This is a genomic window from Streptomyces sp. NBRC 110028 (assembly GCF_001417735.1).
Lineage (GTDB): Bacteria > Actinomycetota > Actinomycetes > Streptomycetales > Streptomycetaceae > Streptomyces.
Map to the genome: position 1 here is coordinate 359,099 of NZ_BBUZ01000027.1, position 55,309 is coordinate 414,407.

Here is a 55,309-nt window from a genome sequence, read left to right on the forward strand (position 1 = left end):
GGCTGGAGCGCCTCGGCCGCCGTTGAACGGCCAAAGGCGCTCCAGCTGGGGCGAAGCTCGGTCTCAGTCGCGCACGGTCAGCCAGTCCACCGCGGCCACCTTCCGCGCACCCGAAGCGACGAGGTACACATCATGGGTGCCCGTCACCGCGCGCGCGAGCCGCACCGACCGCTCCCGCCACTGGTCCGCGCCGCCCGTGTCCGGCACCGGCAGCGTCGCCGCCACGCGGCCCTCGGGGCCGTCCAGCCGCAGTCGCAGCACACAGCCGCCGCCGCAGCCCGCCGACGCCATCCGCACCGTCAGCCGGCCGGGGGCGTCCGCGCCGAACGAGACCTGACGGAAGCCGATCAGACCGCCGGAGCCCAGCACGCCGGTGGCCGCGTCGCCGCGTTCGCCACCGCGCACCACCTGCGCCCGTTCGGCCTGCAGCGTAGCGGCGGCGTCCGGCCCGTCCGCGTACAGCCGGATCTCGTTCACCGCCCATGGCACGTCACCGGCGGCGGTCAGCTCGATCCGCACATAGCGGGCCGTGCGCTGTGCGAAGACCGCGTCCTGGGTGAAGGAGCGGCCCGCGACGCGGGCGACGGGGGAGCCCCAGTCGCGGCCGTCGCGGCTGACGGACACCGTGAAGCCGTAGGGGTGGCCCGTGGCGTCCAGTCCGGCGTCGATCGCCAGCCGGGAGAAGGTCTTCGCCGCGCCCAGGTCCAGGGTCAGCGACTGCCCGGCGGCCTGGGCGGCGTCCGGCCGCCACTGGGTGGTCTGTACGCCGTCGACGGCGGCGGAGGCGTCACCGCCGCCGGAGAACGTGGCCTTCCAGCCGTCGTTGCGCACCCGCGACTCACACCCCGGCAGGTCGCATCCGGCCGACCAGATGGGCGCCCCGTACTCGTACGCGCCCTGATCGGGACCGGCGCCCCGCACCCCGGTGGTCACCCCGTCCACCGTCTCGCCCGCGTCGATGGCGGGGGATCCGGCGCGCGGCCACAGCTCGCCGTTGCGGGTGTCGGTGTACCGCGGATCGGCCGGTGGCAGGAGGTTGTTGCGGACGACGGGGGCCGGATCGCCCGGTCCGGAGATCGGCCGGCATCGGCGGCCACCAGACCGCCGCCCGCGTCCTTCCAGCCGGTCACGGTCCGCGTCCCGTCGACGGTGACAGGTCCGTCCCCGTACGCCGCGAGGGTGATCGGGGCGCCCGCGCGGCCCGAGGGCGGGGCGACCCGCTCGCGGTAGTCGCCGCGGTGGATCAGGCAGGTGTCCCCGGGCCGGACCAGGTCGGTGCAGCGGCCGATGGTGCGCAGGGGATGGCGCTCGCTGCCGCCGTCCCGGTCGGAGCCCCAGGTGGCGACGTGGTACGTACGCCCCTGCTGCCCCGGCCCTCCCCGCGCCGTCGCGGTGCCCGGCAGCGCCGCGGTGAGGACGGCCATGGCCGCGACGGCGGCCGTGGAAATGCGCCTGAGCGTGGATCTCATCTACCGCCTCCAGAGTTCAGGGTCGACCGAAACCTAGGAGAAACATCGGATGAGGTCAACGGAAAGAGGCGGATTCTAGGCAGGGTGCGCGGAAATTCCGCACGACAGATCCGATGTCTCTTGGCGTCCCTTGCGGCCTCTTTCGATAAATCGACTCATTGACAAAGAGGTATTCGCTCGCCGAATATGGCCCGGATGTCTGCCGGCATCACGGACATCATGGACATCACTCGAAACGGCGGGCGCTGATCTCCGCCGCGGTGTCGGCCACCAGCCGCCCCCACCGGTCCACCTCGTGCGGGTCGTAGCGGGAGTCGGGCATGGAGATGGCGACGGTGGCCACCGGGGCTCCGCTCCCCGCGACGATCGGCGCGGCGATGGCGCAGACGTCGGGCAGGTACTGATTGCGGTTGACGGCATACCCGTCCCGCCGGACCCGCTCCAGTTCCGCGCGCAGGTCGTGCGGATCGGTGATGGTGGCGTCCCCGTAGCGGGCCAGGCCGTCCGCGATGACCTCGTCGACCTCGTCGGCGGGGAGAAGGGCGAGGACCGCGTGGCCGGTGGCCGTGGCGTGCATCGGCGAGGTGTCGCCGACCTGATGGTAGGTGCGCACCGCCTGGGTGCAGTCGACCCGGTCGACCATGACCATGCAGCGCAGCCCGTCCGGGACGGACAGGTGGATGGTCTCGTCGACCGCGTCGCGCAGCCGGCACATCGGCTCACGCGCCGCGGCGAACAGGCTCGACCCCTGGTGCGCCGCCGGGCGGACCGCGAGCACCCGGGCGCCGACCTCCCAGCGCGTGGTGTCGCCCCGGCTGGCGCGCAGCCAGCCCGCCTCGTTGAGCGTCACCAGCGTGCGCTGCACGGTCGACTTGGGCAGTCCGAAGATCTTCGTCAGCTCGCCGACGGTCACCGGCTGGTGCTGGGCGACCGCTTCGAGGATCCGAAGGCTGCGGATCACGCTCTTCATTTCCATCGGGTTTCCCCCACCGGGTTCTGGATTTTTTCGCTGCGTGAGCCCTTGACCGGTCCCTGGAGCGCTGCGACATTGATGCTGCAATCTAGCACGGCATGCCACATTGTGGAACAGGCCGTCTGGGAAACCTCTTCTCCCACCCCAGGAGGCATCCGTGGCAACGAGGAAGCGGGTAGCGGTCGTCGGCACCGGGACCATGGGCAGTCAGGCCATGTGGCGGCTGGCCTCCCGGGGCGCGGAGGTGACCGGCTACGACCGGTACGCCCCCGGCCACGACCGGAGCGCGGCGGGCGGCGAGACCCGGATCTTCCGCAGCGCCCACTTCGAGGACTCCCGCTACGTACCGCTGCTGCGCCACGCCGACGCCCTGTGGCAGGAGCTGCAGCGGGAGACCGGCCGCGAGCTGCGCCGGCTCACCGGATGTCTGCTCATGGGCCCGACCGGCCACCAGCAGATGAGGACGGTCCTGGAATCCATCGCGGAACACGGCCTCGACCACGAGGTGCTGGACGCGGACGCGCTGGCCAAGCGCTTCCCCCAGTTCCGCGTCGAGGACGGCGACGCCGCCGTACTGGACCGCAACGCGGGCCTGCTGCGCCCCGAGCTGACCGTGCACACCGCGGCCGCCCGCGCCGAGCGGCTGGGCGCCCGGCTGCACCGCTACACACCGGTGCGGGAAGTGGCCCCCGCGGGCAGCGGAGTGGCGGTGACCACCGACCAGGGCACCGAGCACTTCGACGCCGCCGTGGTCACCGTCGGCCCCTGGGTCAACGAACTGCTGCCGGACCTGGAGTGGGAGGTGGACATCCGGCGGCTGATCAACGCCTGGTTCCTGCCCACCGCCCACGACTGGCACGGCGCCGAGGCGCCCGCCTTCATCCGCACCGCGCCCACCCACTGCTACGGGCTGCCCTCACCCGACGGCATCTCGGTCAAGCTCGGCCTGTCCCGTGCCCTGCACCGCGCCGTGCCCGACCCGCAGCGGCTGGACCGCACCGTGGCACCGGAGGAACTGGCCGTCTTCACCGAGCTGACCCGCCGCCACATGCCCGACCTGCACCCCGACCCGGTGCGGCTGTCGGTGTTCATGGAGGGCTACACCGAGAGCAGCCGTCCGCTGGTCGGCCCGCTGCCCGATTGCGAGGACATCGTGCTGCTGGCCGGATTCTCCGGGCACGGCTTCAAGCTCTCGCCCGCCATGGGCGACATCGCGGCCGACCTCGCGCTGGACGGCGACACCCTCCAGCCCATCGACTTCCTGTCCACGCGCGGCCGCACCGCGGCCTGACCCCTCCACGGAAGGCATCAGATGACACTGACCGTCGGTCCGCTGACCGCCGACACCGGCCGCAAGGTCCGGGGCACCGTCCCGGTGGACCTCGGCCCGGTCACCGCCGGCCTCCCGGTCACCCTGGTCGACGGCGTCCGCCCCGGCCCCCGGGTCGTGCTCACCGGCGGGGTGCACGGTGGCGAGTTCGCCGGTGTCGACGCCGCCGCGCGGCTGGCCGCTCTGCTGACCCCCGAGGAGGTGCGCGGACAGGTCGTGCTCTGCCCCGTCGCCAACCCCCCGGCCGTCTACCAGGGCCGGCTGGGCACCTCCCCGCTGGACGGCGTCAACATCAACCGGGTCTTCCCCGGCGACCCGGACGGCGGGCCCACCGAACGGCTGGCCGCCTGGCTCTTCGCCCATCTGCTGCCGGGCGCGGACGCCTACGCCGACCTGCACAGCGGCGGCATCGACGAGACCCTGACCGACTTCGTCGGCTACCGGCTCACCGGCGACGCCGCCCTGGACGCCACGGCCCGCGGCATGGCCCACGCCGTCGGCTACCCGGACGTCGTCCTCGGTACCGACGCCACCGGCGGCAACAGCCACGCCGCCGCCGCCCGCCGGGGCGTGCCCGCCATCCTCATCGAGACCGGCCAGCTCGGCGACCGCGACCCCGCCACCACGGCCACCCTGCTCGACGGCCTCTTCCGGCTGCTGCGCCACCTCGGCACCCTCGACCCGCTGCCGGACCCCCAGCCGCGTCCCACCCGGGAGTGGGTGTGGGCCGCGTCCGTGGCCTCCCCGGCCACCGGGCTGTGGTACCCGGAGACCGGCCGCGGCGAGGACGTGGCCGAGGGCCAGAGCCTCGGCCGCCTCGTCGACCCCGCCGACGGCCGGGAGCACAAGGTCACCGCGCCCGCCACCGGCCGCCTCTTCTACGGGATGCACGGCCTCCCCGTCGCCACCGGCGCCGAACTGGCCGCCATCGCCACCCCGTACACCGCGACCCAGCCCGACCCGCCCGACCCGCACAACCCGGAGGTGCAGTGATGAGAGATCCCCTGATCGGACGCAGAGCCCTGCTGCGCGGGGCCGGTGGCCTCGCCGCCGTCGCCGCCCTGCCGTCGCTGGCCGCCTGCGGCACCGGCACCAGCCGCGCCGACAGCGGCGGCGGCAAGAAGACCCTCACCGTCCGCAACAGCGGTGGCACCTACGGGGACGCCAACCAGAAGGCGCTGTACGACGCCTTCACCAAGGAGACCGGCATCTCCATCCGGGTCGTCAACATCCAGTACGCCCAGATGCTCGCCCAGATCAAGCAGGGCAGGCCGCAGTTCGACGTCATCGACGACTCGATGGCCGACTTCATGAAGCTGGGACAGCAGGGCGCCCTGCAGACGCTGGAGCACGACCGGCTGAAGAACTTCAAGAAGGCCCGGGTCGCGAGCGGGCTCGTCACCGACTACGCGATCGGCAAGAACTACTGGGCCAGCGTCATGGCCTACCGCACCGACGCCTTCGGCGGCCGCAAGCCCGCCTCCTGGGCGGACTTCTGGGACACCAGGAAGTTCCCCGGCAGCCGCTCCCTGCAGAACCAGGACGCCGACCTGCCCGAGCTGGAATTCGCCCTGCTCGCCGACGGCGTGCCGATGGACAAGCTCTACCCGCTCGATGTGGACCGCGCGTTCAAGTCCATGGACCGGATCAAGGGATCGGTGAAGAAGTACTGGGACACCGGGGCGCTCCCCGGAGTGCTGCTCGGCCGCAAGGAAGTGGTGATGACCAGCGTCTGGCAGGGCCGGCTGGACGCGCTGATCAAGGGCGGCAGCCCGATGGCGTACCAGTGGAACGGCGCCCGCAGGCAGTCCAACGGCTGGGGCATCCCGAAGGGCACCGACAAGACCGACGCCGCCTACCAGCTCATCGACTTCTCGCTGCGGCCCGACATCCAGGCCGCGTTCGCCAGGATCTACCCGATGGGCCCGGTCGTGCCGTCCGCCTACGACCACCTCTCCGCCGGCATCAAGGCCAATCTGCCCAGCTCGCCCGCCCACCTGGACTCCGGCTTCGACCTGGACGTCGCCTGGTGGATCAAAAACGAGGACGCCGTCAACAAGCGCTGGCTGGAGTGGTCCCGTGCCTGACCTCCACATCGCCGACCCCGCACAAGGCCCCGCACCCGCCATGACCGCCGCGACCGCGCAGGCATCGCCCACCGGCAAGGCCCTGTCCATCGTGGGGCTCCACAAGTCCTACGCCGGCGCCGTGGCCGTGGACTCCGCCTCGATGGAGATAGCGGCGGGGGAGTTCGTCACCTTCCTCGGCCCCTCCGGCTCCGGCAAGACCACCACCTTGATGATGGTCGCCGGATTCGTCGAACCCGACGCGGGCACCGTCACCGTCGGCGGACGCGACGTCACCCGGCTCGCCCCGCAAAAGCGCGGCTTCGGCTTCGTCTTCCAGCAGTACCTGCTGTTCCCGCACATGACCGTCGGCGAAAACCTCGCCTTTCCGCTGCAACTGCGCGGCGTGCCCAAGGCCGAGATCCGTACGCGGGTGCACGAGGCCCTGGAGATGGCGGGCATGGCCGGGTTCGCCGGGCGCCGCCCGCGCGAGCTGTCGGGGGGACAGCAGCAGCGCGTCGCCCTGTGCCGGGCGCTGATCTACCGCCCGCCGGTGATCCTCATGGACGAACCGCTCGGCGCGCTCGACAAGAAGCTCCGCGACCAGCTCCAGATCGAGATCAAGGCCATCCAGCGCGAACTCGGCCTCACCGTCATCTACGTGACGCACGACCAGGAAGAGGCGCTGGTCCTCTCCGACCGCATCGCGGTGATGCGGGACGGCGGCATCGACCAGTTCGACACCCCGCGCGAACTCTTCGAGCGTCCCCGGACCCCGTTCGTCGCCGACTTCCTCGGCGCCGCCAACTTCCTCCCCGGCCGGGTGATGAAGGGCGACGACAACGCCACCCTGGTCCGCCTCGACCACGGCGGACTGCTCACCGCGCGCCCCCACCCCATCCGCCCCGGCCACCCGGTCCAGGCCGCCGTACAGCCCGGACGACTCCGTATCTGCGCCCCCGAACAGGGCTTCTGCACCGGCACCGTGGAAACCGTCACCTATGTCGGCACCCTCGTCCGCACCGGAGTGCGCATCGCCGAGGACACCGCGCTGCTGCGCCTCGAAGTGCCCGCCGGCCGCGCCCCCGTCACCGGCGAGCGGGTCGGACTGACCGCCGACGCCGAGGACATCAACGTCTTCCCGGCAGAGCGGGAAGGCTGAGCCATGGCCGGATCCCTGGTACGCCCCGCCGCGCCCGTACGCCCCCACAGCGCCCCCAAGCCGAGCCGCCCCCGGGGGCTGCGCCACCGGCTGGTGGGCACCCGCAGGGCCCGCGTCGGCCTGCTCAACGCCTCGCCGATCGTCCTCTACCTGCTCGTCCTCTTCGTCTTCCCCATCCTCGGCACCCTGCTGCTCAGCCTCAAGAACGCCGACGGCTCCCTCACCCTGCACTGGTACGCCGCCGCCCTCAGCGGCGCCAGCCTCTCGGTGCTCCTCACCACCCTGCGGATCTCCGCAGAAACGTCTCTGCTCGCCCTCGTCGTCGGCTTCGTCCTCGCCAACGCGCTCTCCCGGCTGCGGCCGATCTGGGCCGGACTCGTCATGCTGATCGTCGTCGTCCCGCACTTCATCAGCGCCCTGGTCCGCACCTACGGCTGGATCATCCTGCTCGGCGACCACGGCCTGGCCAACCAGACCCTCACCGGCCTCAAGGTGCCCGGCACCCCGTTCCGGATGCTCTACAACGAGACCGGCGTGGTCATCGGCACCACCGCCGTGATGCTCCCGTACACCGTCCTGCTGCTGTACGGCGTGATGCGCGGCGTCGACCGGCGGCTGCTCGCCGCCGCGGCCAGCATGGGCGCCGGGCGGGTGCGCATCTTCGTCCGCGTCTACCTGCCGCTCGTCGCCCCGGGCCTGGCCAGCGCCGGACTGCTCAGCTTCATCCTGTGCCTCGGCTACTACATCACCCCCGCGCTGATGGGCGGCACCAAGCAGACGATGGTGGCCTCCCTCATCAACGACCAGGTGATGAAGCAGGACCAGTGGAACGGCGCGGCCGCCCAGGGCGTCGTCCTGCTGCTCATCACCTTCGCCGGACTGCTGCTGCTCAAGACGGCCCGGTCCATCGGCGCGGGCGCGCGGAAGAGGAGCACGTCATGACCGGACTGCGCGGCACCTGGACCGGACGGATCGCGCTCACCGTCGCCGCCACCCTCATCCTGCTCTTCCTGGCCCTGCCGATCATCGTCATCGTCGTCACGTCCTTCGGCGCCGACGCCTTCGGAACGTTCCCGCCCAGCAGCTGGACCCTCGGCTGGTACCGGGCGCTCTTCGCCGACGGAAGCAAGTGGCCCGCCGCGCTGTCGCTCAGCGTCCTGGTGGCCTCCATCACCACCGTGTTCTCGGTGATCCTCGGCATCACCGCGGCCACCGCGCTCACCCGCAGCGAACTGCCGCTGCGCTCCGCGGTGTACGCCCTCGTCCTCGGCCCGCTGCTGATCCCGCAGGTCGTCACCGCGCTCGGGCTGTTCCTGCTCTTCGAGCCCGCCTCGATGCTCGGCAGCCCCATCGCCATCGCGCTCGGCCACACCGTCCTGGCCTCGCCCATCGCGGTGATGATCCTGGTGGCCACCCTGCGCGGCATCGACGAACGGCTGGAGGACGCCGCCGCCAGCATGGGCGCGGGGCGGCTCACCGTGGCCCGCCGGATCACCTTCCCGCTGGCCGCGCCCGGCATCGTCGCGGCCGCCATCTTCTCCTTCATCACCAGCTTCGACGAGTTCTTCATCTCCCAGTTCCTGTCCTCCGCCACCACCGTGACCCTGCCCGTGCAGGTCTTCAACGCCCTCTCCTACGACGTCGACCCGAGCGTGACCGCGGTCAGTGCCGTGCTCATCGCCATCGCGGTGCTCGCGCTCGTCCTGGTGGGCCTGGTGCGCTGGATCGGCTCGGGGCGGCAGCACGCGCTGCTGTCGGTGGAGAACACCGCCGGACTCGCCCCCGGAGGCGACGCCGTATGACCAGCACCGAAGCCCTCCCCACCGCCACCGGTCCCGCCATCGCGGAGCGGCATCTGCTGCTCAACATGACCGCCAACGGATCGATCGGTGCCCCGGGCCGCGATCTGTTCGTCGTCACCCGCGGCGAGGGCCCGTACGTCCACGACGCCGACGGGCGCCGCTACATCGACGGGCTGTCCGGCCTGTACTGCGCCCAGCTCGGCTACGGCTACGCCGCCGAGTTCGCCGAAGCGGCCCGCCGGCAGCTCGGCGAGCTGTGCTACAGCCCGCTGTGGTCCAGCTCCGCCCACCCCACCGCGCTCGCCCTCGCCGACCGGCTCGCCGATCTCGCCCCCGAGGGCGTCGCCTACACCTTCTTCAGCGGCGGCGGCGCCGAAGCCGTGGAAACCGCCTGGAAGATCGCCCGCAAATACCACGCGCTGCGCGGCGAACCGGGCCGCACCAAGGCCATCGCCCGCCGCGGCGCCTACCACGGGCTCACTCTCGGCGCCCTGTCGTTCACCGACGACCCCGGCCTCACCCAGCCGTACGGCCCCCCGGCCGTCACCACCCGGTTCATCGCCGACACCAACCGCGGCCGGCTGCCCGAACCGCTCGACGACGCCGCGTTCACCGAACTCCTCCTCACCGACGTGGAAGCGGCGCTCCTGGACGAGGGCCCGGAGACCGTCGCCATGCTCATCGCCGAACCCGTGCAGAACCGCGGCGGCTGCATCCCCCCGCCCGCCGGGTACTGGCAGGGGCTCAGGCGCCTCGCCGACCGGTACGGCTTCCTGCTCGCCGCCGACGAGGTGATCACCGCCTTCGGGCGGCTCGGCGAATGGTTCGGCGGCGACCGCTACGGCGCCCGCCCCGACCTCATCACCCTCGCCAAGGGGCTGACCGCGGGCTACGCCCCGATGGGCGCCACCATGATCAGCACGCGGGTGGCCGATGTCCTCAACCGCCCCGGCGAGGTCCTCAACCACGGCTACACCTTCGGCGGACATCCGCTGTGCGCGGCCATCGCCCTGCGCAGCATCGAGATCATCGAACGCGACGGAATCCTCGCCGGCGTCCGCGGCGGCCAGGACCACCTCGCCAAACGGCTGGCCGAGCTGAGCGCACTGCCGATCGTCGCCGACATCCGCGGCGAGGGCTTCTTCCACGCCATCGAACTCGCCGGGGACGGCGAGCGCGGCGCCTTCAGCGAGCCCCTGCGCGCCGCGCTCATACGCGACCTCATCCCGCGCCGGCTGCGCGAGGCCGGACTGCTCGCCCGCGTCTACGACCGCGCCGCCCCGCTCGTGCAGATCGCGCCGCCGCTCATCAGCGACCGCGACCTGCTGGACCGCGTCGTCGACATCATCGGCGCCACCCTCGACGAGGCCACCACCCATCTCCCCACCGCCTGACCCGCACGCCACGGACACTCACGGATACGAGGTTTCCGCCCATGACGACCACCGACACCGCCCCCTACACCATCGGCCCGGTGACCTGCGCCCCAGGCGAGCGCGCCCAGGGACTGATCCCGGTCGGCGCCCACTCCTACGGCGTCCAGCTCGGCATCCCGCTGCTCGTCGTCAACGGCACCGCGCCCGGCCCGGTGCTGTGTGTGGACGGCGGCGTCCACGGCGACGAATACGACGGCATGGAGGCCGTCCGCCGCGTCGTCGCCACCACCGACCCCCGGGCGCTGCGCGGCACCCTCGTCGGCATCCCCTGCGTGAACACCCCGGCCTTCGAGGCCGCCGCCCGCGCCAGTGGCCTGGACCACGCCAACCTCAACCGCATCTTCCCCGGCGACGCGGACGGCTCGTACTCGCTGCGGCTCGCCGCCGCCTTCGTCGACCAGGTCATCCCCGCCATCGACGCCCTGGTGGACCTGCACACCGGCGGCACCTTCGGGGAGATCGCCTCGCTGACCATCGTCCAGGGCGGCTACGAGGAGCTGGCCACCTCCATCGGCCTCGCCGCCGGACACGAACTGATCTGGAAGGGCGGTTCCTGGGGCGGCACGGCCCGGCTGTCCACCCTCCAGGCGGGCAAGCCCGCCATCACCATCGAGGCGGGCGGGGGGACCTACCGTGAGGAGACCGTCGACCTGCACATCGGATCGGTGCGCAACATCATGCGCCACCTGGGCATGATCGAGGGCGACGCCGAACTGCGCACCGGCTACACGGCGGTGAGCGGCACCTTCGCCCGCTCGGCGGACGGCGGGTTCTTCGTCGGCCACGCGGCCCCCGGCGAGCAGTGCAAGGAGGGCGATCTGATCGGCACCATCACCGACCACTACGGGAGCGTCCTGGAGGAGGTGCGCGCCCCGCGGGACGGCATCGTGCTGTGGGTGCGCCGGATCCGTACCGTACGCCCGGGCGACGAGGTGGTCATCTTCGGCGCCGTGGAGGGGGAGATCCGGCCATGACGGACGCGCCCGCGACCGGCGAGCCCGTCACCGAACTGCTCGTCGACGGCAAGCCCGCCCCCGCCGCGGACGGCGCCACCTTCACCGTCCTCGACCCGGCCCACGGCACCCCGATCGCCGAGGTGGCGAAGGCGGGCCGGGCGGATGTGGACCGGGCGGTGGCCGCCGCCCGGTCCGCCCTGGAGTCCGCCGGCTGGGCGCGGCTGCGCCCCGCCGACCGCGGCCGGCTGCTGTACCGGATCTCCTCCGAGATCCGCGCCCGGGCCGCCGCCCTGGCCCGGCTGGAGTCCTGGGACGTGGGCAAGCCGCTGAGCCAGGCGCGGGCCGATGTGGAGGCCGCCGCCCGCTACTTCGAGTTCTACGCGGGCGTCGCCGACAAGCTGGGCGGTACGACCGTGCCCCTCGGCCCGGGGCTGCTGGACTACACCGTGCGCGAGCCCATCGGGGTCTCCGGGCAGATCATCCCGTTCAACTACCCGCTCCAGAACACCGCCCGGGGCAGCGCCCCCGCTCTCGCGGCGGGCTGCACCGTGGTGCTCAAGCCGTCCCCGGAGGCGCCCCTGACGCCGCTGGAGATCGGCCGCGTCGCCCTGGAGTGCGGGCTGCCGCCCGGGGTGCTCAACGTGGTGCCGGGGGACGGCGAGGCGGGCGCGGCCCTCGCCGGACACCCCGGCATCGACCAGATCACCTTCACCGGCTCGGTGACCACCGGCATCTCGGTCGCCCGGAGCGCGGCCGCCAATGTGGTGCCCTCGGTGGTGGAGCTGGGCGGCAAGTCCCCGAGCGTGGTGTTCGCCGACGCGGACGTGGATCTGGCGCTGGGCGCGGTGGCGGGCTCGGTGTTCGGCAACGCCGGGCAGACCTGTTCGGCCGGTACCCGGCTGCTGCTGCAGCGCGGCGACGGATTCGCCGAGGAGTTCACCGCCCGGCTCGTCGCCCACGCCGCGTCGCTGCGGCTGGGCCCGGGCCCGGCCGATCCGGACGTGGGCCCGCTGGTCTCCGCCCGGCAGCGCGACCGGGTCGAGGGCTATCTGCGGCTGGCCCGCGAGGAGGGCGCCGTGGTCCGTACCGGGGGCGGCCGCCCGGCCGATCCGGCGCTCGCCGACGGGTACTACATCCAGCCGACCGTGCTCACCGGGCTCACCAACGACACCCGCACCGCCCAGGAGGAGATCTTCGGCCCGGTCATCACCGTCATCGAGTTCGATGACGCGGCGGAAGCCCTCGCGCTCGCCAACGACACCCCGTACGGCCTGTCCTCCTACGTATGGACCCGCGACCTGGGCACGGCGATGCGCCTCGCCGACGGGATCCGGGCCGGGCAGGTCAACATCAACGCGGTGGGCGTGGGCACCGGGGTGGAGCTGCCCTTCGGCGGCTACAAGCACAGCGGCTGGGGACGCGAGAAGGGCCTGGCCGCCCTGGACAGCTACACCCAGCTGAAGAACGTGTGCCTCGGCTTCGGCGCTTCCGGCGTGGGGGAGGGCTGATGCGCTACCGGCGGCTCGGAGACACCGGGCCACACGTCTCGGTGGTGGGCCTCGGCGGCAACAACTTCGGCTCACGGCTGGACGAGGACGCCACCCGGGCCGTCGTCCACGCCGCGCTGGACGCGGGCATCACCCTCTTCGACACCGCCGACACCTACGGCGGATACGGCGAGGGCGGCCGGGCGGGCGACAGCGAACGGCTGCTCGGCGCGGCCCTCAAGGGCCACCGCGAACAGGTCGTGCTGGCCACCAAGTTCGGCATGGCCATGGGGCCGGAGTACGACCGCTTCGGCCCGCGCGGCTGCCGGGCGTACCTCCGGCACGCCGTGGAGATGTCGCTGCGGCGGCTCGGCACCGACTACATCGACCTGTACCAGTACCACGAGCCGGACGGCGTCACCCCGGTCGCCGAGACGGTCGCCGCACTGGAGGAACTGGTGGCCGAGGGCGTGGTGCGCCACTACGGCTGCTCCAACATGACCGGGCCGGAACTGGTGGCCGGGTTCGTCTCCACCCAGGTCCGCTACCACCTGCTGGACCGCACCGCCGAAACCACGCTGACCCCCGCCGCCACCCGGCTGGGCACCGCGCTGCTGCCGTACTATCCGCTGGCCAACGGCCTGCTCAGCGGCAAGTACCGGCGTGGCGAACCACCGCCGCCGGGCAGCAGGCTGTCCTGGCGGGAGGGGTGGCTGACCGACGCGGCCCTCGACCGGGTCGAGGCGCTGACCGCCTACGGCGCCGAGCGCGGCCAGCCGCTGCTGCGGGTGGCGGTCGGCGGGCTCGCCGCACTCCCCGGGGTGGGCTCCGTGATCTGCGGAGCGATGACCCCGGACCAGGCCACCGCCAACGCGGCGGCGGCCGCATGGACACCGGACGCGGCCGATCTGGCCGCCCTCGACACCATCGTGGCCCCCGGCGAACGGGTGGTCTGACACACATGACAACCAGTGAGGTGGAGAACATGCGCCAGGTAGTGACCTTCGACGCCTATGGCACCCTCGTCGACTTCGAGCTCGTCCCGGCCACTTTGCAGGCGCTCGGCGACCGGCTCGATCTGGACGGGCTGGATGTGGACACGTTCATCGACAACTTCCGGGTGATGCGCTTCCAGGCCGTCCTGGAGGCCTACCGCCCGTACGACGAGGTGTTGCACTCCAGCCTGGAGAAGGCGATGCGGCTGCACGGGCTGGAGTTCCGCGCCTCCGACGGCGACGCCCTGGTGGCGGCCGTGTCCGGCTTCGGGCCCTTCCCCGAGGTGCCGGACGCGCTGCGGGCCCTGAAGTCCCGTTATGAGATCGCCATCATCTCCAACACCAACGACGACCTGATCGCGCGGAACATCGAGCGCATCGGCGTGGACTTCGACCATGTGATCACGGCCCAGCAGGCCGGGGCGTACAAGCCGTCCCGGGAGACCTTCGCGTACGCCTACAAGACCATCGGTGTCGACCCGTCGCAAGTCATCCACACCGCCCAGGGCTGGGAATACGACCTGATCCCCACGCGTGACCTGGGTCTGGCCCGCCGGGTGTGGATCAACCGGTTCGGCCGCCGGGGCAGCACCGCCTACCAGCCCTACGACGAGCTGTCGGACCTGTCCGGCCTGCCCGCCCTGCTGGGCGTGTGAGGAGCCGACCGATGAAGCAGATCCCGTACTGGCTGGACACCGCCCCGCCGTTTCCGGACCGCTCGGGCAGGCAGCTGCCGGACACGGTCGACGTGGCGGTGATCGGCGGCGGTCTCACCGGTCTGTCCACCGCCCTGCACAGTGCCCGCAAGGGCGCCGAGGTGCTGCTCGTGGAGAAGGACAAGATCGGCTCCGGTGCCTCGGGGCGCAACGGCAGCATGTGCACCCAGGGCATCACCATCTCCACCGGCGAGGCGCGCAAGCGCTACGGGCAGCCGCGCGCCCGCGAGCTGTACGACGCCTTCCGCGAGGCGGTCGACATTGTCGAGGAGCTGACGGAGAAGGAGGGCATCGACTGCGACTTCAGCCGGTGCGGCCGCCTCGGGGTGGCGTACAAGCCCGAGCACTTCGAGCAGAAGAAGGCCCAGCAGCGCGATCTGGCCGAGAACTTCGGCCATGACACGGTGCTGCTGAGCCGGGAGGAGCTGCGCGCCGAACTCGGCTCGGACTACTACCACGGCGCCCTGCTGGACCCGCTCAGCGCCGGATTGCACGTCGGCAAGTACGTACACGGCCTCGCGGAGGCCGCCGAGCGGGCCGGGGCGCGGATCCACGAGCGCAACGCCGCCACCGCCGTGACCCGCGCCCGGGACGGCTCCTTCCTGGTGGAGACGTTGCACGGCACCGTCCGCGCGAAGCAGGTGATGGCCGCCACCGACGCGTACACCGACCGGTCGCTGCCGTGGTTCCGCAAGCGGCTGGTGTCCGTCGGCAGCTTCGTCATCGTCACCGAGCCGCTGGGCGAGGAACTGGCCCGGGAGATCATCCCGAAGGCCCGGCTGGTGGTCGACTCCAAGAACATCGGCCACTACATCCGGCTCACCCCCGACAACCGCCTCGCCTTCGGCGGCCGGGCCCGCTTCGCCCCCTCCGACCCGGCCTCGGACCGCCGCAGCGGCGCGGTGCTCCAGCGCGAGATGGCGGAGATATTCCCGCAGTTGAGCCGCGTGGGCATCGACTACGTATGGGGCGGGAGCGTCGGCTTCTCCTACGACCGCGTCCCGCACGCGGGCCAGGCCGGGGGCGTGTACTACTCCATGGGGTACTGCGGCCACGGCGTCCAGATGGCCACGTACATGGGGCGCGCCATGGCCGAGGTGATGGACGGCCACCCGGAGGCCAACCCGCTGCGCGGCATCGGCTTCCCGAAGATCCCGGTGCCCTTCTACAACGGGACGGCCTGGTTCCTGCCCTTCGCCGGGGCGTACTACAAGGCCAAGGACCGGCTCATGTGATCCCCGGGCCTCCCGGACCCCGGACATCCCGGGCACCCTTGGCCCCCCGGCCCCCCGCCGCGCCGCGCGCCCGGCGGGGTCAGCCGTCTTCGGGGAGGTACGGACCGGCGAGGGAGACCTCGGCCCGCTCCAGGGCGCGGGCCAGCTCATCGCCCGGCGGGCGCTCGCTGACCAGCACGTCGATGCGGCTGAGCGGGCAGATCCGGGCCAGCGCCCGGCGCTCGAACTTGGCCGAGTCCGCCAGCACCACGACCCGGGACGCGGAGTCCATCATCTCCTGGATCATCTGCGCCTCCGGGATGCTGGACACCGAAAGCCCCGAGGCGCTGACCCCGCCCACCGCGATGAGGGCGGTGTCCGCGCTCACCCCGGCGGTGTCGGGGAAGCGGATCGGGCCGATGGTGACCAGCGCGGAGGTCCGGCAGCCGCCGCCGAGGACGAACAAATCGCGCAGCGCCTGAACCGGGACCATGCCCGGGACCCGCAGATTGTTGGTGACGATCGTCAGCCCCCGGTGGCTACCGAGCGCGGCGACCGCCGAGAGCACCGTGGTGCCGCCGTTGACGAGCAGCGTCTCGTTGTCCCGCACCAGACGGGCGGCGGCGGTGTCCTTCCGCGGCCGCGGCTGGGCCCGCGCCGCCGTCCTCATCCCGTGGGCCATCCCCACCGTCGTCACCTCGCGGATGTTCGGCTGGATCTTCGACGGCCAGTCCGGTGTCGCCCACTACCTGCTGACCCGCCTCCATCTGACCGACGGCTACATCGACTTCCTCGGCGATCCGCACACCGCCCTGCCCACCATCGGCCTCGCCGACGTCTGGAAGACCACCCCGTTCATGGCGCTGCTGGTGCTCGCCGCGCTGCAGACCGTGCCGAAGGAACTGGGCGAGTCCGCGAAGATCGACGGCGCCTCGCCCTGGCGCGCCTTCCGCTCCCTCACCCTGCCGGTGATCGCGCCCGCCCTGCTGATCGCCGCCCTCATCCGGGTCCTCGACGCCTTCCGCGTCTTCGACCTGCCGTACGTCCTCACCGGCGGCGGACCGGCGGACTCCACCGAGACGCTGTCCACCTTCGGCTACAAGACCCTCTTCTCCGGCCTCGAACTGGGCTACGGCTCGATGATCGCCACCGCCGCCTTCCTCACCGAAGTGCTCATCGCCGCGGGCTTCGCCTCTTACCTGAGCCGGCGCTACCGCGCCCTGGAGGGCTGAGCCATGACCGCCATCCCCGTGCCCGTCCCCGCCGCGCCCGCCGCCATCCGGGCCCGCCGCCGGGCCCTGACCCGCCGGACGCTGTTCCGGCTGGCCGTCGCCGCCGTCGTGCTCTGGTCCGTCGCACCGTTCCTGTGGCAGCTCAGCACCTCCTTCCAGCGGGACCGCGACCTGTCCTCGGTGACCCCGCACTGGCTGCCCGCCCCGGGCACCCTGGAGCACTACCGGGCCGTCTTCAGCGACTACGAGTTCGGCAAGTACCTGGTCAACAGCGTCATCGTCACGGTCACCGCGACCACGATCGGACTGCTGCTGGCGGCCCTGGCCACCTATGCGCTCGCCCGGCTGCCGGTGCCCGGCAAGGGCATGGTGCTCGCCGTCGTCCTCGGCGGCGAGATCGCCGTGCCGTGGCCCGGCGGCACCGACTGGGTGGCCACGCTGCTCGGCGCGCCCGACCGGGTGCAGCTCGGCGGCACCGGACCGCAGGCCGCCTGGGCGCTCGCCGTGCTCGGCGCGCCCGGCGTCGTCCCGCTGGCCGACCGCAGCGCCGAGCAGCTCGCGGTGCTCCACCCCGACGTGACGCTGTGCACGGCCGCGGGCACCGCCCCCGCCGGGCGGCTGACCGGCGCCGACGCGCCGACCGGTGGTGCGCCCAAACAGCCGCACGCCGTCCTGGAGTTCGCCGCGGGCACCCCGGCCCCCGGACTGCCCGGCGGGCTGCCCCGCTCCTCCCGGATCATCCTGCGGTTCATGGACGACGGGATCGAGCGCGACGAATGGTTCGCCGCCCGCTCCGGCGAACTGGCCCGCACCGCGGCGGCGGGGCTGCTGTCCGGCATGAACGGGCTGCCCGAGGACGGCACCGGGCCCGCCGACCGGGCCTGGCTCACCGGGGTCGCGCGTACCTGGCGGGACGCCGGACTGCCGCTGATCCATCTCGAACTCGCCGAGTTCACCAGCGTCCGCGCACTGCGCGCGGGATGCGACGAGTACGCCCCGCTGGCCGACTCCGTGGGCATGAGCCTGTCCGAACTCGCCGTGCTCGCCGGCCCCTCGGCCCGTACCACGCCCGTCGCCGCCGCGGCCGACTTCGCCACCGCGTACCACCTGGACCGGGTGTGTGTGCACGCGGACGGCTGGGTGCTCGCCGTCCACCGCTGCGACCCCACCGAACAGCGGACCGCGCTGATGACGGGCAGCCTGCTCGCCGCCGCGCGGGCCGCGGGCGGCGCCCCCGCCGCCGACCCGGAGCCGCCACCGGCGGCCGGCTACACCGAGGACCGCCCGGCCGACGGGCCGGTGGGGGAGGGGTTGCGCGCGGACTGCGTCCCCGCGCGGTCCCGCCCCGGGGATCGCCGGGCGCACCATCCGGGCCGGTGACGGCGTGATCCTGCTCGGCGAACTGGCCAACCGGGACCCTGCCGCCTTCCCCGACCCGGACCGGCTGGACATCGCCCGCGACGCCCGCGGCCACCAGGCTTTCGGGCTGGGCACCCATCACTGCCTCGGCCAGCCGCTGGCCCGCATGGAACTCCAGGTGGTCTACCCGGCCCTGCTGCGCCGCGTCCCCACGCTGCGCCTGGCGACGGAGCTGGAGAAGGTGCCCTTCAAGTACGACGCGGTGATCTACGGAGTCCACGCCCTCCCCGTCACCTGGTAGCCCGTTCAGCCCGTTCAGCCCGTTCAGGCCGTGGCCGCCCGCAGCGGCGGCACGGCGGGCACCTCCGGCGCGGCGGCGATGTCCTCGGGGGTCATCATGAACTGCTCGGGGTAGGCGTCGCGCCCGGTGCGACGGGCGGGTTCGCTGGTGCGCCACATGTAGAGGCACCGCCCGCACCGCAGCACCTCCCAGACCCCGGGGACGGGCGAGCTGAAGATGTGCTCGATCGTCTCGTGGGCGCAGCGCGGGCACAGCGAAGGGGTGTCGGACATCTCGGTCCTTTCCGTGGAGTGTGGGGACGGCGGTGGTTCAGCGGGCGGCGGCGAGCTTCTGCAGCCGGGTCAGCCACTCGGCCGCCTCCGGCAGATCGCGCACCTGGGTGCCGTAGTTGCCGCGGTTGTCGGGGGAGACGGGGGTGGTCGCGTCGATGACGAGCTTGTCCGTGATGCCGGGCGTACGGGCCTGCGGGGCCAGTTCGAGCACCGGGAGCCCCGGGACCTGGACCAGATCGCCGTCCGGGTTCATCTTGGTGGACAGCGCCCACATCACCTGCGGCAGGTTGAACGGGTCGACGTCCTCGTCCACCACGATCACGGTGGCGGCGTAGCCGAGCCCGTGCGGGGTGGTCAGCACCCGCATGCCGACGGCCTTGGCGAAACCGCCGTACCGCTTCTTGGTGGAGACGATGACGACCAGCCCGTGGGTGTACATCGCGTTGACCGCCCGGACCTCCGGGAAGTCCCGGGTGAGCTGCTTGTACAGCGGCACGCAGGTGTTGGCGGCGATCAGGTAGTCCACCTCGGTCCACGGCATGCCGAGGTAGAGGTGTTCGAAGACCGGGTGCGTGCGGTACGAGATCCGGTCGATGCGGATGACCGGCATGGTGCGGCCGCCGGAGTAGTGCCCGGTGAACTCGCCGAACGGGCCCTCGATCTCCCGCTTGCGGCCCTCGATGACACCTTCGACGACCACTTCGCTGCCCCACGGCACCGGCAGCCCGGTGAGCGGCGCCCTGGCCACCGGGGCGGGCGCGCCGCGCAGCGCCCCGGCCAGCTCGTACTCGTTCTGGTCGTACTCCATGGGGGTGGAGGCGACGATGGAGATCACCGGTTCGTTGCCGAGCGTGATGGCCACCGGCAGGTCCTCGCCCCGCTCCTCGGCGGTGTGCAGATGCTGCGCGATGTCGTGCATCGGCACCGGCTGGATCGCGAGCCGCCGCTTGCCCTTGACCTCGATGCGGTAGATGCCGACGTTCTGCTTGCCGCTGTGCTCGGGGTCGGCGGGGTCCTTGGAGACGACCGCGGCCTTGTCGATGTAGAAGCCGCCGTCACCGTCGTTGAGCCGGATCAGCGGCAGCACCCGGAAGATGTCGGCCTCCTCGCCCTCCAGGGTGTTCTCGGCCCACGGCGGGTTCTCGCGCCACTCCGGGGCGACCGGGAAGGTGTCCCAGCGGCGGATGAACTCCTCCACCTGCTCCCTGGTGCCGGTCTCCTTGGGCAGGCCGAGGGCGAGCGCGTGATTGGCCCAGGAGCCGTGCACGTTGAGCGCGATGCGGGCGTCGGTGAAGCCCTTGACGTTGTCGAAGTACAGCGCGGGGGCGTGGTCGCCCAGCCGCGGGGCGGCGTTGGCGGCGGCGGCGATGTCCGGCTCCGGCATCACCTCGTCGGGGACGCGCAGCAACTGGCCCTCCTTTTCAAGGGCGTCGAGGAAGCCGCGGAGGTCGTCGTAGGCCATGGGAACTCCTTCTCTACACGGAGGCGCGCGCGGCGCGCATGCCTGCCCAGCGCTTGGCGGTGGGCGCGGGCAGGTCGAACTGGTCGAGCAGCCGGGCCGTGATGTGGTCGACGATGTCGTCCACCGACTCGGGGTGGTTGTAGAAGGCGGGCATGGGCGGCACCATCCGCACCCCCATCCGGGACAGCGCGAGCATGTTCTCCAGGTGGATGTCGCTCAGCGGGGTCTCCCGGGGCAGCAGGACCAGCCTGCGCCGCTCCTTGAGGACCACGTCGGCGGCCCGGGCGACCAGCCCTTCGGCGTATCCGGCGCGGATCCCGGCGAGGGTCTTCATCGAGCACGGCGCGATGATCATGCCGTCGGTCCGGAAGGAGCCGGAGGAGATCGCGGCGCCCTGGTTCTCGGGGGAGTGCGTCTCGTCGGCGAGCGCGGCCACCTCGCGGGCGGACCGGCCGGTTTCCAGCTCGATCGTGGTCCGGGCCCAGCGGCTCAGCACCAGATGGGTTTCCACATCGGGCAGTTCGGCCAGCGCCTCCAGCAGCCGGATGCCGAACACGGCACCCGTCGCTCCTGTCATACCGACGATCAATCGCACGGCGGTACGCTCCCCTCGGCTCTCTCACGGGAATGGCGGACGCCGACTCTTTCGGTCACCGCGCCCTCGGCTCGCCTTCCACGCTAGAAGCCACCGGAAGGGCCGCAGCCGTACACTGAGGACGCGCTATGGACAGAAACGGACACACTGAGGTCACCGAGGTTCCGTTCCGGCCCTCCGTGGGAGCCCCGCCGGGAGCGGCGGTCCTCGACTTCGCCGGGCTGCTCGCCCGCGCCCGCGGCCATGACCTCGACGCCTACGCCCCGATGCGGCTCGCCTTCCACCAGCTGATCAGCGTGCGCTCCGGGGTACTGCGCTGCTCGGTGGACTTCACCGAGCACGAGCTGACCGAGGGCAGCTGGATGTGGGTGCGCCCCGGCCAGATCCACCAGTTCCGCTCCGACCTCGCCACCGCCGAGGGCACCGTCGTGCTCTTCCCGGCCGGCTACCTGGACGCCGCCACCGCGGAGGCCGCCCGGCTGCACGGCTACGCGTGGCAGTCCCCGCTGACCCCCGAGGGGGAGGCCGGGGAGATGGTACGGGCCGCCCGGGACCTGCTGGAGGGCGCATACCGGGCGATGGCCGGGCCCCTGGAGGCGCATATCGAGGTGGTGCGCCACCTGGTGGCCGTGCTCGTGCTGCGGCTGGCCCATCTGCCGGGCGCGGAGGACGGCCGCGACACGGGCAGCGAGGCGTTCCGGCGGTTCCGCCATGCGGTGGAGCGCGACTTCGCCCGTACGCACCGGGTGGAGGACTACGCCGCACGGCTGGGCTACAGCGTGCGCACCCTCACCCGGGCCACCCGCGCCGCCGTCGGGTGCGGCGCCAAGCGGTTCATCGACGACCGGGTGCTGCTGGAGGCGAAGCGGCTGCTGGTGCACACCGAACTGTCCGCCACCGCCGTCGGGGAACGGCTCGGCTTCCCCGACGCCACCGTCTTCACCAAGTTCTTCCGCCGCCGGGCGGGCGAGACCCCGGCGGGCTTCCGGGCCCGCACCTCGGGGGCCGGAGGCCCGCAGACCTGAAACCGGGAAGGAACCGCTCGGCCGGGCGCCCCCTCAGCCGTGAGTTCGCGGCGCGTCTCTTCGGCGGGTGGCTGGACCCCCGGGCCCATGGCGCGGGCCCGGGGGCGGGGTGGTTCAGCCGGTGGCGAGCCCGGGGTCGCTCAAGCCCGCCCGGCCCGTCTCGACATGGCCCGCGAGCCGCCGCACGAAGGTGCTGTCGTGGTCGGACACCACCGTCACGTCGTACCACTGGTGGCTGCGGCGCAGATCCGCGGTGTGGGTCACCCGCGCGCCCGGGCGCAGCCGGTAGGTGTCCGACTGCCCGTCCAGGTGTCCGTCCCTGACGGTGAGCCGCACCGTGGTGCGGCCCGGGTTGCTGAGCGTCAGCCTGAGCTGCCCGGTCCTGCCGTCGTGGCGCGCGCTCACCTGCGGGCCGTCACCGGTGAGGGCCCCCGCGAACCGCCGCTGGAAGCCGTCCGGACCGTGCACCTCGATGTCGTAGCCGGCCCGGCCGGGCGCCACGCTCCACTCGCCGGACAGCCGCTTGCCCGCCTCGACGGTGTACCCCCACGGGCCGCCCGGGTGGCTCCGGGAGGTGACGTGGAAGTGGGCGCCCGCGCGGCCGTGAGCGGCGAAGTCGACGCGGAGGGTGCCGTCGCCCGCGGTGGCGTCGGCGGACAGGTCGTACGGCAGCGGCCTGGTGGGGCGCCGGCCGGACTCCTGCCGGGGCAGGGTGGGTTCGGCGGGGACCGTGGGCACGTAGTCGGGGTGCCGGTCGTGGTCCTTGGGGAGGTAGCCGCTGGTGTCCGGCATGGCGGGCATGCTCGGGTCGGTGCGTCCGAAGTCGAACGCCGTGGTCAGATCGCCGCACACCGCGCGCCGCCACGGCGAGATGTGGGGCTCCGCGACACCGAACCGCCGTTCGATGAACCGCAGGATCGAGGTGTGGTCGAGGGTCTGCGAGCACACGTAGCCGCCCTTGCTCCACGGCGACACCACGAGCATCGGGACCCGCTGCCCCAGCCCGTACGCGCCGGGGGCTTGCGAGGAGGAGCCGGGGAACAGCTCGCCGGAGGTGGTCACGGTCGACGCGCCGCGTCCGGGGGAGGGGGCGTACGGCGGCACGACGTGGTCGAAGAAGCCGTCGTTCTCGTCGTACGTGATGAACAGCGCGGTCCTGCTCCACACCTCGGGGTTCGAGGTCAGCGCGTCCAGCACCTGGGCCAGGTACCAGGCGCCGTAGTTGGCGGGCCAGTTGGGGTGTTCGGTGAACGCCTCGGGCGCCGCGATCCAGGACACCTGGGGCAGCGTCCCGGCCTTCACGTCCGCCGTCAGCTGGTCGAAGTAGCCCTCGCCCTTCCGGGCGTCGGTGCCGGTGCGGGCCTTGTCGTGGAGCGGGCTGCCGGGCGTCGCGTCGCGGTACTGGTTGAAGTACAGCAGCGAGTTGTCGCCGTAGTTGCCCCGGAAGGCGTCGTCGATCCAGCCCCAGCCGCCCTTGGCGTCCAGGCCGTCGCCGATGTCCTGGTAGATCTTCCAGGACACCCCGGCCTTCTCCAGCCGCTCCGGATACGTCGTCCAGCCGTATCCGGCCTCCGCGTTGTCGAGCACCGGGCCGCCGCCCGCCCCGTCGTTGCCGGTGTAACCCGTCCACATGTAGTAGCGGTTGGGGTCGGTGGAGCCCATGAACGAGCAGTGGTAGGCGTCGCAGATGGTGAACGCGTCGGCCAGCGCGTAGTGGAACGGGATGTCCTCACGGGTCAGGTACGCCATCGTCGTGGCCGACTTCGCGGGCACCCACTTGTCGTACGCGCCGCCGTTGACCGCGGTGTGGGTGTCGCCCCAGCCGTGCGGAAGGTCCCGGAGGAACCGCAGGCCCAGGTCGTCGGCGTCGGGCCGGAACGGCAGGATGTCCCTCGTGCCGTCGGACTGGTGCCACACCGTCTTGCCGCTGGGCAGGCTCACCGGCCGCGGATCGCCGAATCCCCGCACCCCGCGCAGGGTGCCGAAGTAGTGGTCGAAGGAGCGGTTCTCCTGCATCAGGACCACGATGTGCTCCATGTCCCGCAGGCTGCCGGTGCGGCGGTTCGCCGGTATCTCCGCGGCACGGGCGATGCTCGTGGACAGCAGGGACATGGCGGTGGTGGCACCGGCCAGTTGCATGAATCGTCGACGGTCCATGGATGTCATGAGAATCCGGTCTCCTGTGGCGTGGCGAAGTGGAGCGGGGGAACCGGGGAAGTGTCTTCCGCCCGGTCGACGGGCACAACGTCGCGTGGAAGAAACGGCGGAAAAGCCTAGTTGAACCTTGGTCTCGGCATTCACGCCGGGGACCGCATTAACGTGGAGGTATGCGCGGCGACGCGGTGACGCTGTTCCTGTGCGGCGATGTGATGCTCGGTCGCGGCGTCGACCAGATCCTGCCCCACCCCGGCGACCCGGCGCTGCGGGAGCCGTACATCCGCGACGCCCGGGCGTACGTCGAGCTGGTGGAGGAGGCGAGCGGTCCGATCCCGCGGCCGGTCGGCTTCTCCTGGCCGTGGGGAGAGGCGCTGCCGGTGCTGGACCGGGCGGCACCCGATGTCCGGGTGGTGAACCTGGAGACGAGCATCACCGGCGGCGGCGTCTTCGCGCCCGGCAAGGAGATCCACTACCGGATGAACCCCGCCAACCTCCCCGGTCTGGCCGTGGCCCGGCCCGATGTCTGCGTCCTGGCGAACAACCACGTACTGGACCGCGGACGGCCCGGCCTCGAGGACACCCTCGACACCCTGGCCGCCGCGGGCATCCAGGTGGCGGGCGCGGGCCGGGACAGGAGGTCGGCGCGCCGCCCCGCGGCCGTCCCGGTCGGTGACCACCGGCGCGTCCTGGTCTTCGGCTGCGGGACCGCCTCCAGCGGCATCCCGCCCGGCTGGGCGGCGGCCGGTGGGCGATCCGGCGTCGACGTGGTGTCCGAGCACGCGGCCGGTGACGCCGCCGCCCTCGCCCACCGCGTACGGCAGCTCAGGCGGCCCGGCGACATCGCCGTGGTCTCGATCCACTGGGGCGGCAACTGGGGACACGACGTGCCCGAGGACCAGATCCGCTTCGCCCACGCCCTGATCGACGGCGGTGTGGACCTCGTCCACGGCCACTCCTCCCACCACCCCCGCCCCCTGGAGATCTACCGCGGCAAGCTGGTCCTCTACGGTTGCGGCGACCTCATCGACGACTACGAGGGCATCGGGGGCTACGAGCGGTACCGCGACGATCTGCGGCTGCTGTACCTCGCCACGCTGCGGCCGGACACCGGCGCGCTCCTGGGCTTGCGGATGGTGGTCCTCCAGGCCCGGCGGATGCGGCTGTGCCGCGCCCCGCACGCGGACGCCGCATGGCTGGCCCGCACCCTCGCCCGCACCGGCTCCGCCCTCGGTACCCGTATCGCCCTCGGCCGCGACGACGTGCTCACCGCGCACCGCGCCGCGCCCTGAGCCGTGGTCCCGCAGCGGTCAGAGGATCTTGGAGCGGACCAGGGCGCCCAGCACCAGCGCACCCGGGACCAGCGGAAGCCACAGCGTGATGAAGCGGTAGGCGAGCACCGTGGACGTGGCCGCCTCGACCGGGGCACCCGCCGCGACCAGCGCGATCACCAGCGCCGCTTCGACCGAGCCGATGCCGCCGGGGGAGGGGACCACGGCGGCCACCGCGGAGGCGGCCAGATAGGCGAGCATCACATGCGGCGGCCGGACGTCCAGCTCCAGCGCGAGGGCCACCGCCACCAGACCGGACGCCTGCAGCAACGGGAACGCCAGCGAACCGCCCCACAGGGCCAGCGCCCGGGACGGCCGCAGGTGCAGGGCGCGGGCGTCGGCCAGCGCGGTGCGCAGGAAGTCACGGATCACCCGGCGCACCCGGCGGACCATCAGCAGCCCTGCCACCAGGACGACCGCCGCCGCCACCGCCGTCCACACCACCAGCCCGGCGGTCCGCTCCGGCAGCAGCGGGCCGACGCGCAGCGCCTCCGGGAAGGCGGTGAGCAGCACCAGCAGCAGCACGATCCGGGTGACGGCCTCCGCCAGGAAGTACAGGGCGAGCGCGGCCGAGGAGCGGGCCGCGGGAAGCCCGCAGCCGGTCATGAAGCGGATGTTGACCGCGCTCGCCCCGATCCCCGACGGCAGCACATGGTTGGCGGCGCCCGCGGCGAACTGGGTGGCGAACAGCCGCCTGGCGGGAAGTCGTTCCAGCACCGTGCCCTGCCGGGCGAACGACACCGCGACCCAGCCGAGACCCGTCGTCGTGACCGCCGTCAGCAGCCACCACGGATCGGCGGTGAGCATCTGACGGGCCCCGGAACCGATCAGCGACCGGTGCCGGACCACCCAGACGGCGACCGCGACCAGCGGCGCGAGACACAGGATCCGGCGCAGCGGCAGCCGCCGGTACAGGGGGCGGGGCGCCGGTTCCCGTTGCGGGGGCACCGTGTGCCGCACGGGTGCTGTCAGCCGCATCGAATCGCCCCTATCCCGTCGCCGCGCGGCCGGCCGGGGCCGGCCGCGGTGCCGGGGCGAGCGCCGGGGCCGTACCGGGCGCCGCCTCCCGCAGCGGCAGCGCCAGCAGCAGTGCGAGGCAGATCCACACGTACGCGTTGCTGCCGAGGAAGCCGGTCACCCCGGTGGCGTCGAACCGCCACAGCCACACCAGGCTGCTGCACAGGATCACATAGACCACCGCGGCGACCCGCAGCAGCGTCCGGCGCCGCCGCGGTGGCGTGTCCGGCCGCAGCCCGGCCTCGGCGAGCACGATGAGCGCCGGGATCAGCCACACCAGATGGTGCACCCAGGTGATCGGGCTGACCAGGCAGGCGGCGATGCCGGTGAGGGCGTAGCCCGCCGGTTCGTCGCCTACGGCGGCCGCCCGCCGTACCCGGTACGCCCACACCGCCAGCAGGGCCAGCACCCCGGACGCCCAGACGGCACCGCTGGGCTCCACCGGGGCCACGAGCCGCGCCAGCACGCCCTCCCACGACTGGTTGGACACGTACGACAGCACCCCGACGCGGTCGGTGTCCCACAGCGCCTCGGTCCAGTAGACCCGGGAGGCGGTGGGCGCCGCGCACACGGCCAGCAGCGTGGCGCCCACCGCCGTGGCCGTGGCGGCGGTGGCGGCCCGCCACCGCCGGGTGACCACGAGATAGACGATGAAGATCGCCGGGGTGAGCTTGACGGCCGCGGCCAGCCCGGTCCCGTATCCGGCGAAGCGGCCGTGCCCGGTGGCCAGCAGCCGGGCGTCCAGCAGCACCAGGACCAGCAGCAGCAGATTGACCTGCCCGAAGCTGAAGGTGTCCCGGACCGGCTCCAGCAGGGAGAACAGACAGCCCGCCACGGTGAAGGCGAACCATGTGTTCCAGCCCAGGCGGCGCACAACCGGCCCGATCAGCCAGGTCAGGACGACCGCCGAGGCGGCCACGTTGAGCAGCATGCTGACGCCGACCGCCTCCGGCCAGCTCAGCAGCGTCATCGGCAGCATGCACAGGGCCGCGAACGGCGGATAGGTGAAGCCGTAGTCCGCCCCGTCCGCACCCGGCGTGGTGAAGTCGTAGATGTGGCCGTCGTGCAGCCACTGGCCGACGGCCCCGTAGTAGACGCCCAGGTCGAACCAGTCCCGGTGCAGCGGGACGAAGGCCAGGAAGAGGGCCGCGGCCGTGGTGAGCCCGGCCGCCAGCAGCAGCCGTCCGCGGGGCGTGGTGGGCCCCGTCATGCCGAACCCTCCGGCCGGCGCGCGCCCTTCGCCGGGGACAGCCCCGGCCCGGCGGCGAATCCCGGGGCCCACCGCGCGCACCACAGCACGCACAGCGCCAGCCCGCCCCCGCACACCGCGAACGTGAGCTGCCGGGAATCCGGGGCGAAGCCGCTGGGCAGTACGGCCAGCGCGAGCACCCCGCTCACCCCGGCCACCGAGCGGCGCACCGCGCCGCTCGGCGCGGCCGCGGCGAGCAGGAACAGCCCCCACAGCAGGTACCAGGGCCGGATGGCCGGGCCGAGCACCGCCACCGCGGTCAGGCTCAGCCCCAGCGCGTACAGCGGGCCTCGGCGTGGCGGCCACAGCCAGACGGCCACCACGGCGACCGCGGTCGCGAGCAGTCCCAGCGCGTGCCACGCCGGAGTGGCCAGCGGCGCCAGCCCGCTGCCGACGGCCTGCAGCAGGGCGCCGGTGGCCCGGCCGAGTGCGCTGGTCAGCGCCCAGTTGCCGGCGGAGGCGGGGGTGGACAGCGCCCCGATCCAGCCGTAGCCGGTGCCGGTGACGGCCGTGGCCACGCCCGTGGTGACGAGCGCCAGCGCGCCCGTGGCGAGGAAGGCGCCGACGCGCCGTCTCCGGTCCGGCGCCCGGCGCGCCCAGAGCGAGGCCACCGCCAGCAGCCCCAGCGCGGCGGGCGCCTTGACCAGGGCGGCGAGCGTGACGAGGACGGCGCCGCAGGCGGGCCACCGGCCGGTCGCGGCCACCAGCCCGGCGCCGAGCAGCCCCAGCATCACCGCGTCGTTGTGCGCCCCGCCGACCAGGTGCAGCAGCAACAGCGGGTTGAGCCCGCCCAGCCACAGCGCGGAGCCCGGGTCGGTGCCGCAGCGGCGGGCCAGCACGGGCAGGACGAGCACCATCAGCGCCACCCCGAGCAGCGCCATCAGCCGCAACCCGAAGACGCCCAGGGGCAGTTCGGCGCGCGAGGCGTGCGCGATCGCGCTCTCGAAGGCCAGCGAGACCGGGCCGTACGGGGTGGGCGTGTGCTGCCACACCGGCGCGACCTCCGCCGCGATCGGCCCGCCGAGCCGTACCGGGCCATGGGTGTAGACGTCGATGCGCGCGTGCACCATCGCCCCTTGGGCGAGGTAGCTGTACACGTCCCGGCTGAACAGCGGGGGAGTGGGCAGCAGCGGGGCCGCCCAGGCGGCGAGCGTCACCAGCAGGCTGCGGACGCCGGGCGGGCGCGGCCCGCGCACCTCGCGCCCCAGCCACCACCAGGCCGCCACCAGCAACACCAGTCCGAAGTAGGTGCTGACCAGGCCGAGCGCGGCTCTTCCGGAGTCCGGGGTGAGGGCGTCCCCCACGGGCAGCGCTCCGGCCGTCGCACCACCCGCGGCGAGGGCGACCGAGCCCGCGAACCCGAGCAGCCGGCAGTGGTGCGGAGCGATGGCGGCACCTTGGAGAAGAACACGACGGACCAGCACCCGCCCCACACTCGCCGTGACGTATGGCCGAAACGTGACGTCGTGGTCACCGATGGCCGACCGGGAGGTGTCGGCCCCGTCATCCGCCCGGGCCGGCGACTCCGGCGAGCGCCCCGACCGGGGGCGCGCTGCCCTCGATCGACGACCAGGCCGCCTTGTCGGCCACCAGCCGGCGGAGTTCCAGCACTTCACGCGGGCTGTTCCAGCCCAGCACCCCCACCACCCGCCCCCGGTGGCCGTAGGCGACCACGAAGTGGCGGTCGTCCAGCGCGCCGTGGAGCACGGCGAGTTCCGCGTCGGCCGGAAAGATGCCGTAGGCCTGGATGTGGGCGTCGTACTGGTCGGTCCAGAAGTGCGGTACGGGGGCGAACGGCCGGTCGTCGCCGAGCAGGTTACGGGCGACCGCCTGGGCCTGCTCGGTCGCGTTCAGCCGGTGCTCCAGCCGCATGCGGGCCCCGAAGTGTTCGTTGTACCAGGAGGCGACGTCACCGGCCGCGTAGATGCCCGGCGCCGCCCGGCAGGCGGCGTCGCATTCCACGCCGTTGCTCAAGGCCAGACCGGACCCGGCCAGCCAGCCGGTCGACGGGACCGCGCCGATGGCGACCACGACGAGATCGGCGCGCAGCGCCGTTCCGTCGGTCAGTTCGAGCCCGGTGACATGGCCGCCGGCCGAGAGGAACCGGGTCACCCCGGTGCCGCAGCGCATGGACACGCCGTTGTCCCGGTGCAGCTGCCCGACGAGCCCCGCGATCCGGTCGCCGAACTGGCGGCGCATCGGCACCGGGCGCGGATCGATCATGGTGACGTCCAGCCCCATCCGGCGCGCGGCCGCGGCGGCCTCGGCGCCCAGGAACCCCGCGCCGACCACCGCCACCGTGGGCCTGCGCTGGAGATCGGCGCGCAGGGCGAGCGCGTCGTCGAGCGTGCGCAGCAGATGCACCCCGGCCAGGTGGTGGGCGTCGGGCAGACCGCGCGGGGTGACACCGGTGGCGATGACCAGGGTGTCGTACGGGACGCTGTCGCCGCCGTCCAGCAGGACCCGCTCGGCGAGGGTGTCGAGCCCGGTGGCGGACCTGCCGAACAGCAGCTCCGCGTCGAGCGCGTCCAGTTCCTCGTCCGTGCGGAGCTTGATCCTGTCGTGCTCCCAGGTGCCCGCCAGGATCTGCTTGGACAGCGGCGGCCGGTTGTACGGGGTGTGCGGCTCGTCGCCGATCAGGGTGAGCCGCCCGCCGTAACCCAGCGAGCGCAGCGTGACGGCGGTGGTGAGCCCCGCCACCGAGGCGCCCACGACGACCACGTTGACCGGGCTGCTCACGACGCGGCCAGGGCGGTCGCCGGGCCGGGGCGGACGGCGGCGGCCCGGCGCAGGCCCGAGGCCGCGCATCTGTCCTGATCTAACGTCACGTGCACGGAGTTCTCCACGCTTGGGGTGTCGGGCCGGGCGATGCGGGGTTACCGGAGCAAGGGGCAACGCGCTCACCAGGTGAGCCGGTTGGTAAACGACCGTTCTGCAGGCGCGACACGGAGGCTAGTTGGCCTTGTGTGCACAGCACAACACGCTGAGTTCAAAGATGGCCAATGAGGGTCACATATGAGCCTGGCATGTGCACGAGCTGGTCGGCGTGACGAATAAACTCGGTCAAAATTCAAAAGCGGCAGGTCATCGACGTACATGGGTGGCATGGGCGGTGGTCGACCACCCCAGGGTCACATGGCGGAAACACGCGGGTTACGGCAGCTCTTTTCGGCTCACGTACCGTCGAAGGGGTCGATGCGACGCCACGCCGGCCACACCACCCCTCACCCACCGAACACGGAGGATCCTTGCGCGCGCTCCCCGCCCTGCCCCACTGGCTGACGCACCCCCTGCGCGGGGTGCGGACGCTGCGTGGCCCCGTGCCCTGGCCGGCGGTGCTGCGCGGAGCGCTCGGCGTGGGCCCGGCGGTGGCGGCGGGCGTGGCCACCGGCAACACCCCCGCCGGGGTGACCGCGGGCCTCGGCGCGATGTTCGCGCACATCAACGACCGCCCCGCCACCCGCCGCACCCGCACCGTGCGCATCGGGCTCCCGGCCCTCGCGGGATCCCTCGGCCTCTTCACCGGCGCCTCGTTCGCCACGCTCGGGCTCGGCCCGTGGATCGCCCTCGCGCTGGCCACCGTCGGGCTCGTCTCCGGCGCCCTCAGCGCCGTCGGACCGGTCTGCTCGGCGGCCGGGGTGCAGCTGATGGTGCTCGCCGTGGTGGGCGCCGGAATGCCGCTGCCCGAACCTCCGCCGGTGCGCGCGGGGATGCTGCTCGTCGGCGCCGCCTGGGTCATCGTGATGGCCTCGCTGCTGCCCCTGGTCCACCGGTTCCGCCCGGCGGCCGCCCCCGGGCCCGACGAACGGGGCGCGGTGGCCGCCGTGTACGACGCCCTCGGCGACCTGATGACGGTCGTCGGCACCGAGGGCGCCCAGTCCGCGCGGCGCCGGCTGACCTCCGCGTACGACACCGCCTACGAAGCCCTCTACGCCCACCGCATCCCCTGGCAGCGCCCAGGCGAGGAGGAACGGCGGCTGCGCGACCGGCTCGCGGTGGCCGGAGGGCTGAGCGAGGCGGTGCTGACCCTGCTGTGGGAGAACGAACCGCTGCCCGCCCGGGTCGCCCGCACCCCCGCCCAGCTCGCCCGCTCCGTACGCACCGGACTGCCCCCGGGACGGCTCCCCGCCCCCGTGCCCGGCACCGCGGGCAGTATCGCCGTGCACCGGGCGGTCCTGCTCGCCGCCCGCGTCTTCGACGGCGAACCCGCGCCCCCGGTCGGCGCCGTCGGCCCCGGCCACCGGCAGCGGCTGCGCCGGATGATCGGCCCGGCCGGACGGGAGTACGCGGCCCGGGTCGCCCTGTGCGTCGGCGTGTCCGCCGTGCTCGCGCGCTCACTGCCCGGCGACCACTGGTACTGGCTCCCGGCCACCGCCACCTTCCTGGTCAAGCCCGATATGGGCCCGCTGGTCTCGCGGGCCCTCTCCCGGGCCTTCGGCACCGCGGTGGGCGTGGCCGTCTTCGGAGTGCTCGCCACCCTGCTCGGCCCGATGACCGGCCTGCCCGGGCTGTGGCCGGTCGCGGTGGCGTCGGTGTGCGCGGCGGCCATCCCCGTCTCCGTGCGCCACTTCGCGCTGCAGACGGCGGTGCTCACCCCTCTGCTGCTGTCCCTCGTCTACCTCGGCGGCGACACCGACCCCGGCTACACCCGGCTCATGGACACCCTGCTCGCCTGCGTGGTCGTGCTCGCCGCGGGCGCCCTCCCCGGCCTCGGCGGCCCGCGCGCCCAGGTGTCCGTCCGCCTCTCCCTCGCCGTCCGCGCCACCCGCGACCACCTGGACCGGGTGCTGACCGCCGAGGCGCCCTACGCGGAGCGGCTGCGGCTGCGCCGCGAGGCCTACCGCGCACTGGCCGACGCCCGCCGCGCGGTGGAGGTGGCGAGCGCCGAACACCCGCCGTTCGGACGGGACCTGGCGGCCTGGGCGCCGGTGGTCTCCGCGCTGGAGGAGATCGTGGACGCCGCCACCGCGTGCGGCGTCCGGCTCGACCAGGGCGCGCCGTACCCCGACGCGGAACTGGCCGCCCGGCTGCGCGCCGGACTGTCCGACCTGGCCGACGCCGTCGCCACCCGCCGGCCCCCGACGGACCTGGTGCTGCCCGCCGGGGCGGCGGTGACGGACTGCGCGACCCTCGCGGATGTCACCGCCGGACTGCGCAGGGCCCGCCGCCTCGCCTCGCGCTAGCCAGGGGGTGTCCGTCAGCCGCCGATCGCGACGCCCTCCAGGTGCAGCAGCCGCTCCTTGCGGTCCAGGCCGCCCGCGTACCCCGCCAGCGAGCCGTTCGCGCCGATGACACGGTGGCAGGGCCGCACGACCAGCAGGGGGTTCCGGCCGATCGCGGTCCCCACGGCGCGGACCGCGGCGCGCGAGGCGCCGGCCCGCTCGGCGATCTGGCCGTAACTGACGGTCGTGCCGTACGGAATCTCCTCCAGTGCCTGCCACACCCGCTGCTGGAACGCCGTCCCGCCGGAGACGAATTCGAGGTCGAAGCGGGTGAGCCGGCCCGCGAAGTACGACCCCAGCTGGTCCACGATCTCGGTGAACGCCGCGTCGTCGCGCCGCCAGCCGTCCTGCACCGTGGCCCCGCGGGTCTGCTGGGGCACCGAGAGGGAGGCCAGCGCGGTGCCGCCCCTGGCGGTAGCGGACGGCACACCCGCCAGCAGCAGTTCGCCCAGGGGGCTGTCGATCGTCGTGTAGAGGGCCATGGCCCCGTCCTTTCCTTGCGTGTTCACGATGGTCCGTCCGATGCCCTCGGGAATCGGACACCGCGCCGAGAGGTCAGGCCAGGCGAGCCGCAGCGGTCTTCGGGACGTTCCAGAGGTGGTGCATGGCGTACGAACGCCACGGCCGCCAGCCCTCGGAGTCCTCCAGGAACGCCCCGGCGCGGCGCGCACCGGTCCGTACCGCGACGTCCCCTTCCAGCAGGACGTCCGGGTCGCCCAGCGCCCGCATCCGGATGTAACCGGCCGTCCAAGGGCCGATGCCGCGCAGCGCCAGCAGCTCCTTCTCGGTCCGGTCGCGGTCGACGCCGGTGTCCAGACGTACCGCCCCGGTGGCGAGCGCGGTCGCCAGCGTGCGCAGGGTCGCGCGCCTGCTCTCCGGCATGCCGAGGTCCGTGAGCGGGCGGTCGGCGAGGTCGTCGGCGCCCGGGAAGAGATGGGTGAGCCCGCCGCTGGGCTCCGCCAGCGGTGTGCCGTACGCGGCGACCAGCGCGTTGCCCAGCCGCTGCCCCGCGGCGACGGACACCTGCTGGCCGAGCACGGCGCGCACGGCCAGCTCGTGCGCGTCGGCCGAACCCGGCGAGCGCAGTCCGGGCCGCGCCGCCACCAGCGGCGCCAGCGCCGGATCGGTGCCCAGCCGCTCGGCGACCGCGTACGGATCGGCGTCCAGGTCGAACAGGCGGCGGATCCGCTGGGTGGCTGTGGTCAGATCGCGCAGCTCGGTCAGGTGCAGCCGGCACTCCAGCCAGCCGTCACCGGGACGCTCGTCGATCTCCACGACACCGTAGCCGTGCGGCAGCCGCAGCGTACGGCGGTAGGCGCGGTCACCCGGGTCGCCCACGACCTCCTCCACGCCGGTCAGGGCGCGGCGGGCGAGATAGCCGAACACCTCGGCGGTGGCGTACGGCCCCCGGTAGGCGAGCCGCAGCGGCACCCCGGCCGACGCCGAGGCGGTCCCCGGCGCCCGCCGCTCCACCGGGCCGAACCGGGAGGCCCGGCCCGGGCGGGCGGCGCGCAGCTCGGTCGGGGTGGCGGCGTAGATCTCCCGGATGGTGTCGTTGAACTGCCGCACACTGGCGAACCCCGCCGCGAACGCGATCTCCGCGGCCTGCAACCCGGTCGTCTGCAGCAATATCCGCGCGGTGTGGGCGCGCTGCGCGCGGGCCAGCGCGACGGGCCCGGCCCCCAGCTCCGCGCCCAGCTGCCGCTGCACCTGGCGGGCGCTGTACCCCAGCCGCGCCGCCAGCCCGGCCACCCCCTCCCGGTCGACCACCCCGTCGCCGATCATCCGCACCGCCCGCCCCACGGCGTCCGCCCGCGCGTTCCACTCGGCGGAGCCGGGCACCGCGTCGGGACGGCAGCGCCGGCAGGCGCGGAACCCCCCGCCCTGCGCGGCGGCCGCGGTCGGAAAGAAGCGCACGTTCTTGCGATGGGGCGTGGTCGCCGGGCAGCTCGGCCGGCAGTAGATTCCGGTGGTGGCGACGGCGAAGAAGAATTCGCCGTCGAAGCGCGCGTCACGGCTGCACACCGCCTCGTACATGCTCTCTTCGCTCATCACAGCCCTACTGTGCGCCATCCCGGGCCGATGCGCTGGCGGAAAACGGACATGGCGCTCCCGGGGGGCCGAGGGTCAGGGGCTCTGCGTTCCCTCGGCGCCGGACGGCACCGGGGAGGGGCCCAGGCCCAGGCGCATCATCGAGGCGGCTCCCGCCGCCATCACCTGCCGCCGGTCCATGGGCTGGAACCAGCTCGGCCCGTCTGCCGACAGGTGCATCAGCCACACTCCTCGTCACCGTGGATCTCCTCTGTGGTGTCCGCTTCCGAAGGCCGCAGCGGGAATGCCCTGCCGAGCAGCTGGGGTGTCACCGCAAGTCAGCGTGGTGCAGCCGCCGGGAGCGGGCAAGGCGAACCGTGGTGTTTTCTGTTTCCGCTTCGAAAGGCAGCCGGAGGCGGATACGTGTGTCGAGATGGCGCACACCCGTGTCGCACACGCATACCGCACACTGGTGTGTCATGGAGCTGCAGATCACCGCCACCTCGCCCGAGCACCCGGCGTCACTCCTCGACCTGCCGTGGAACATGCCACTGGAGGAGTGGCCGGAGGCGCATCTGGTCGCCCTGCCGCGCGGCATCTCCCGCCACGTCGTGCGGTTCGCGCAGGCGGGTGGCGAGGTGGTCGCCCTCAAGGAGGTCGGGGAGTGGGCGGCGGTGCGGGAGTACGGGCTGCTGCGCGACCTGGACCGGCTCGCCGTTCCGGCCGTGGACGCGCTCGCGGTGGTCACGGGGCGGACCGACGGGGACGGTGAGCCGCTGGAGCCGGTACTGGTCACCCGCCATCTGGTGGGGTCGCTGCCGTACCGGTCGATGTTCGAGACGACCATGCGGCCCAGCACCATCAAGCGGCTGCTCGACGCGCTGGCCGTGCTGCTGGTGCGGCTGCATCTGGCCGGTTTCGCCTGGGGGGACTGCTCGCTGTCGAACACCCTCTTCCGGCGTGACGCGGGCGCGTACGCCGCGTATCTGGTGGACGCCGAGACCGGTCAGATCCAGCCGAAGCTGACCAGCGGGCAGCGGGAGTACGACGTGGAGGTGGCCCGGGTGAACATCGCCGGGGAGCTGATGGACCTGGAGGCCAGCGGCTCGCTGCACCCCTCGGTCGACCCGGTGCTGTTCGGCCAGGCCATCGAGGAGCGGTACACCGCGCTGTGGCACGAGCTGACCAGGCAGTCCATCTATCCGGTGGCCAAGCGCCGCTACATCGACCGGCGGGTGCGGCGCCTGAACGACCTGGGCTTCGACGTGGCCGAGATGCAGATCGAACGCTCTCCCGACGGGGACACCGTCACGTTTCTGCCCAAGGTCGTGGACGCGGGCCACCATCAGCGCCAGTTGCTGCGGCTGACCGGCCTCGACGCCGAGGAGAACCAGGCCCGCAGCCTGCTGAACGACCTGGAGGCGTGGATGGCCACCCAGGAGGACTACGCCCCCGGCGATCCGCTCGGCGCCCGCCCGGAGGTGCTGGCCCACCGCTGGGTGCGTGACAAGTTCCGGCCGACGGTGCGCGCCGTCCCCCTGGAGCTGCGCGGCTCCGCCGACACCGCGCAGATCTACTACGAGGTGCTGGAACACCGCTGGCTGCTGGCGGAACGGTGCCAGGGCGACGTGGGCCTGCAAGCCGCCGCCGAGGACTACACCCGCAACGTCCTGGGCGCCCGCCGGCCGGAGTGACCGGCGGCGGGCGGTTCGGCGCGCGTCAGGGCCGCAGCGCGGACAGCGCCCGTGAGATGGACGCGATGACGGCCGGTGCCTCGTTGTTGAGGTAGAAGTGGCCACCGGGGTACGTGTGCAGCTCGAACCCGCCGCTGGTGTGCTCGCTCCACTTGCGGGCCTCGTCGACCGTCGCCTTGGGGTCGTCGTCGCCCACGTGGACGTGGATGGGGGCGGTGAGCGGGGGGCCCGGCGTGTACCGGTAGGTCTCCGCGGCCTTGTAGTCGCTGCGGATCGCCGGCAGTACCATCCGCAGCAGCTCCTCGTCCCCGAGGACCTGCGAGTCGGTGCCGCTGAGCGCCTGCATCTCGGCGATGAGGCCGTCGTCGTCGCGCAGGTGGACCGACTCGTCGCGGCTCGTGGACGGCGCGCGCCGCCCCGACGCGAACAGCACCACCGGCACCACGCCCTTCTGCTCCAGACGCAGTGCCACCTCGAAGCCGAGGGTCGCGCCCATGCTGTGCCCGAAGAGCGCGAGCGGCTTGTCCGTGTACGGCAGCAGCTCGGGCACCAGCGCGTCGGCCAGCTCGCCGATGGTGCTGACGCACTCCTCGTTACGGCGGTCCTGGCGGCCCGGGTACTGGATGGCGAGCACGTCCACCCCCGGCGAGAGCGCCTTCGACACGGGGAAGTAGTAGGAGGCCGATCCGCCGGCGTGCGGCAGGCAGACGAGCCGCGTCGTCGCGTCCGGCGCGGGATGGAACTGCCTGATCCACAGACTGGTGCCGGTGGGGTTTGCGGTCACCTGACGTCCTTTCGAGCCACTGGTCGACGGCGTACGCTCGCGCGCACGCACGGAATACAAGCCTGCCGGTTCGCCCCGAACGGCTACAACCCCTATTTTTCGGACGCGTTGACACTAGGGGCCCAGTGGGGGACAGCCGGTGGGCGTTCGCGGTCACGCCCGGACGGCGGGCCGGGGTCCGGCGGCGCGCACCGTCAGGGCTGCCAGCGCCTCCGGCGCGCCCGCCTGGCCCCGGACCCCCGGGAACGCGTTGATGTCCACGATCACCGGCCCGTCCGGCCCGCGCAGCACATCCACCCCGTACACCTCCAGCGCGAACACCGAACCGACCCGACGCACCAGATCCAGCCATCCCGGCGGCAGATCGTCCAGGGGGAGCGGCAGCGTCAGACGGCCCTCCCGGCCGACGGCCAGCTCGGAGGTCCGCAGCGCGGCGAACACCGTGTCCGCGACGACCCACAGCTTGTGGTCCCAGCCGTCGTTGGGCGTGAAGTCCTGGACCACCACGGGCTCGTCGGGCCACGAGGCGGCCAGCTCCGCCAGCCGTACGGGGTCGTCCACCCGGGCCACCAGGTCGTGGCGGCGGCTGTGGCGGCTCTTGACGACCACCGGGCAGGCCAGCCGCGACGCGTCCAGCCGTGCGAGCGCGGGCACCGTGCGGGTGTCCGCGAACGGCAGGCCCGCCTCCCGCGCCAGCGCCGCCATCGCCGTCCGGTCCTGGCAGAGTTCCGTGGCCGCGGCGGAGTTCACCACCGCCGCGCCGCGCTCCTCCAGGGACCGGGCCAGCGCCAGCGCCTTCGGCGTACGGGCCTTCAGCAGATAGACGTCGGCCGGCTCGGCGGGGACGGCGGCGGCCTCCGGATCGACCGCGAACAGCTCGTGGCGGGGCGTCAGCAGGGCCGCCGTATCGGCGAGGAGCTGATGGCCCGGGTCGGCGGTGATGAGACCGACCCTCATCCGGCACCCCCCACCGTCACGGGCATCTGCACGGCCACCGGCGCCGGCACCGGACCGGGCACGGCGTCGAGCACCGTGCCGGGGCCGGTCCCGCCCCGGCGGGCCAGGTCCAGCACCGCGCGCCCCACCCGCGCCGCCGCGTCCGGCACCTCCTTGAAGCTGGGGAAGTCGTTCACGTCGACCACCACGGGCCCGTCCGGCCCGAGCACGATGTCGACCCCGTACAGTTCGAGTCCGTACACCACGCCGACCTCGGCGGCGATCGCGGCCACCTCGGGGGACAGCGCGACCCGGCGCCCCCGTACGCCCTGGTCCGGGTCGAGCGGTGAGCTGCGCTCGGTCGCGTACAACTCGCCGCCGACGCAGTACACCTTGAGGTCGATGCCCGAGTTCGGCACATAGGGCTGGGCGATCAGCATGCCCTCCCGGGCCAGTTCGGGGCCGAGCGCCGCGAGCCGGTCCGGCGACGGCACCAGCCGCACCGCCCGTCCCGAACTGCCGTCCGCGGGCTTGACCACCAGCGGGAACTCCGATTCCGGTATCTCCGCCAGCGCCTCGGGGCGGGCCGCCGCGTAGGTGGCCGGCACGGGCAGGCCACGGCTGTGGCCGATCGCCGCCGCCAGAGCCTTGTCCCGCACCCCGCGGATGGACCGCGCGTCGTTGACGGTGGTGAGCCCGACGGCGGCCGCGGCCTCCAGAAGCGTCAGACCGGGCCCGCCGGAGACGGTCTTGAGCACCCAGGCGTCATGGCTTCCGGCCCGGATCGCGTCGGATATCCGCATCAGGGAGCGGCCGGGCCGCAGGACGTCCACCTGATGGCCCCAGGCGGTGAGCTGACGGATCACCTCTTGCGGCATTCCGTCGTGGCGATAGCGCTCCTCCACCAGAAAGCAGAGTCTCATCGATCTTCTTCCTCATTACCGGATACATCGTCCGGGCTGCCGCCGAGCGGATCCGGCAAGCCGTGGACCCTCAGGATGTCATCATGTGTTCTCCCGTCATTTCCTGCCCCACCCGGTCGGTCCGGTCCCGGCGGCCACGGACCGGACGCGCGGAGGACGGCGAGGGCCATGACGAGCGTCCACAGCCGTGGCCCGAAGGCCGCGCCCCGCTCCAGACCGCCCGGTCCGATGCCGGGATCGTGCCGGGTGAAGTACAACCACGCCGCGGTCACCGCGGCGGCGCCGATGCCGTAGGCCGCGACGCGCGCTCTGCCGAAGAGGGAACGCCGGGGCGCGCGGCGAGGAGAAGCCCGACGCTGCCCACGCCCATGATGAGGAGCGCGCCCAGAACGTGCAGGTCCTCGTCGGCGTCGGCGGGCACCAGCCCCACCAGGACCCAGGCGCCGGAGTCGACGGCGAACTTCCCCGGGACGCCGACCGGCGCTTTCGGGGGAGGCACCGGAGGCCTGTTTATTGGACTAAGTTTCCTTTACTGTCCTGAACATGATGCTGACCCGACGGGAGCGGGAAGTACTCGCGCTGCTGCGCCGGGACCCGCTGGCCGGAGCCCAGGCGATCGCCGACGCCCTCGGCACCACCCGGGCGGCGGTCAACGTCCATCTGTCCAACCTGGGCAAGAAGGGCGCCATCCTCGGGCGCGGCTACATCCTCCGCCAGGAGCACGCGGTGGTGGTCATCGGCGGCGCCAACGTCGACGTCAAGGTGCGCAGCCTGGCGCCGCTCGCGTACCGCACCAGCAATCCGGGCCACGCCCACACCAGCCCCGGCGGGGTGGCCCGCAACGTGGCGGAGAACCTGGCCCGGCTGGGCACCCCGACCCATCTCATCGCCGCCGTCGGCCGGGACCCGGCGGGGGAGCGGCTGCTGAGCGAGACCCGGGCCACCGGGGTGCGGATCGACCACGTCCACCGGGGTACGCACCCCACCGGCACCTATACGGCGGTGCTGGACGCCGACGGCGAACTCGTCGTGGCCGTCGCCGACATGGCCGCCACCGACGGGCTCCGCCCCGAGCATCTGCAGCCCGCGCGCGAACTCATCGGCAACGCGAGCATGCTGGTGCTCGACGGCAACCTCGCCTCCCCGGCGCTGGCCTACGCGCTGGACATCGCCGGCGCCGCCGGAGTCCATACGGTCATCGACCCGGTGAGCGTGCCCAAGGCGGCGCTGCTCGCCCCGCTGCTCGACGCCGGGCGCCCGGTCTTCGCCATCACCCCGAACGTGGCCGAGCTGGCCGCACTCACCGGCCGCGCCACCGCCCACGACACCGGTGACGACAGGGAACTGGCCGAGGCCGTGGCCCTGCTGCACGAGCGCGGCGTCCAGTACGTATGGGTGCGGCTCGGCGAGCGCGGCTCCCTGCTGAGCGGCGCCGAGGAGGGCGCCACCTTCCTGGACGCGCCGCCGGCCGAGGTGAGGGACGTGACCGGCGCCGGTGACGCGATGCTCGGCGCGTTCGTCCACGCCCTGCTCACCGGCGAGACGCCCGTGGCCGCCGCCCGCTACGGCCACGCCGCCGCCGCGCTGACCGTGGCGACCACCGCCACCGTACGGCCCGATCTGACCCCGCGCCTCGTCGAGGACGCGGCGACCGCCCCACCGCGGAGGACGACATGACCACCCCCCACCCCCGGCTGACTCTGAACCAGGAAGTCCGGGAGGCCCTGCGCGACGGACGGCCCGTGGTCGCGCTGGAGTCCACGATCATCAGCCACGGCATGCCGTATCCGCAGAACGTCGAGATGGCCACCGAGGTCGAGGCCATCATCCGCGCCGAGGGCGCGGTCCCGGCCACCATCGCCGTCCTCCACGGCACACCGCGCATCGGACTGGACCGCGCCGATCTGGAACTGCTCGCCACCGACCCGGAGGTCGGCAAGGTCAGCGTGCGCGACCTGGCCCATGTCATGGCCCGCGGCGGCCACGGCGCGACCACCGTCGCGAGCACCATGCGGCTCGCCGCACTCGCCGGGATCAGGGTCTTCGTCACCGGCGGCATCGGCGGGGTGCACCGCGGGGCGCAAGCGTCCTTCGACATCAGCGCGGACCTCACGGAGCTGTCCACCACCGGGGTGGCGGTCATCAGCGCCGGCGTGAAGAGCATCCTCGACATCGGTCTCACCCTGGAGACCCTGGAAACCCTCGGCGTGCCGGTGCTCACCTACGGCACCGACGACTTCCCCGCGTTCTACTCCCGGGTGAGCGGCTTCGCCTCCCCCCTGAGGGCCGACTCCCCGGAGGAGATCGCCGCCGTGATGCGCGCCCAGTGGGACCTGGGCCTGCCCGCCGGGCTGAGCATCGCCAACCCGGTCCCGGAGGCGGACGAGATCCCCGCCGAGCGGATCGACGGCATCATCGAGCAGGCCCTCGCCGAAATGGCGGAGGCGGGCATCGGCGGCAAGGACGCGACACCCTATCTGCTGGGCCGCATCGTGGAGCTGACGAAGGGCGAGAGCCTGCGCACCAATATCGCGCTCGTCAAGAACAACGCCCGGCTCGGCGCGCGGATCGCGATCGGCTACGCGGCGATGGCGACGGCCTGACCGCCACCGTATTCGGTGGGGACGCGGTCGTTCCGGGTGCGGGGTGCGGCGGCGCGCCGCTACGCTGCGCTCGGGCCGACGGCGCAGGGGGCGCCGTACGCCCCGGGGGTGGGCCACGGCCGCGACGAACCACCGGGCGGCACCGGCGCCTTTCGCCACCTCTCCTGCCCCGGGGGCGGCGCGTGGCGCTCTCGGATCACAGCGAGCGGACCTCGACGAGGGCGACCCGGCCGCCGATCTCGATCGAGCCGTCCGGCTGGGGGCTGGTGAGGATCTGGGAGCCCTCGCCCTGCGTGATGTTGAGGGCGCGGCCCAGCTCACCGGAGAGCACCAGGGCGGCGGCGCCGGTGGCCTCGTCCTCCACGATCCCGTCGCCGCGGCGCGGGAAGGCGCGGGCGCGTACCCGGCCCGCCGGTTCGTCCTGCCAGGCCCACGCGTACAACCAGCCCTCGCCCTTTGGGGGCGAGGGAAGGGCGTCGACCTCGGCGGGGGAGGCGTACCGCTCGGTGCGCCGACCGGGCGCCCACGCGGGGCGGCCGCCGATCCAGGTGAACTCGCCGTCCTGGCGGGCCGGGACCTCGCCGACGGGCGGAAGCAGCTCGGGGAGGTCCAGCAGCCAGGCGACGCCCACCAGCGGATGACCGGCGAAGGGCAGCCGGACGCTCGGGGTGTAGATGTCGACGATGCCGCGCTCCGGATCGTCGACGAAGACGGTCTCGCTGAAGCCCAACCGGGCGGCCAGCTCCTGCCGTGCCCGCTCACCGGTCACGGCGCGGCCGTCGCGCACCACGCCGAGTTCGTTGCCGCCGTGGCCGCGGGGACCGCGGAACACCCTGAGTACGTCGAGGTCCGTCATGGTCCCGGGATCAGACGGCCAGCTCGTTCTCGATGCGCTTCAGCCCGTGCCGGGCGAGTGCCAGGTTGGCCCGGGACCGGTCCAGGGCCAGGTAGAGGAAGAGCGACCCATGGCTGGAGGAGATCAGCCGGATGAGGTGGTACTGCGCCCCCAGCGTGATGAGGATGTCCTCGATGGCGTCCGTGATGCCGAGCGTGGCGAGCGTGCGGACCTTGGCCCGGACGACCTCGGTGTTGCCCGCCGCGGCGATTTCGAGGTCGAGTTCCTGGCCCCCGCCGATCGACCCGAGCGACATGCCGCTTTCGTAGTCCACGAGCGCGGCCCCCAGGGCCCCGTCGATGGCCATCGCTTCTTTGAGGGCGCTCTCGATGTTCATGTGCTTCCTTCGCATGGCTGACGCATGGCTGCTCGCCGGGGTCCGTTGTCCCGTTGGTACCAAAGCTGTCGCCAGACGATAGCTCGGGAACCGTAACTAGTAGCCGAGTGGTCCAAGTTGTGCAAGATGATGCTTAAACTAACGTGCCGGATGGGACGCAGCGAAAGGTCACAGGTGAACGCAGCCGAAGCGGCGCTCTCCGGAGCGCTCGCGTCTCCGGGAGTGGTGGGTGTCCGTCTGGTGGACGCGGTCACCGGGCTCCACTACGCCACGGCGGGGGACGCCGACGCCGTCGGCCGGGGCGACGAACTCGCGGAAACGGTCAGTCTGATCAGCGACCGGCTGAACCAGGCGGGCGCGGCGGGGGAGCTGGAGAGCGTGGTCGTCACCAGCTCGCGCTTCCACCACATCACCCAGGTGGTGCCGCGGGGCCAGGACCCGCTGCTGCTGTGCGCCTCGGCCGACCGCGACCGCACCAATCTCGCCCTCGCCATGCGGCACATGGCCGATCAGGCCAAGGCCGTGCTGACATGAGCGACGGCACCGAGCGCCATCGCACGTCGCCGCGCAATGTCCCCGGCCTGCTGCTCTCGCTCCAGCAGGATCGTTTCAGCGGGGTCGTGGTCGTCTCCGGGTCGATCGGCGGAACGATTCATCTGCACGACGGGGCGATCCGCGCGATCGAGACCCCCGGGGCGCCCACCGTGGAGGCGCTGCTGCTGAAGTCCCGGCGGATCGGCGAGGTGGAGTGGGACGCCGCCTGCACCGCGGCAGGCCCCGGCGGACGGCTCGACGCGACGCTCGTGGAGCAAGGTCACATCGGCGCCGCCGAACTCGAGGTCCTGTGCGTGGGCGCCCTCTACGACGCCGCCTTCGCCATGGCGCTCAGCACCCCCGACAGCTGGCAGGTCGACCGGGAGGCGCCCGGCCCCCGGCTGAGCCACCAAGAGGGCACCGATCCCCGGCGGCTCACCGAGGAGACCAGCCGCCGGGTGCGGCAGCTGGCCACGTCCCTCGGCTCGGTACGGGAGTTCGGCCAGGAGCGGATCCGGCCGTCCGCCCGCGCCACCGCCGGGATCGGACGGCTCTCCGCCCGCTACCGCGACATCCTCCTCAGCGCCGACGGACGCCGGACACCCCGGGACATCGCCTTCGCACTGGGCCGCGGCGTCTATGCGGTGATGCTCGACATCTCCCGTATGAAGGCGCTTCAGCTCATCCAGCCGGAGCCCCCGCAGGCTCCGGCCACCGCGCCCCGCGTCGCGCCCCGCGACCCCGGTGCGGAGCCCCCGCGCGCCGTGGCCCCCACCGGCGGCGGACTGCCCAGACGCACCCCGGCCGACCGACGGCCGGAGAGCGCCGGCTGACCCCGGCGCGGACAGCGACTTCCACGGGCACCGGGTGCCCGTGGGCCGTGTTCCCCGTGGAAACACCGCGGGTTTCAGGAGTTCCACCGGCTCGCATCACAGCCGCAGCACAGGGCCGCAGCTCATGGCCGCAGCCCGGAGCAGCAGCCCACGGCCGCGGCGACGGCGGGCCCCGACGGAGTCCGAGGAGGACCCCCATGACCAACCCCCCACCCGCCGCCGGCGCGTCGTCCGGCGACCTCGTCAAGGAACTGGCCGGTCTGCGCGGGCAGGTCCTGGGCATCTCCGAGAGCATCATCGCCACCACCGACGGACTGCTGGTGGCCGCCGACACCGCCGATGTGCAGCCGGAGTCCCTGGCCGCCCTCTCCGCGGCCTCGCTCGCGCTGGGCAAGCGCTCCGCCGCCGAAGTGGGGCTGGGCAGCCTGCGCGAGGTGGTCACCCGGTGCAGCGGCGGTTACAGCGTCGTCCTGGCCGTCGGCGAACAGGCCCTGCTGGTGATCCTCGGCGACGAGGGCCTGGACCTGGCCGCGCTGCGCCGGGAAGCCCCGGCCGCCGTGGAACGGCTCGGCGGTCTGCTGGCCTGACCGTACGGCCGGCTCCGGCCGGTCAAGTGGCCCCGCCGGTAAACCGGTTGCGGGCGCGGACCCCCGGTGCTGGGGTGACCGGATGGACCTTGACGACGTACGGGAGCTGTTCGACCGGCAGCTGAGACAGGGAGCGTGGGCCGACGGACCCGGGACCCGGGTCGAGCGCGTGAACGGGGTGGTGCGGCAGACCGGCGCCGCGGACGACTGGAACGGCGTCCGCTGGTCGGACCTGGACGCCTCCACGGCGGACGCGGAAATCGCGGCGCAGATCCGGTACTTCGCCGCCCGGGGGCAGGCCTTCGAGTGGAAGCTGTACGCCCATGACCGGCCCGGCGACCTCGGCGGGCGGCTCGCGGCGGCCGGTTTCGCCGCCGAGCCCGAGGAGACGGTGATGGTCGCGCCCGTGGGGGATCTGCCCACCGCCGTCGAACTCCCCGAGGGGCTGCGGCTGCTCCGGGTCACCGACGCCGCGGGGGTGGACCTCATGGTGGACGTCCACGCGCGGGCGTTCGGCACCGACAGCGGCCATCTCCGGCACCGGCTGCTGACCCGGCTGCGCGAGGCGCCGGACACGGTCGTCCCGGTCGTGGCCATGGCCGGTGACCGGCCGGTGAGCGCCGCGCGGATGGAACTGCCCGCGGGAGCGGACTTCGCCGGGCTGTGGGGCGGCGGCACCGTGGCGGAGTGGCGCGGCCGGGGCCTGTACCGGGCCCTGATCGCCTTCCGCGCCCGGATCGCCGCCGAGCGCGGCTACCGCTACCTGCAGGTCGACGCGTCCGACCAGAGCCGCCCGATCCTGGAGCGGCTCGGCTTCGTGCCGCTGACCACCACCACGCCGTACCTGTACGGCAGCTAGGATCCCGACTGCCGTTCCCGCCCGCCGTTCCGGTGGCGTTGTCGGTGGTGTGCTCTACGGTCATGCCATGATCACGCCTGACGATGTCCGCCGGATCGCGCTGTCGCTGCCGCAGACCACCGAGAAGATCGCCTGGTCGATGCCCACCTTCCGGGTCGCCGGGAAGATGTTCGCCACGCTCCCCGAGGACGAGACCTCGATGGCCGTCCGATGCCCCAAGGTGGAGCGGGACGAACTCGCGCTCGCCGAGCCGGAGAAGTTCTGGATCGCCGACCACGAGGCGGGCTTCGCCTGGGTGCGGGTGCGGCTCGCCGCCCTGGAGGACCTGGACGAGCTGCGGGACATCCTCGTCGATTCCTGGCGGCAGGCCGCGCCGACCGCGCTGCTCGACGCGCTGCCGGACCCCGGCGCCGCGACCTCGGACTGACGCCCTCCCACGACGCGCCTCCTCGCAATGCCCGGGTATATGCGTTCGAAGAGGTAACCGACACAGGTGAAATGCCCGACTCTTTCGGGCTATCGGAGTGCTTGCTTCCGCTCTTCGCGGTTCTCTGGAAGGAGACCAGCGAGGGAGGTCGCATGGTGCACGGCCGTGAGACGAACCGCCGCGCTGCCCCCGGTCGGCCGTGCACCGTCCTGATGATCGCGCTGCTGGCGATCACCCTGCTGCACGGTCTGCTCACCCTCGGTGCCGTCCATCCGCCGCCACCCTCCGCGCACCGCTGCGGGCCCGGCGTCCTGGCGCCGGTCGCGGCGTCGGAGGAGGACGATCCGTCCACCCCGCGCCCGGCCGCCCGCGCCGCCCATGAGCTGGGCCGCCACCCGGCCGGTCATCCCGGGAACGCCTGCGCCGCCGCGGTCGGCTCCCACCGGTCCCTCCCCACGGCCCCCCTGCACCTCGCCGTCGCCGTCGTCCGCGCTCGTGCCACGGACCGTACGGCGGCCACCGCCGTGTCAGGCTCCGCCGCCGACGCCGCGCCCCGCCGGCTCCCCGCACGGGACGTCGTTCTGCGCTGCTGAGCGGGCCCCGGGCCGTTCCGCCATCCCCATCCCTCCCGCATCTCCCGTATGCGCCGCCGCACGGGCGGAGCGCGGGTGCGGTACGGCCTGCCCCGGATCAGCCAACCGCCGTCCGACACCGCAGGAGCCCCCGCATGCCCATCGACGTCTACGCCGCCATGGGTGCACTGGTGCGCGCCGAAGCCGCACGCCGGTCCACCGTCCCCGCCCAGTCCGACGCCACCGCACCCCCGATCGAGCCGCCCGAGGCCGTCCCCGTCCCCGTGCCCGCCCCGCCCGCGAGCGCGCCGCCCCGTACCGCCGCGTCGCCCCCCGTGGCCCGGCCGCCCCGTACGGCCGTGCACGCCCCGGTGCCGCGCCGCGGCGGGTTTCTGCGGTCCCTGCGCACGGCATGGCGCGATGTGTGGGGTGTGTGTCGTTGACGCCATGACGGGTGGGAACGCAGCCTGGAGGGGTGAACGAGCGACGCATCGTCTTCGTGATCTTCGACGGGTTCCAGTCCCTCGATCTCACCGGACCGCATGAGGTGTTCCAGTACGCCGGCACCCTCGCCGGCGGCTACCGCCGCCAGATCGTGGCACCCCGCCCGGGGCCGGTGGTGTCGTCCAGCGGACTGCCGGTGCACGCCGCGCACGGGGTGGCCGACCTCGACCCCGGCGGCGTCGACACCCTGGTGGTGGCGGGCGGCACCGGGGTCGACCGGGCGTGCCACGACCCGGCGCTGACCGGGTGGATCGCCGAGGCCGCGGCCGGTGCCCGCCGGATCACCTCGGTGTGCAGCGGAGTGTTCCTGCTCGCCGCCGCCGGACTCCTCGACGGGCTCCGGGTGACCACCCACTGGGGGCGCGCGGAGCAACTCGCCCGGGAGCAGCCCGGTCTGCGGGTCGACTGCGACCCCATCTTCATCCGGGACGGCCGGGTGTGGACCTCGGCCGGGGTGACGGCCGGGATGGATCTCGCACTCGCCCTGGTGGAGGCGGATCTGGGGCGGGAGGTGGCCCACGCCGTCGCCCGCGAGATGGTGCTGTTCCTGCGCCGTCCCGGCGGTCAGTCCCAGTTCAGCGTGGGGCTGTGGTCGGCGCAGCCCGCCACCGACTCCCTGCGCGCCGTGGTGTCCGCGATCCACGCGGACCCCGGCGCCCGGCACGGCATCGCCGAACTGGCGGCGTGCGCCGGGCTGAGCCCCCGCCATCTGCAGCGCAGGTTCACCGCCGAACTGGGCACCCCGCCCGCGGTCTATGTGGAGCGCGTGCGCGTGGAGGCGGCGCAGCGTGCGCTCGCCGGGGGCGACGACCCGGTGGAGACCATCGCCCGGCGGTACGGCTTCGGCACCGCCGAGACCCTGCGCCGCGCGTTCCACCGGCACGTCGGCGTCGCGCCGTCCGACTACCGGGACCGATTCCGATCCACCAAGGAGCAGATATGACGACGTACGGACTGCTGGTCTTCGAGGGTGCCGAGGAGCTCGACTTCACCGGCCCCTGGGAGGTGTTCACCATCTCCTCGATGCTGCGCGGCCACGCCGACACCGCCGTCCTCATCGCCGAACGGCCCGGCGCCGTCCGCTGCAACAAGGGCATGCGGGTGCTGCCGGACCACACGCTGGACGACCACCCGCCCCTGGACGTCATGCTGGTGCCCGGTGGCAACGGCACCCGCCGCGAGGTGTCCAACCCGGCCGTCACCGACTGGATCCGCCGCACCTCCGCGGCCGCCACCTGGACCACCAGCGTCTGCACCGGGGCGCTGCTCCTGCACGAGGCGGGCCCGGCGCGCGGCCGCAGGGTCGCCACCCACCATCTCTTCGAGGACACGCTGGAGGCGCGCGGCGACGTCACGGTGGTGCGCGACGCGCGGTACGTCGTGGACGGCACCCTGCTCACCAGTCAGGGCGTCTCGGCCGGGATCGACATGGCGCTGTGGCTCGTCGGCCGTCTCCACGGTGTGGACCACGCCCGCGCCGTACGCCGCCACATCCAGTACGAGCCCGCACCGCCGTACCTCGCCGACGAGCCGTCATCGGCCGTGGGAGACATCGGTGCGGCGGTCTAGTCCTTCGCTCGTCAGGATCGCGCTCGCGACCACATCGAAGAGGTGATCGGCACGCGGCGCGAGCGAGGGTTGATCGCCGAGCCACGCGAGCGCCGCGATCAGGGCGAACAGATCGGTGCCGTCGATGTCCGTCCGCGCCGAACCCGCGGCCTGAGCGCGGGTGAGGAGCCGCGTGCCGGCCGCGCGGAGAGTGACGCACGAAGCGTGGAGCGCGGACTCGGTGTCCTCGATGGCGGCCGCCATCAGCACGGTCACGCCCCGGTACTCGGTGGTCCACCCGACGCAGTCGCGCAGCCAGGAGACGAGAGCGTCTTCGGGCGAGCCCGACGTCTCGACCCGGTCCGCCTTCGCCGTCAGCTCCTCGAAGCTGGTGTGGAGCAAGGCCTCGAGCAGCGCCTCGCGCGTCGGGAAGTGACGGAGCAGCGTCGCGAGCCCCACACCGGCCCTGCGCGCGATGTCGCGCAGCGATACGTCGACGCCTTGCTCGGCGATGGCGGCGCCCGCGACGGCGAGTAGGTGGTCCCGGTTCTTCCTGGCGTCGGCCCGCATCTGTCCCTCTTGACTATCCGGATCAGTGGTCCATGTATTCGGATCAGTGGTCCGGATAACCGGATCGCTGATCCGATCAGCGTATCCCCTGGTAGGGGCGGGAGAAAATGATGCCGACACACACGATGAGGGCGATCCGGCTGCATGAGTTCGGCGGCCCCGAGGTGCTGCGTTACGAGGAGGTGCCGGTTCCCGAACCCGGTCCGGGCGAGGTGCTCGTCCGTGTGCGCGCGGTCGGTGTCAACCCGCCCGACTGGTACGCGCGGGAGGGAATGCCCGACGTGCCTCCCGAGCTCAAGCCCCCCGTCGATCTCCCCCTGATTCCGGGGACCGACGTCTCGGGCGTCGTGGCGGCCGTCGCCGCCGATGTCAGCGGCTTCGCGGTCGGGGACGAGGTGATCGGCCTCCTGCGCTTCCCCACCGTTCTCCAGGGCAGCGCCTACGCCGAGTTCGTCACCGCGCCGACGTCCGACCTCGCCCGCAAGCCGGCCGCCATCGACCATGTGCACGCCGCCGGGCTGCCCATGTCGGGGCTGACGGCGTGGCAGTTCCTGATCGAGCTCGGCCACGATCACCCCTCGCCGTTCCAGGAGGCCCGGCACCGCCCGATGGCACTCGACGGCGGGACCACGGTGCTCATCAACGGCGCCGCCGGTGGCGTGGGGCACCTCGCCCTCCAGCTGGCCAAGTGGAAGGGAGCCCGTGTCATCGCCGTGGCCTCCGGCGCCCACGAGACGTTCCTGCGCGAGCTGGGTGCCGACGAGTTCATCGACTACACCAAGGAGCGGCCCGAGGAAGCCGTCCGCGGCGTCGATCTCGTCCTGGACACCGTCGGAGGTCCCGGCAGCAGGCGCTTCCTGCGCACGCTCAAGCGCGGCGGGTCCCTCTACCCGGTGTACTTCGGCGCGTTCGACGACAAGGAGAACGCGGAGCTGGGGGTCACGGTCACGGCCACCCAGGTCCGCTCGAACGGCGCGCAACTCGCCGAACTGGGGCGCCTGCTCGACACGGGCGCCGTTCGCGTCGCGATGGACAGCACGTTCGCGCTCGCGGACGCCCGGGCGGCACACGAGCGCGCCGCCCGAGGGCACATCCGGGGGAAGATCGTGCTCACGGTGGACCAGGGCTGAGCTGTTTCACATCGGCGCCGACGCCCGCACCCGTGCCCTCCGCCCCCTCCCTCGCCCCGAGCCGGCCTGCCGGGTCGGGGCGGCCGGTTGATCGCGCCGGAGCCTTATTGCGTACGATCCGCAGGTGCATGAATTCAGCATCAGGACCGCGACAGCCGACGACCTCGACGCCGCCCGCGGGGTGATGCTCGACACCGTCTACCGCGACTTCGGGACGGGGTACGTACCGCGCTGGCACGCCGACATCATCGATCCCGGCGCCGCCTATCTGCGGTCGCCACGGCACACGCTGCTGGTCGCGGTGGACGAGCGGGACGGGACGGTCGCCGGGACCGCGGCCCTCGACTCCCGGGGCCCGGTCCATCCTCCCAACCCCGCGTGGCTGGCGGAGCGGTACCCGTCGGGGGAGACCGCCCAGCTGCGCCGGGTGTACGTACGGCCCGAGTGCCGCCGCCAGGGGCTGGCCCGCCGGCTGGTGCGCGCGCTGCTCGACTTCGCCGCGGCCGACGGCGGTTACCGCGCCGTCTATCTGCACACCGACCCGGCCGTGCCCGGCGCCGAGCCGTTCTGGCGGTCGCTGGGGAAGGCCGTGTGCGACGAGCGGGAGGGGTCGGGGGAGGGCCGGGTCCTGCACTTCGAGGTCCCGATGGCCTGACCGTCCGGCGACGGTCTGGCCGAACCCCATGAGGTTGATGGAAATGATTATCATGTAGCCTCACTCTTCCCGCTCCGCGCAGCATCTGGAGAACCTGACCCATGCCCCCTGCCCGCCGCCGGACGGCCGCCGCTCTGCTGCTCGCCCCGCTGCTCTCCGGCTGCTTCGCCTCCCCGGACGGCACGGCGTACGACGCGACCGGTGGCTCCGGCGTGGGAGGCGGCGACCGGCTGCGGGTCGCGATGGCCTTCCCGCCCGCCGAGCGCTTCTCCCCGTACGGCGCCGACGCCACCCTGCTCAGCCGGCTCGGCGTCACCGAAGGGCTGACCCGTCTGGACGGCAACGGCTCCGCGTCGCCCGCGCTCGCCGAGTCCTGGACCCGGGAGGGCCGCCGCGGCTGGTTGTTCACCCTGCGCGAGGCCCGGTTCCAGGACGGCACCGCCGTCACCTCCAAGGCCGTCGCGGGCGCCCTGAACAGCGCGGCGCACGCCGACCCGGTGCCCGCCGCGCTCTCCGGGGTCGAACTCACCGCCAGACCCGCGGGGAAGCGGCGGGTCCGCCTCACCACCGAGGCCGAATACCCCGCGCTGCCGCTCACGCTCTCCAGCCCGAGCCTGGCCATCCTCTCCCCGAAGGCATACGGCTCCCCGAAGGCGCACGGCAGGACGGCCGCCCCCGATCCGGCCGGCACCGCCACCGGGCCCTTCGTACTCGCCCGGTCCGCCGGCGCCACCCGGACCGCCCTCAACCGCTTCGACGACTACTGGGGCGGCCTCGCCCACGCCTCCGGCATCGACGTCCGCTTCATCGCCGACGGCACCGCCCGCACCAACGCCCTGCGCACCGGCGAGGCGGACATCGCCGAGGCCGTGCCGGTCTCCCAGGCGGCCACCCTCGACAAGCCCACCGTCCGGGAAGTCCCCACCGCCCGGACCACCGCCCTCTTCCTCAACACCCGCTCCGGCCCCTTCGCCGACCCGAAGGTCCGCGCCGCCGCCCGCGAGGCCGTGGGGCCCGGCGTGTTCGCGCGGGGGGTGTACGAGGGCCACGCCGACCCCGGCCAGGGCGTGTTCGGCCCCGCCCTGTCCTGGGCCGCGGGCGAACACCCCGCGCCCGCGGGACGCCCCGCGGCCGCACGGGTCGAGAACACCTCCATCACCCTGGGCACCTACGACAACCGGCCCGAGCTGCCCGAGGCCGCCCAGGTGCTGCAACAACAGCTGGAGAAGGCCGGATTCACGGTGAAGCTGGAGGTCCGGGAGTACTCCCGGCTGGAGGGCGACGCGCTCGCGGGCACGTTCGACGCCGTCCTCGCCGCGCGCAACACCATGCTCGACACCGGCGACCCCGTGTCCTATCTCGCCAGCGACTTCACCTGCCACGGCAGCTACAACCTGGCCGGGCTGTGCGACAAGGCCGTGGACCGGGCCGTCGCCGAGGCCGACTCCCGCGCCGACATCGACGAGCGGCACAGCGCCTCGCTCGACGCCCAGACCGCCGTCCTCCGCACCGACGCCGTCGTACCGCTGGTGCATCAGCGCATCATCCACGGCGTCGGCAGTGCGGTACGGGGAGTGCGGCTCGACCCGTACGAGCGCACCCTCATCGGCCCCGGTACGCACCGTTGACCGGCATGCGCCGCACCGCGGCCACCACCGGCGGACGGCCCACCGCGCTGAGCGCGCTGTGGCGCGCCGCGCTCGCCCTCCTGCTGCTGTGCGGCATCGGACTGCTGCCCTGGCTGTCCCGCACCGACCCCGCCCGCACCGTGCTCAAGGCGCGCGCGGCCGACCGCGATCCCACCCCCGAGGTGCTGGACGCCATCCGCCGCGACCTCGACCTGGACGCCGGGCCGTCGCACCTCCTGGGGCATTGGCTCGGCGGACTGGCCCACGGCGACGCGGGCACGTCCTGGCTCTCCGGCACGCCCGTGGCCCCCATGGTCGCCCAGGCCCTCGGCTGCTCCCTGCTGCTGATGGCCGGGGCGCTGACGGTCGCGCTGGCCACGGCAGGCGCGGTGTGCGCGCGCACCCTGTGGCGCGGCGCCCGGCGACGGCCACTGCCGCGCGGCGCGGGCAGCGGCGGCGCGCTCCTCGCCGCGCTGCCGGAATTCCTGATCGCCTCCGTCCTGGCCGCCGTCATCGGGGTGCGGCTCGGCTGGCTGCCCGCCGTCGGCTGGTACGGCTGGGCCTGGATGCCGCTGCCCGCGCTCGCGCTCGGCCTGCCCGTCGGCGCGGCACTCGGCCGCATCCTGGACGACGTCCTGCCCGGCGCCTTCGCCGAGCCCTGGGTGCGGGCCGCCGTCGCGCGCGGCCTCCCCGCCCGGCGCATCGCCCGGCAGACGCTGCGCCGGGCCGTCCCCGGGGTGCTGCCCAACCTGGGCCTGTTCGTGGTCGGCTTCACCGGCGGCGCGGTCGCCGTCGAGCAGGTCTTCGACATCCCCGGGCTCGGCCGGCTCACCCTCCAGGCGGCCCTGGCCCAGGACCTGCCGGTCCTCCAGACCGGAACCCTCGTGCTCATCGTGTTCGCCACCGCCGCCGGTGGCCTCGCCCGCCTCGCGGCCCGGCTGCTGCTCGGCCCGGCGTCGCGCGACGGCGAACTGCCCACCCTCCACCACCCGTCCGGGCCGCCCGCCCGCGCGCTGCCCCTGCTGTACGGGGCCGTCCTGCTGGCCGTCGTCGCCCTCGGCGCGCTCCGCGACCCGATGGCCCTGGACACCGCCGCCCGGCTCGACGGCCCGTCCTGGCGGCACCCGTTCGGTACGGACGCGCTCGGCCGCGATCTGCTGGCCCGGGTGGGGCACGGCGCCCTCACCACCCTCGCCCTCGCCCTCGCGGTGAGCGCCTGCGCCCTGGCCGTGGGGCTGCTGCTCGGCATGGTGCCCCGGCTGGCGGGCGGGCTCGTGGAGACCGCCAACGCCGTACCGCCCGTGCTCGCCGGGCTGCTGGTCGCGGGCGCGGCCGGGGCCGGGCCTTCCACGCCCGCGCTCGCCGTCGCCGCCGTCGCCTGGGCGCCCCTGGCCGCGCACACCGCCGCCCTGCTGAGCCAGGAGCGCGCCGCCACCCACCTCGCCGCCACGCGCGCCCTCGGCGCGGGCCGCCGCCATCTGTTCCGCCGCCATCTGCTGCCCGCCGTGCTGCCGCCGGTGGCACGCCACGCGCTGCTGCGGCTGCCCGCCGTGGCGCTGGCCCTGGCCTCCCTCGGCTTCCTGGGCCTCGGCGCCCAGCCGCCGTCCCCCGAGTGGGGTCGGCTCCTGGCCGAAAACCACCCCTACGCCGAGCGAGCGCCCTGGGCCGTGCTCACCCCCGCCGCCGCGCTCGCCCTGCTGGGGATGGTGGCCGTCACCTCGGCCGGAGGAGTGCGATGGCCGGGTCGGCGGACGCGGCGGTCGGCCGCCCCCGGATGTCGATCAGTTACAACATCGGTGTGATGCTCTTCGGCGGCACCACCCCCGTCATGATCGTCTGGCTCGTCGACCTCACCGGTGACAAGCTCGCCATCACCTGGTATCTGGCCGCTCTCGCCGCCCTCAGCCTGGCCGCCGTGGCGATCGCGCGCCGCCGGTTCGGCATCCGCTGATCCACGGTCGTGTGACGAAACGGGGTGGCGCGGGAGGCGGGGGAAGGCGTAAGTAGTAGATGTGGATATTCGGCAGGGTCTCCAGGACCGTGGCCGGCCAGAGCCGCAGGGGAGGCGGGCCCTGGTCGCGATCCCGCTGGCACTCGTCGTCCTGATCGTGCTCGGCGATGTGTTCGGCCCTGCGGGCGTCCGGCTCAGCCCCCTGCTGATCGCCGCCCCCGCCATGACGGCGTCCTTCGCCGGACCCCTGCTCACGGGCAGTATCGGACTGGTGGCGATAGGCTCCCAGATCGGGATCAACGCCGGGCAGGACCGGCTGACCGCGCCCAACCGGATGACGGAACTCCTCACCCTGATCATGGTCTCCGCCCTCATCGTGCTGTTCCGCGCCGTGCTCGACCGCCACGCCCGCGAACTGAGCCGGGTCCGGGCGGTGGCCGACGTGGCGCAGAAGGTCCTGCTGCGCCCGCTGCCCGACCGGGT

At 73.3% G+C, this 55,309-nt stretch carries 57 protein-coding genes and 1 pseudogene (1 of these 58 only partly in view); 36 read left to right on the forward strand and 22 right to left on the reverse strand.

The features are described 5' to 3' along the window. Positions 1-63: 63 nt before the first annotated feature. The 3 genes from ASC60_RS42975 to ASC60_RS18840 form a co-directional block, all read right to left on the reverse strand. The gene (locus ASC60_RS42975; RefSeq protein WP_234357012.1) at positions 64-933 is read right to left on the reverse strand and encodes a carbohydrate-binding protein; all 870 of its coding nucleotides are present in this window, start codon (positions 931-933) and stop codon (positions 64-66) included. Further along, on the reverse strand, positions 930-1,469 hold the full coding sequence (locus tag ASC60_RS42980) for a hypothetical protein (RefSeq protein WP_055552353.1): 540 nt from the start codon (positions 1,467-1,469) through the stop codon (positions 930-932). Before ASC60_RS42980 ends, ASC60_RS42975 begins: the two co-directional genes overlap by 4 nt. A gap of 226 nt (positions 1,470-1,695) precedes the next feature. After that, positions 1,696-2,439 (reverse strand): IclR family transcriptional regulator, encoded by a 744-nt coding sequence (locus tag ASC60_RS18840; protein ID WP_055552355.1) that lies wholly within the window; start codon positions 2,437-2,439, stop codon positions 1,696-1,698. Between the two features lie 160 nt (positions 2,440-2,599). Here ASC60_RS18840 and solA point away from each other — a divergent pair, with 160 nt between their 5' ends. The 12 genes from solA to ASC60_RS18900 are packed head-to-tail and all read left to right on the forward strand — an operon-like array spanning position 2,600 to position 15,627. Next, positions 2,600-3,733 (forward strand): N-methyl-L-tryptophan oxidase, encoded by a 1,134-nt coding sequence (solA, locus tag ASC60_RS18845; RefSeq protein ID WP_079038472.1) that lies wholly within the window; start codon positions 2,600-2,602, stop codon positions 3,731-3,733. 21 nt (positions 3,734-3,754) lie between these two features. Then, the gene (locus tag ASC60_RS18850; RefSeq protein WP_055552358.1) at positions 3,755-4,765 is read left to right on the forward strand and encodes a succinylglutamate desuccinylase/aspartoacylase family protein; all 1,011 of its coding nucleotides are present in this window, start codon (positions 3,755-3,757) and stop codon (positions 4,763-4,765) included. After that, entirely contained in the window at positions 4,765-5,859 is a 1,095-nt protein-coding gene (locus ASC60_RS18855) for an ABC transporter substrate-binding protein (protein WP_055552360.1), read from the forward strand. Before ASC60_RS18850 ends, ASC60_RS18855 begins: the two co-directional genes overlap by 1 nt. Next, positions 5,852-7,000: an ABC transporter ATP-binding protein gene (locus ASC60_RS18860; RefSeq protein ID WP_370592933.1), complete on the forward strand. Its 1,149-nt coding sequence runs from the start codon at positions 5,852-5,854 to the stop codon at positions 6,998-7,000. Before ASC60_RS18855 ends, ASC60_RS18860 begins: the two co-directional genes overlap by 8 nt. A 3-nt stretch (positions 7,001-7,003) precedes the next feature. After that, entirely contained in the window at positions 7,004-7,942 is a 939-nt protein-coding gene (locus ASC60_RS18865) for an ABC transporter permease (protein WP_055552362.1), read from the forward strand. Further along, positions 7,939-8,802, forward strand: a complete 864-nt coding sequence (locus ASC60_RS18870; protein WP_055552364.1) for an ABC transporter permease — start codon at positions 7,939-7,941, stop codon at positions 8,800-8,802. The genes ASC60_RS18865 and ASC60_RS18870 overlap by 4 nt, the downstream gene beginning before the upstream one ends. Beyond that, positions 8,799-10,196 (forward strand): aminotransferase class III-fold pyridoxal phosphate-dependent enzyme, encoded by a 1,398-nt coding sequence (locus ASC60_RS18875; protein ID WP_055552366.1) that lies wholly within the window; start codon positions 8,799-8,801, stop codon positions 10,194-10,196. The genes ASC60_RS18870 and ASC60_RS18875 overlap by 4 nt, the downstream gene beginning before the upstream one ends. Before the next feature lie 41 nt (positions 10,197-10,237). After that, the gene (locus ASC60_RS18880; protein WP_055552368.1) at positions 10,238-11,212 is read left to right on the forward strand and encodes a succinylglutamate desuccinylase/aspartoacylase family protein; all 975 of its coding nucleotides are present in this window, start codon (positions 10,238-10,240) and stop codon (positions 11,210-11,212) included. Further along, positions 11,209-12,702 carry an aldehyde dehydrogenase family protein gene (locus ASC60_RS18885; RefSeq protein ID WP_055552370.1) on the forward strand — a complete coding sequence of 498 codons (1,494 nt, stop codon included), beginning with the start codon at positions 11,209-11,211 and terminating at the stop codon, positions 12,700-12,702. Before ASC60_RS18880 ends, ASC60_RS18885 begins: the two co-directional genes overlap by 4 nt. After that, positions 12,702-13,637, forward strand: a complete 936-nt coding sequence (locus ASC60_RS18890; protein ID WP_055552372.1) for an aldo/keto reductase — start codon at positions 12,702-12,704, stop codon at positions 13,635-13,637. Before ASC60_RS18885 ends, ASC60_RS18890 begins: the two co-directional genes overlap by 1 nt. A 29-nt stretch (positions 13,638-13,666) precedes the next feature. Further along, positions 13,667-14,332, forward strand: a complete 666-nt coding sequence (locus ASC60_RS18895) for a haloacid dehalogenase type II (protein ID WP_055552513.1) — start codon at positions 13,667-13,669, stop codon at positions 14,330-14,332. Between the two features lie 11 nt (positions 14,333-14,343). Further along, positions 14,344-15,627, forward strand: coding sequence for an FAD-binding oxidoreductase (locus tag ASC60_RS18900; protein ID WP_055552374.1), 1,284 nt, complete (start codon positions 14,344-14,346; stop codon positions 15,625-15,627). A gap of 79 nt (positions 15,628-15,706) precedes the next feature. Here the strand turns inward: ASC60_RS18900 and ASC60_RS18905 are convergent, their stop codons facing one another. Further along, positions 15,707-16,216, reverse strand: a complete 510-nt coding sequence (locus ASC60_RS18905) for a DeoR/GlpR family DNA-binding transcription regulator (RefSeq protein WP_159043286.1) — start codon at positions 16,214-16,216, stop codon at positions 15,707-15,709. On the opposite strand from ASC60_RS18905, the gene ASC60_RS18910 reads away from it, so the two are divergent. From ASC60_RS18910 to ASC60_RS18920, 3 genes and pseudogenes are all read left to right on the forward strand, one after another. Then, entirely contained in the window at positions 16,206-16,838 is a 633-nt protein-coding gene (locus tag ASC60_RS18910; RefSeq protein WP_234357013.1) for a carbohydrate ABC transporter permease, read from the forward strand. The two genes, ASC60_RS18905 and ASC60_RS18910, sit on opposite strands and share 11 nt — an antisense overlap. Positions 16,839-17,204: 366 nt before the next feature. Then, on the forward strand, positions 17,205-18,218 hold the full coding sequence (locus ASC60_RS41715; RefSeq protein ID WP_304956794.1) for an ADP-dependent glucokinase/phosphofructokinase: 1,014 nt from the start codon (positions 17,205-17,207) through the stop codon (positions 18,216-18,218). Beyond that, positions 18,190-18,498 (forward strand): annotated as a pseudogene (locus tag ASC60_RS18920) (cytochrome P450); the annotation flags it as partial. The gene ASC60_RS41715 and the pseudogene ASC60_RS18920, both read left to right, overlap by 29 nt. 23 nt (positions 18,499-18,521) lie before the next feature. Here the strand turns inward: ASC60_RS18920 and ASC60_RS18925 are convergent. From ASC60_RS18925 to ASC60_RS18935, 3 genes are read right to left on the reverse strand one after another with little or no spacing between them, the layout of a single operon-like run. Further along, the gene (locus ASC60_RS18925; protein ID WP_055552379.1) at positions 18,522-18,770 is read right to left on the reverse strand and encodes a non-oxidative hydroxyarylic acid decarboxylases subunit D; all 249 of its coding nucleotides are present in this window, start codon (positions 18,768-18,770) and stop codon (positions 18,522-18,524) included. A 37-nt stretch (positions 18,771-18,807) separates the two neighbouring features. Next, positions 18,808-20,232 (reverse strand): non-oxidative hydroxyarylic acid decarboxylases subunit C, encoded by a 1,425-nt coding sequence (locus tag ASC60_RS18930; protein ID WP_055552381.1) that lies wholly within the window; start codon positions 20,230-20,232, stop codon positions 18,808-18,810. A 13-nt stretch (positions 20,233-20,245) separates the two neighbouring features. Next, on the reverse strand, positions 20,246-20,827 hold the full coding sequence (locus ASC60_RS18935) for a non-oxidative hydroxyarylic acid decarboxylases subunit B (protein ID WP_055552383.1): 582 nt from the start codon (positions 20,825-20,827) through the stop codon (positions 20,246-20,248). Between the two features lie 128 nt (positions 20,828-20,955). Between ASC60_RS18935 and ASC60_RS18940 the strand changes: the two genes are divergently transcribed. Next, positions 20,956-21,852, forward strand: a complete 897-nt coding sequence (locus ASC60_RS18940; protein ID WP_055552385.1) for an AraC family transcriptional regulator — start codon at positions 20,956-20,958, stop codon at positions 21,850-21,852. 114 nt (positions 21,853-21,966) lie between these two features. On the opposite strand, the gene ASC60_RS18945 is transcribed toward ASC60_RS18940, so the two are convergent. Next, positions 21,967-24,018, reverse strand: a complete 2,052-nt coding sequence (locus tag ASC60_RS18945) for a phosphocholine-specific phospholipase C (protein ID WP_055552387.1) — start codon at positions 24,016-24,018, stop codon at positions 21,967-21,969. Positions 24,019-24,179: 161 nt separating this feature from the next. Here ASC60_RS18945 and ASC60_RS18950 point away from each other — a divergent pair, with 161 nt between their 5' ends. Then, complete coding sequence (locus ASC60_RS18950; RefSeq protein ID WP_055552389.1) at positions 24,180-25,298, forward strand: CapA family protein; 1,119 nt, start codon at positions 24,180-24,182, stop codon at positions 25,296-25,298. 18 nt (positions 25,299-25,316) lie between these two features. Here ASC60_RS18950 and ASC60_RS18955 read toward each other — a convergent pair whose 3' ends face one another. The 4 genes from ASC60_RS18955 to ASC60_RS18970 form a co-directional block, all read right to left on the reverse strand. Continuing rightward, positions 25,317-26,315 (reverse strand): lysylphosphatidylglycerol synthase transmembrane domain-containing protein, encoded by a 999-nt coding sequence (locus tag ASC60_RS18955; protein WP_079038474.1) that lies wholly within the window; start codon positions 26,313-26,315, stop codon positions 25,317-25,319. 10 nt (positions 26,316-26,325) lie between these two features. Next, the gene (locus ASC60_RS18960) at positions 26,326-27,564 is read right to left on the reverse strand and encodes a glycosyltransferase 87 family protein (protein ID WP_055552517.1); all 1,239 of its coding nucleotides are present in this window, start codon (positions 27,562-27,564) and stop codon (positions 26,326-26,328) included. After that, on the reverse strand, positions 27,561-29,027 hold the full coding sequence (gene mptB / locus ASC60_RS18965) for a polyprenol phosphomannose-dependent alpha 1,6 mannosyltransferase MptB (protein WP_055552519.1): 1,467 nt from the start codon (positions 29,025-29,027) through the stop codon (positions 27,561-27,563). Before mptB ends, ASC60_RS18960 begins: the two co-directional genes overlap by 4 nt. Before the next feature lie 79 nt (positions 29,028-29,106). Continuing rightward, positions 29,107-30,342, reverse strand: a complete 1,236-nt coding sequence (locus ASC60_RS18970) for an NAD(P)/FAD-dependent oxidoreductase (RefSeq protein ID WP_063787162.1) — start codon at positions 30,340-30,342, stop codon at positions 29,107-29,109. 509 nt (positions 30,343-30,851) lie between these two features. Here ASC60_RS18970 and ASC60_RS18975 point away from each other — a divergent pair. Beyond that, positions 30,852-32,786 carry an FUSC family protein gene (locus ASC60_RS18975; protein WP_055552392.1) on the forward strand — a complete coding sequence of 645 codons (1,935 nt, stop codon included), beginning with the start codon at positions 30,852-30,854 and terminating at the stop codon, positions 32,784-32,786. A 14-nt stretch (positions 32,787-32,800) separates the two neighbouring features. On the opposite strand, the gene ASC60_RS18980 is transcribed toward ASC60_RS18975, so the two are convergent. The 3 genes from ASC60_RS18980 to ASC60_RS41720 all read right to left on the reverse strand — a co-directional run bounded on the left by ASC60_RS18980 (position 32,801) and on the right by ASC60_RS41720 (position 35,096). Beyond that, on the reverse strand, positions 32,801-33,307 hold the full coding sequence (locus ASC60_RS18980) for a methylated-DNA--[protein]-cysteine S-methyltransferase (protein WP_055552394.1): 507 nt from the start codon (positions 33,305-33,307) through the stop codon (positions 32,801-32,803). A 73-nt stretch (positions 33,308-33,380) separates the two neighbouring features. Beyond that, the gene (locus ASC60_RS18985) at positions 33,381-34,877 is read right to left on the reverse strand and encodes an AlkA N-terminal domain-containing protein (RefSeq protein WP_055552396.1); all 1,497 of its coding nucleotides are present in this window, start codon (positions 34,875-34,877) and stop codon (positions 33,381-33,383) included. A 75-nt stretch (positions 34,878-34,952) separates the two neighbouring features. Further along, entirely contained in the window at positions 34,953-35,096 is a 144-nt protein-coding gene (locus ASC60_RS41720; RefSeq protein WP_159043288.1) for a hypothetical protein, read from the reverse strand. 239 nt (positions 35,097-35,335) lie between these two features. Between ASC60_RS41720 and ASC60_RS18990 the strand changes: the two genes are divergently transcribed. Beyond that, positions 35,336-36,550 carry a DUF4032 domain-containing protein gene (locus ASC60_RS18990; RefSeq protein ID WP_055552397.1) on the forward strand — a complete coding sequence of 405 codons (1,215 nt, stop codon included), beginning with the start codon at positions 35,336-35,338 and terminating at the stop codon, positions 36,548-36,550. 25 nt (positions 36,551-36,575) lie between these two features. On the opposite strand, the gene ASC60_RS18995 is transcribed toward ASC60_RS18990, so the two are convergent. The 4 genes from ASC60_RS18995 to ASC60_RS19010 form a co-directional block, all read right to left on the reverse strand. Next, positions 36,576-37,334 carry a thioesterase II family protein gene (locus ASC60_RS18995; protein WP_055552399.1) on the reverse strand — a complete coding sequence of 253 codons (759 nt, stop codon included), beginning with the start codon at positions 37,332-37,334 and terminating at the stop codon, positions 36,576-36,578. Positions 37,335-37,487: 153 nt separating this feature from the next. Continuing rightward, positions 37,488-38,291, reverse strand: coding sequence for a RimK family alpha-L-glutamate ligase (locus ASC60_RS19000; RefSeq protein WP_055552400.1), 804 nt, complete (start codon positions 38,289-38,291; stop codon positions 37,488-37,490). Continuing rightward, positions 38,288-39,193, reverse strand: coding sequence for a RimK family alpha-L-glutamate ligase (locus ASC60_RS19005; RefSeq protein WP_055552402.1), 906 nt, complete (start codon positions 39,191-39,193; stop codon positions 38,288-38,290). The genes ASC60_RS19000 and ASC60_RS19005 overlap by 4 nt, the downstream gene beginning before the upstream one ends. A 268-nt stretch (positions 39,194-39,461) precedes the next feature. Next, positions 39,462-39,692 carry a hypothetical protein gene (locus ASC60_RS19010; RefSeq protein ID WP_055552404.1) on the reverse strand — a complete coding sequence of 77 codons (231 nt, stop codon included), beginning with the start codon at positions 39,690-39,692 and terminating at the stop codon, positions 39,462-39,464. Between the two features lie 44 nt (positions 39,693-39,736). Here ASC60_RS19010 and ASC60_RS19015 point away from each other — a divergent pair, with 44 nt between their 5' ends. Both ASC60_RS19015 and ASC60_RS19020 read left to right on the forward strand, forming a co-directional pair. Continuing rightward, complete coding sequence (locus ASC60_RS19015) at positions 39,737-40,870, forward strand: PfkB family carbohydrate kinase (protein WP_055552406.1); 1,134 nt, start codon at positions 39,737-39,739, stop codon at positions 40,868-40,870. Next, the gene (locus ASC60_RS19020) at positions 40,867-41,796 is read left to right on the forward strand and encodes a pseudouridine-5'-phosphate glycosidase (RefSeq protein ID WP_055552408.1); all 930 of its coding nucleotides are present in this window, start codon (positions 40,867-40,869) and stop codon (positions 41,794-41,796) included. The genes ASC60_RS19015 and ASC60_RS19020 overlap by 4 nt, the downstream gene beginning before the upstream one ends. 196 nt (positions 41,797-41,992) lie before the next feature. Here the strand turns inward: ASC60_RS19020 and ASC60_RS19025 are convergent, their stop codons facing one another. Then, positions 41,993-42,652 carry a PhzF family phenazine biosynthesis protein gene (locus ASC60_RS19025; protein WP_055552410.1) on the reverse strand — a complete coding sequence of 220 codons (660 nt, stop codon included), beginning with the start codon at positions 42,650-42,652 and terminating at the stop codon, positions 41,993-41,995. Positions 42,653-42,662: 10 nt separating this feature from the next. Continuing rightward, positions 42,663-43,028 (reverse strand): hypothetical protein, encoded by a 366-nt coding sequence (locus ASC60_RS19030; RefSeq protein WP_055552412.1) that lies wholly within the window; start codon positions 43,026-43,028, stop codon positions 42,663-42,665. A 174-nt stretch (positions 43,029-43,202) separates the two neighbouring features. On the opposite strand from ASC60_RS19030, the gene ASC60_RS19035 reads away from it, so the two are divergent. The 9 genes from ASC60_RS19035 (at position 43,203) to ASC60_RS19075 (ending at position 48,913) form a co-directional block, all read left to right on the forward strand. Further along, complete coding sequence (locus tag ASC60_RS19035; protein ID WP_234357014.1) at positions 43,203-43,562, forward strand: hypothetical protein; 360 nt, start codon at positions 43,203-43,205, stop codon at positions 43,560-43,562. After that, on the forward strand, positions 43,559-44,395 hold the full coding sequence (locus ASC60_RS19040; protein WP_055552416.1) for a hypothetical protein: 837 nt from the start codon (positions 43,559-43,561) through the stop codon (positions 44,393-44,395). Before ASC60_RS19035 ends, ASC60_RS19040 begins: the two co-directional genes overlap by 4 nt. A gap of 197 nt (positions 44,396-44,592) precedes the next feature. After that, positions 44,593-44,982 (forward strand): roadblock/LC7 domain-containing protein, encoded by a 390-nt coding sequence (locus tag ASC60_RS19045; protein WP_055552418.1) that lies wholly within the window; start codon positions 44,593-44,595, stop codon positions 44,980-44,982. An 82-nt stretch (positions 44,983-45,064) separates the two neighbouring features. Beyond that, positions 45,065-45,841 carry a GNAT family N-acetyltransferase gene (locus ASC60_RS19050; RefSeq protein ID WP_055552420.1) on the forward strand — a complete coding sequence of 259 codons (777 nt, stop codon included), beginning with the start codon at positions 45,065-45,067 and terminating at the stop codon, positions 45,839-45,841. 67 nt (positions 45,842-45,908) lie between these two features. Next, positions 45,909-46,268, forward strand: a complete 360-nt coding sequence (locus ASC60_RS19055) for an MmcQ/YjbR family DNA-binding protein (protein WP_055552422.1) — start codon at positions 45,909-45,911, stop codon at positions 46,266-46,268. 152 nt (positions 46,269-46,420) lie between these two features. After that, on the forward strand, positions 46,421-46,861 hold the full coding sequence (locus ASC60_RS40865; protein WP_055552423.1) for a hypothetical protein: 441 nt from the start codon (positions 46,421-46,423) through the stop codon (positions 46,859-46,861). Between the two features lie 134 nt (positions 46,862-46,995). Further along, positions 46,996-47,283 (forward strand): hypothetical protein, encoded by a 288-nt coding sequence (locus ASC60_RS19065; protein ID WP_055552425.1) that lies wholly within the window; start codon positions 46,996-46,998, stop codon positions 47,281-47,283. Positions 47,284-47,315: 32 nt separating this feature from the next. Next, positions 47,316-48,287 carry a GlxA family transcriptional regulator gene (locus tag ASC60_RS19070; protein ID WP_055552427.1) on the forward strand — a complete coding sequence of 324 codons (972 nt, stop codon included), beginning with the start codon at positions 47,316-47,318 and terminating at the stop codon, positions 48,285-48,287. Further along, complete coding sequence (locus ASC60_RS19075; protein ID WP_055552429.1) at positions 48,284-48,913, forward strand: DJ-1/PfpI family protein; 630 nt, start codon at positions 48,284-48,286, stop codon at positions 48,911-48,913. The genes ASC60_RS19070 and ASC60_RS19075 overlap by 4 nt, the downstream gene beginning before the upstream one ends. Here the strand turns inward: ASC60_RS19075 and ASC60_RS19080 are convergent. Beyond that, entirely contained in the window at positions 48,878-49,462 is a 585-nt protein-coding gene (locus tag ASC60_RS19080; protein WP_055552431.1) for a TetR/AcrR family transcriptional regulator, read from the reverse strand. The two genes, ASC60_RS19075 and ASC60_RS19080, sit on opposite strands and share 36 nt — an antisense overlap. A gap of 110 nt (positions 49,463-49,572) precedes the next feature. On the opposite strand from ASC60_RS19080, the gene ASC60_RS19085 reads away from it, so the two are divergent. From ASC60_RS19085 to ASC60_RS19110, 6 genes are all read left to right on the forward strand, one after another. Next, entirely contained in the window at positions 49,573-50,592 is a 1,020-nt protein-coding gene (locus ASC60_RS19085) for an NADP-dependent oxidoreductase (protein WP_079038477.1), read from the forward strand. A gap of 124 nt (positions 50,593-50,716) precedes the next feature. Continuing rightward, entirely contained in the window at positions 50,717-51,247 is a 531-nt protein-coding gene (locus tag ASC60_RS19090; RefSeq protein WP_055552435.1) for a GNAT family N-acetyltransferase, read from the forward strand. A 101-nt stretch (positions 51,248-51,348) separates the two neighbouring features. Then, entirely contained in the window at positions 51,349-52,875 is a 1,527-nt protein-coding gene (locus ASC60_RS19095; protein WP_055552437.1) for an ABC transporter substrate-binding protein, read from the forward strand. Between the two features lie 5 nt (positions 52,876-52,880). Next, on the forward strand, positions 52,881-54,677 hold the full coding sequence (locus tag ASC60_RS19100; protein WP_055552439.1) for an ABC transporter permease subunit: 1,797 nt from the start codon (positions 52,881-52,883) through the stop codon (positions 54,675-54,677). After that, positions 54,677-54,826: a hypothetical protein gene (locus ASC60_RS19105; protein ID WP_159043289.1), complete on the forward strand. Its 150-nt coding sequence runs from the start codon at positions 54,677-54,679 to the stop codon at positions 54,824-54,826. Before ASC60_RS19100 ends, ASC60_RS19105 begins: the two co-directional genes overlap by 1 nt. A 61-nt stretch (positions 54,827-54,887) precedes the next feature. Then, a protein-coding gene (locus tag ASC60_RS19110) for a PP2C family protein-serine/threonine phosphatase (protein WP_055552443.1) crosses the window boundary here: on the forward strand, positions 54,888-55,309 show its 5' end (the start). 697 nt of this gene lie beyond the right edge of the window; only the first 422 of its 1,119 coding nucleotides appear in the window; the start codon lies at positions 54,888-54,890; its stop codon lies off the right edge, out of view.

Coding starts and splice junctions, on each gene's coding strand:
- ASC60_RS42980 (WP_055552353.1), bottom strand. CDS start 1,469: ATGAGATCCACGCTCAGGCGCATTTCCACGGCCGCCGTCGCGGCCATG.
- ASC60_RS18840 (WP_055552355.1), bottom strand. CDS start 2,439: ATGAAGAGCGTGATCCGCAGCCTTCGGATCCTCGAAGCGGTCGCCCAG.
- ASC60_RS18850 (WP_055552358.1), top strand. CDS start 3,755: ATGACACTGACCGTCGGTCCGCTGACCGCCGACACCGGCCGCAAGGTC.
- ASC60_RS18855 (WP_055552360.1), top strand. CDS start 4,765: ATGAGAGATCCCCTGATCGGACGCAGAGCCCTGCTGCGCGGGGCCGGT.
- ASC60_RS18865 (WP_055552362.1), top strand. CDS start 7,004: ATGGCCGGATCCCTGGTACGCCCCGCCGCGCCCGTACGCCCCCACAGC.
- ASC60_RS18870 (WP_055552364.1), top strand. CDS start 7,939: ATGACCGGACTGCGCGGCACCTGGACCGGACGGATCGCGCTCACCGTC.
- ASC60_RS18875 (WP_055552366.1), top strand. CDS start 8,799: ATGACCAGCACCGAAGCCCTCCCCACCGCCACCGGTCCCGCCATCGCG.
- ASC60_RS18880 (WP_055552368.1), top strand. CDS start 10,238: ATGACGACCACCGACACCGCCCCCTACACCATCGGCCCGGTGACCTGC.
- ASC60_RS18885 (WP_055552370.1), top strand. CDS start 11,209: ATGACGGACGCGCCCGCGACCGGCGAGCCCGTCACCGAACTGCTCGTC.
- ASC60_RS18890 (WP_055552372.1), top strand. CDS start 12,702: ATGCGCTACCGGCGGCTCGGAGACACCGGGCCACACGTCTCGGTGGTG.
- ASC60_RS18895 (WP_055552513.1), top strand. CDS start 13,667: ATGCGCCAGGTAGTGACCTTCGACGCCTATGGCACCCTCGTCGACTTC.
- ASC60_RS18900 (WP_055552374.1), top strand. CDS start 14,344: ATGAAGCAGATCCCGTACTGGCTGGACACCGCCCCGCCGTTTCCGGAC.
- ASC60_RS41715 (WP_304956794.1), top strand. CDS start 17,205: ATGGTGCTCGCCGTCGTCCTCGGCGGCGAGATCGCCGTGCCGTGGCCC.
- ASC60_RS18925 (WP_055552379.1), bottom strand. CDS start 18,770: ATGTCCGACACCCCTTCGCTGTGCCCGCGCTGCGCCCACGAGACGATC.
- ASC60_RS18930 (WP_055552381.1), bottom strand. CDS start 20,232: ATGGCCTACGACGACCTCCGCGGCTTCCTCGACGCCCTTGAAAAGGAG.
- ASC60_RS18940 (WP_055552385.1), top strand. CDS start 20,956: ATGGACAGAAACGGACACACTGAGGTCACCGAGGTTCCGTTCCGGCCC.
- ASC60_RS18945 (WP_055552387.1), bottom strand. CDS start 24,018: ATGACATCCATGGACCGTCGACGATTCATGCAACTGGCCGGTGCCACC.
- ASC60_RS18950 (WP_055552389.1), top strand. CDS start 24,180: ATGCGCGGCGACGCGGTGACGCTGTTCCTGTGCGGCGATGTGATGCTC.
- ASC60_RS18955 (WP_079038474.1), bottom strand. CDS start 26,315: ATGCGGCTGACAGCACCCGTGCGGCACACGGTGCCCCCGCAACGGGAA.
- ASC60_RS18960 (WP_055552517.1), bottom strand. CDS start 27,564: ATGACGGGGCCCACCACGCCCCGCGGACGGCTGCTGCTGGCGGCCGGG.
- ASC60_RS18980 (WP_055552394.1), bottom strand. CDS start 33,307: ATGGCCCTCTACACGACGATCGACAGCCCCCTGGGCGAACTGCTGCTG.
- ASC60_RS18985 (WP_055552396.1), bottom strand. CDS start 34,877: ATGAGCGAAGAGAGCATGTACGAGGCGGTGTGCAGCCGTGACGCGCGC.
- ASC60_RS41720 (WP_159043288.1), bottom strand. CDS start 35,096: ATGCACCTGTCGGCAGACGGGCCGAGCTGGTTCCAGCCCATGGACCGG.
- ASC60_RS18990 (WP_055552397.1), top strand. CDS start 35,336: ATGGAGCTGCAGATCACCGCCACCTCGCCCGAGCACCCGGCGTCACTC.
- ASC60_RS19000 (WP_055552400.1), bottom strand. CDS start 38,291: ATGAGGGTCGGTCTCATCACCGCCGACCCGGGCCATCAGCTCCTCGCC.
- ASC60_RS19005 (WP_055552402.1), bottom strand. CDS start 39,193: ATGAGACTCTGCTTTCTGGTGGAGGAGCGCTATCGCCACGACGGAATG.
- ASC60_RS19015 (WP_055552406.1), top strand. CDS start 39,737: ATGATGCTGACCCGACGGGAGCGGGAAGTACTCGCGCTGCTGCGCCGG.
- ASC60_RS19020 (WP_055552408.1), top strand. CDS start 40,867: ATGACCACCCCCCACCCCCGGCTGACTCTGAACCAGGAAGTCCGGGAG.
- ASC60_RS19025 (WP_055552410.1), bottom strand. CDS start 42,652: ATGACGGACCTCGACGTACTCAGGGTGTTCCGCGGTCCCCGCGGCCAC.
- ASC60_RS19030 (WP_055552412.1), bottom strand. CDS start 43,028: ATGAACATCGAGAGCGCCCTCAAAGAAGCGATGGCCATCGACGGGGCC.
- ASC60_RS19040 (WP_055552416.1), top strand. CDS start 43,559: ATGAGCGACGGCACCGAGCGCCATCGCACGTCGCCGCGCAATGTCCCC.
- ASC60_RS19045 (WP_055552418.1), top strand. CDS start 44,593: ATGACCAACCCCCCACCCGCCGCCGGCGCGTCGTCCGGCGACCTCGTC.
- ASC60_RS19050 (WP_055552420.1), top strand. CDS start 45,065: ATGGACCTTGACGACGTACGGGAGCTGTTCGACCGGCAGCTGAGACAG.
- ASC60_RS19055 (WP_055552422.1), top strand. CDS start 45,909: ATGATCACGCCTGACGATGTCCGCCGGATCGCGCTGTCGCTGCCGCAG.
- ASC60_RS40865 (WP_055552423.1), top strand. CDS start 46,421: ATGGTGCACGGCCGTGAGACGAACCGCCGCGCTGCCCCCGGTCGGCCG.
- ASC60_RS19065 (WP_055552425.1), top strand. CDS start 46,996: ATGCCCATCGACGTCTACGCCGCCATGGGTGCACTGGTGCGCGCCGAA.
- ASC60_RS19075 (WP_055552429.1), top strand. CDS start 48,284: ATGACGACGTACGGACTGCTGGTCTTCGAGGGTGCCGAGGAGCTCGAC.
- ASC60_RS19080 (WP_055552431.1), bottom strand. CDS start 49,462: ATGCGGGCCGACGCCAGGAAGAACCGGGACCACCTACTCGCCGTCGCG.
- ASC60_RS19085 (WP_079038477.1), top strand. CDS start 49,573: ATGCCGACACACACGATGAGGGCGATCCGGCTGCATGAGTTCGGCGGC.
- ASC60_RS19095 (WP_055552437.1), top strand. CDS start 51,349: ATGCCCCCTGCCCGCCGCCGGACGGCCGCCGCTCTGCTGCTCGCCCCG.
- ASC60_RS19100 (WP_055552439.1), top strand. CDS start 52,881: ATGCGCCGCACCGCGGCCACCACCGGCGGACGGCCCACCGCGCTGAGC.
- ASC60_RS19105 (WP_159043289.1), top strand. CDS start 54,677: ATGCTCTTCGGCGGCACCACCCCCGTCATGATCGTCTGGCTCGTCGAC.